A 52978-nucleotide genomic window follows, 5' to 3' on the forward strand; every position below is an offset into this window, starting at 1 on the left:
TTTATTTTAAGCTGACAACTGACAGCTGACAACTGACGGCACCTCAAGTAGCGTGCCCGTAGCGCATATGCTTACTTTTTGATTACTCTGCTTTTTTCCAGGTACATGGATTTAAAATTTAATAGTCAAAGCCCCCCAGGAAAAGCCAGCAGCGCTACTTGCTAGCACTACCAAATTCCCTGGTTTAATCTTACCCTCTTCTCTACTTTTGCAGAGGCCAAGTAACGTATCACTAGCCCCTAAGTTTCCATGTTCAGGAAGAGAGATAAATGTTTGTTCTAGGGTCAAGCCCAACCAGAAAAAAATATTTATTAATAGGCTTTTTTTTCCTTGATTAGTAAAGATTACATCTACATCATTGATAGTGTATGAGCTTTTTTGTAGGGATTTCAAAATTACTTTTTTATAATTCTCCAGGTAAACTTCTGAAATAATTTTGTCTAGCTTTTCACGGTCAGCAACTTGCATATAATTTAAGCTTTGGTCTACATTGTCAGAATGAAAAGGTAGCCTAGTTCCCCCTAGTGGAATTTTAAGACAGTCCACAGCTTCTGAATCAGTAACCGCGTGATAAGCCAAAATTTGGTTACTAGTTTCTCCTTTCTTCAGAATGGCAGCAGTAGCACCATCGGCAAACATAAATGTGGATAAACTATCTTGATTAGAGTAGTCCACAAGACTTGATAATCTGTCACTACAAACAACTAACCCATAGGTAAACTCAGTGTTTGCTATTAACATATTACGGCATATATCTATCCCTAGATTGCCGCTATTACAGAAGTTTCTGACCTCAAAAGCAAAAGCTTGATCAGCTCCTATTTCAGATTGGATCTTAGCAGCCGGTGACCATAGTCGATAATCATAATCCCCTACACCACAGTAAACAATAAGATCGATATCACTAGCTCTAATCCCGGCATTATCTATAGCAGACAATGCCGCTTTGGTACCCATTTCTGAGGGTTGCTCATCATCAGTGACTACGCACTTTTGAAAGATGCCGATTTTTTCAATAAAGACATTTTCCGGAGTATTAGAAAGCTGGGACATTTCCAAACTAGTCATTCTTCCAGTTGGTAAATAGTAACCAAGAGAAGTAATACCGATTGACTGATGACTCATCTCTATATTCTCTATTCCCATAAGTGTTGAATCCAGTAATACAAGTTTACCAAAATGGCTGATGTTTTTCTATCGTTGTTGTCAAGCAAAGCAGCACTTTTCCCTGCTCCGAAGTCATAATAGGAAATAGGGAGTCGGGAGTCGGGAGTCGGGAGTCGGGAGTCGGGAGTCGGGAGTCGGTAAGTTTACTTTAAATCATTTACTATGATAAACACTTCTTGTCAATAAACTGGAAATAATTATTAATAAACCCTGCTTTATTGTGTTTATTAACATACAGACTGTTATCGACAGACATCCAGGGATAGGTTGTCGTAGCTGAAGCCAACTTTGACCGTTGCGTTGGAATTACTCCAGCAAAAACCAACATCCCAATTCAAATGCGATCGCATAAGCGCGGAAGCTGAGGCCATAGGCCAATCGCATTTGGCTGCCCGTAGCGCATCGCTAAGCAAAACTTTTCCCCAGATTTATTTTAAGCTGACAACTGACAGCTGTCAGCATTCAGCTGTTCGCGTAGCGTGCGCGTAGCGCATATGCTTACGTTTTACTCAAACAGCCCTGCTCCCTACTCCTTACTCCCTACTCCCTACTCCCTACTCCCTGCTCCCTGCTCCCTAAAAAATGTACCTCACCCAATTTAAAACTGCTATAACTAATAACTAATAACTTGATTACAAACCCATTAGGAAACAGTAGAAAAGTTATGAGTGCTCCCACTAGTAACAGACAGAAAACTATTCCAGTCCTAGAAAATGGATATCTGCTATCTCGTGGAGAATTTGAGCGGCGTTATCAAGCCATGCCCCATCTCAAAAAAGCAGAACTAATTGAAGGAATTGTTTATATGGGATCACCCTTACGGTTTGAATCCCAGGCTGAGCCCCATGCTAATTTACTCGTTTGGTTGGGCAACTATAAAATAGCGACTCCTGGTGTAAGATTAGGTGATAACCCTACAGTGCGGCTGGATCTTGATAATGAACCCCAACCTGATGTGGTTTTACTAATTGATAGCAATTGTGGTGGCCAAAGTCGCCTGGACGATGATGGTTATATTGAGGGCGCACCAGAACTAGTGGCAGAAATTGCAGCAAGTACTGCTTCTATTGACCTCCGAGATAAAAAACGAGTTTATCGTCGCAATGGAGTAAAAGAATATCTGGTTTGGCAGGTAATTGACCAGCGTTTTGATTGGTTTTCTTGGCAAGAGGGAGACTATGTTTCGCTTGTAGCTGATCAAGAAGGAATTATCCGCAGCCAAGTTTTTCCGGGATTATGGTTAGCAGTTTCGGCACTTTTGGCGGAAGATATGGTGAAGGTGATGGCAACCTTGCAAGCTGGCTTGGCCAGTAAGGAACATCAAGAGTTTTTGCAGCAGTTGGCCAGTTTTTATTAATTAATTGTCAGGTTTGGAGTATTCGGTAGTGGTAAAGATTACATCTTTACCACTACCCAGAAAGTTTTTGAGCTATCATTAAAAATACGATTTATCAAACAATTCTGTGATGAGTATCGTTATTTCAGACGCAATCCTACAAGCATCTCAGCTTACCCCAAGTGAGTTTCGCCAGGAAATTGCATTACACTTGTTCCAAACAGGTCGCCTAACACTAAACTATGCCAGCCGACTGGCCCACATGGAACCCAACGAGTTTCGCCAATTTCTTAAGCAGCGCAAAATTCCGCTTTACTCCTACGATGTTGAAGACTTTGAACTTGACTTGAAAAATTTGCGGGAGTTAGGAAGGTTGTGATTGTTATTAGCGATACATCGGCAATCACAAATTTGGCAGCGATTCAACACTTACAGCTTCTGCCTCAACTTTATAATCAAATCACGGCATCCCGATCAGCGTAAAACACATTTTTGAAACCTTGTAAAACTTCGGAATAACGTTTTTGATCGGAAGATCGGATTATTTTTGTTAAACCTTTTGTGCATTTAGTTGTGCATTTAAATTAAAAATTATTCAGTTATAACAAAAACATCAAATCCTCTCCCCCTACTCCCTACTCCCTACTCCCTACTCCCTACTCCCTACTCCCTTGCTCTCAAAACCATTAAATTTAAATAAAGACCAGCTAATAAAACCCAATCATTGATAGTGTAATCAGAGTCAATTTAACTATCTTTTGGAAAAAGACAATCAAAAATGCGAAAAAATAAAGTTTTGATGGTACTGGTCTCGCTAATCTTACCCTTTCTGCTTGGTGTCCAACTAGCAATGGCGGATACCAGCGACTCAGCTCAAACCTGCTTACGAGGGTTACTGTACATGGACAATGGTTGCACTACAGTAGATTATATGTCCATTGATTACACTCCTGTGATGAATGACAAAGCTGAAAGCTTTTTGAAAGAAATTAAAGCACGGCAGCTCAATGTTGTCACAGCGGAGTCTCTGACCAGTGGCATGATTATTTCCACAATCGTCAACATTCCCCTCTATGGCTCCTACACCTACGGTGGATTTTCCACCTATGATAGTGATGCTAAGCGCAAGATGCTTGGGGTCAAAAAAGGCGATGTTTATACAGAAACCACAGCTCGACAAATGGCTGCTGGTGCTTTGAAAAATAGTCGGGCGATGGTCTCCATTGCAGTTACCGGACAAGCGGGACCAGTTGACAAAAATAAATTGGAAGACCTCGGTGTTGTCAACGCAGCAGTTTCTATTCGCACCATCTCTGAGAGCCAAGACAGTGACATCCAAGAGCAGCCCATTGTCTTCAATACCAGCCACCGGCGCATGGCACTGTGCGATGGTGATGGATTGCCTATGACTGAAGTTGTATGCCAACAATATCGTTCCGAAGCTGAGGCCGACCCTAAGGGCTATGTATCAGCTCCAATCTTATCCATGACCCGGAAATTGATTCGGCAAAATGTGGTGATTGACGCTCTGGAACTGGCGACACAACACCTCCAAAATTTTGTCTGTACCAGCGACGGCGATAATGTGACTTGTAAAACTCTCGACTCCATGTGTCAAGAACCCTATGATGGCCGTTACATCAGGTACGGTGAACCAACTTGGGTGATCAAGGAGCACAGCGAGCGTTGTCGATTGGGTATAGGAAAGGGAAGAAAGAAAAGGGAACAGGAAAGACGGAGCAGGCAGTAGAGAGTAGGGAACAGGGAACAAAAATTATCACAATTGATTCATGTACCCTTATTCCCAGATCCGCTGTTCCCTGTTCCCTACTTCAGCAAAGAAGTCTACTGACCTATGCATATATTTATCCAAACACTAGGTTCACGGGGCGATGTCCAGCCCTATGTAGCATTGGGCAAAGGTTTAAAAGCAGCAGGACATACCGTCACAGTCTGTACTAGTGCCAGTTTTGAATTATTCATCAGGGAGCATGGCTTAAGTTATGGCTATATGACCGATGAGATGATGAAGCTGATGAATTCAGATCAAGGTCGCGATGCCATGGAAAATACGACCAACCTCTGGGAAATCATCAAACTCACTCGCAAGTTATCTAAACAAGTTGCTCCCATGCAACGGATGATGCTTAAGGATACTTGGAATTCCGCACAACAAGCCAACCCTGATCTGATCATCTTCCACCCCAAAGCCTATGGGGGCCCTCATTTCGCCGAAAAATTGGGCATTCCCGTGATCATGGCGGTTCCCTTGCCGATGCTGGTGCCTACCGCTGAATTTCCTAACATGGGCTTCCCGAAATGGCCTTTAGGGGGCTGGTATAACAAACTGACCTATCGCTTCGTCAATCGATTAATGGAGTTTTCAGCAGGCAAACCCGTTAAAACGTGGCGAGCTGACCATGATTTGCCACCCCAACCGGGGAGTTTTAATATTCTGCGTACCACTACCGGTGAACAGATTCCGGTTTTATATTGTTACAGTAAGTTTGTTATGCCAGAAGCTACGGACTGGCCTGAGAGTGTGGTGCCAACAGGCTACTGGTTTCTAGAGGAACAAGATACATGGCAACCACCGGCTGAGTTACAGGATTTCCTTGATGCTGGCAATCCTCCGGTTTATGTCGGTTTTGGCAGTATGGCTGGACGAGATCCCCAGCGGCTGACGGAAATTGTGATTGAAGGGTTACAGCAAGCCAATGTGCGGGGGATTATTGCTACGGGTTGGGGTGGCTTGGCTGTGGATGACTTGCCCGACAGCATTTTCAAAATTGATAGCGCTCCCCACGATTGGCTTTTCCCCCGTATGGCGGCAGTGGTGCATCATGGTGGGGCTGGCACTACCGCTGCTGGCTTACGGGCAGGTCGTCCGACTATCATTTGTCCCTTTTTTGTAGACCAACCGTTTTGGGGCGAGCGTGTTCATGCCCTTGGTGTGGGCAGTAAACCGATTCCCCAAAAGACATTGACTGCCGAGAAGCTGGCTACTGCTATCCGCGAAGTGACGACAAACCAGACTATTCGGCAAAATGCTGAAGCCTTGGGCAAACAAATCCGGGATGAAGATGGCATTGCTAATGCGATCGCTATTATTGAATCTCGATTGGGTTAGGATTTTAGGGAGTCGGGAGTCGGGAGTCGGAACCCACCCCTAACCCCTCCCAGGAGGGGAACGGGAGTCGGGAACAGGGAGTAGGGAGTAGGGAGTAGGGAGTAGGGAAGAAAGAAGAGGGAATTGTTAATGGGATGGGTGCGTTATGAACATACCTTACTACTCACTTCTTACTTGAATAACTATGGGATGCGATCGCATCAAGTTGCGGACTGACTGGTTAGCGCTGATGCGATCGCACTTTTTTGAGAATTGTCTTATTCCTCGGTTTATAGCGTTTCTCGCAGTTATGAGGTACAGTCTTCTTTGACTTTGATTCCCTGTCTTGATCCAGCGCATCGCTATTCCCTGTTCCCTGTTCCCTGTTCCCTGTTCCCTGTTCCCTGTTCCCTGTTCCCTAAAATCCAGAAATTGTGTACCTCATAGCTATGATAATTGCTATATTTGTGATTGGGGTTATGCGATCGCATATCCAGTATGTTGACGTAAATGGGGAGGATGAAAGGCGAGGACAATATGATCCTTTGGCACACCCGCCGCAACTAGTTCATCGGTAATGCCGTCTTCGATGCCATCATAATGAATCCAGAGTTTGCTCTGACGAATTTCAACATGGGTGACAACGCCATGGACTCTTTTTTTGCCGTTCCATCCTTCATTAAACAGTAGGAAATGAGTACGATCGGCATCAATAATGACATACTGCTTAATATCACCATAACTGTATGGGATTGCCGCATAGTCTTTGAGAATTTTTTCGACGGTATCTTGGTATAATTTTACGGTATCCATTGTAAAATATCCTGGGTATTTGGTTCAAAAACAATAATTACCATAGTCAAATACCAGGTGTTGCTGAATTAGGGTATGATTTTGGCAAGTAGCCTACGCATTATCACCACGTATTATATATAATAGCGGGTTATAGCCTAATCAGGTACACAATATTTTTTCCTTGTTGCCTACTCCCTACTCCCTACTCCCTACTCCCTACTCCCTACTCCCTCAATTAAAAACTGTTCTAATGCAATTAGAAGATTACTTTGATTTTTTAGCCCCCGATGATATTCGCATTAAAGGAACACGCATTGGGATAGAACATATTCTCTATCAATATATCCATCGCGCCCAGACACCAGAAGCGATTGCCGAACGCTATAGGACGGTAACACTAGAACAGGTTTATGCCACAATTTTATACTATTTACACAACCAAGTTTCCGTGAGCGCTTATATTGCTGACTGGTTGGCGTGGAGTCATCAAATGCGCGAGCAACAGCGTAAAAATCCCCCTCCTTTTATTGAAAAACTCCGACAGTTTAAAGCTGAAAAAGAGGCTGCCTATCAAAACCATACTAAAACAATAGAGGCTAGTTAGATTAATATCAAGACCAAATTAGTTTTATGCCTCTACTTTAAATCTTGATCACACTAATGTTATCAAAATCACCTCTTCTAAATTAACTACTCCCTGCTCCCTACTCCCTGCTCCCTGCTCCCTGCTCCCTGCTCCCGACTCCCTAACAATTCCCTTACCTATGACACAAGAACTTATAGACCTCAAAACTAGCATTGTAGAAGGACGATACGCAGATGCTTTAGCAATTGTCGATGAATTAGAAGGGATGAGTAAACAGGCAATTTTGCGTAATATTGATTCGTTCCTAGTTAGGCTATTTATCCACTTAATTAAAAACCAAGTTGAGCAGCGTTTAACCAATTCTTGGGCAGCTTCAATTGCCAGTTCAATTCTGGAAATTAAAAAGCTTAATCTCAAAGATAATAAGACCTCCTATTATATTAAGCCTGATCAATGGCAGCCCAGGTTAGAGGAAGCACTAGAAGCAGCGATCGCTCCTGCTAGTCTGGAAGTTTTCAATGGAGAGTTAAGGCGGTCTCAACTTTCCCAGAGACTGGATAAACCACAGCTGATTTTGACTGCCAATAGTTTACTTAGTCTCACTTACCGGTATTCAGCTAAAGAACTGCCAGCAGTTTTAGATGATTATTTAACTGAATTACCAGGTGGCGAAGAGTGGGGTAGGGAGGCGTAGGATGCTTTAGGGAAGAAACTCTCATTGTCCGCCTCATAGCCAGCGTTGGTACAGCCCGTCCGAAAATTGGAACAGGCAAGATGCCCATTCCACCAAGATGCCTGTTCCACCAAGATGCCCATTCCACCCACCGGGTCAAACTGAAGCACTACCGAAGGAACATGAAGGAAATTAAGATTACTATAGTATTTCGATTTGATATGTGAACAAATAATCCAAAAGGTTAGGAAACATAAAACTCCCAATAGCTAAGAGCAGTAAGGAATACAGAATTTTTTAGTTTATAAAAAATCACAATCTAGTTTTACAACTCATTTATACAAAAAAAAAAGTACAAATACTCATTGCCAAATCAAAATAAATTTGATAAAACTATCAATACGAATAGGGAGAGGTGAGAAGTTAGCTGTAGTGATATCATAATCACTACTCAAACCAAATCCCAAAACCAAATAAGGAAGCAGTGAAGTAAGAAAACGCGATGTTCCTTTGGAACCGCTTCGCGATCGCTATTATCGAATCTTAGTACTCAGGGTTCAGCGAATAGACTTATTATTGCAGCTTCGTAGGTTGGGTTGAACATAGTAAAACCTCACCCTGGCAATGGTTTTGTTGGATTTTGCTAGCATTCCACTGCTCCCTAGGTAACATCAAAGGTTTTAGGAATAAAGTCAGTCAATCATGGTTCTCTGCAACAAACTTAGTATCAAGAGATTAAAAATCTTATCCCCGACATCTGAAAGTGCCTAGGGCGTGTTTTCTTGCCTCGGAGATCCCCCTAAATCCCCTTTAAAAAAGGGGGACTTTGAGTATGGCTCCCCCCTTTTTTAAGGGGGGCTGGGGGGGATCTAAATCTTGCGGAAAACTTTGAAAACACGCCCTAGGGCTAACCTAGTAACAATTGGCAAATCAGTTAGGTGTAAACACCTGCATTGAAATAGGAAATTAGACTTATAGTATGGTATCTTCAGGCTTCAATCGGAAATCAGACAATAATTCATTTAAATTAATACATCGTGTATTATCCTATGCATTATCCTCTAAATTTTTAATTGCTTATATAGTATCGATGGTGCTGATCATATCTTTTGGATATGTTGTAAAAAATAATCGAGAAATTGAGAAATATAAACAGCTCACTGTCTGGTATGAGAATCTAGACCTAGAGGTAGAATCTACAAAAATATTTGCTGATTTTGTTGGAAAAACACAAGATAAATTAAAAGAGGACTATAAATCATATTTTCAAAGATCTGGAATCCTAAACGTTCCTGGAAATATAACAAAAAAAATAATTGTTGACAATCTATCACCAAATGAAGGTTCTGTTCCCTGGAAGATAATAAAGACAAGTGAATCTATTAACGTTTACTATGATTATTCTGGTGTAATCGATTTTAATTCAAAACAATGGAGTAATATAAACGAGACTGTCCAGGAGCAGGCAATAAACAGAAATCAACAACAAAAACAAAGTCGTAATGATAAAATTTTTCAAAACTTTACTCATATAATGCTAAAAAGTATAGGGACAGAAATAATAAAAAATGATGACGATAGTATGGCTACACAAAATTTTCATGATTTTAGTAAAGAGGTAATTACTTATTTAACAGATGATAAGCATTACTGGAAACATATTCCTGATCTCAGAATAAATAATGTTTATATTTTTAACATTGATACAGGTTTTTTGATATCTTATCCATTTACTGATCAGGGTTATACATCAGAGATAGATTTTAAAACCAGACCTTGGTTTAGAGCTAGTAACAATGATTATAGTAATAATTTTTTTATCACTGATGGTTTCGACAATAAGTCAGCAATTACTGGTATCTATATAGATATAAACGATCAAAATACTAACGCAATTAGAACGTTATGGTATAAATTTAAAGATAAAGATACTGATCAATACTATATTTTATGTTTAGATATTTTCCTGGACAAAAGCCATCAAATTGTACAAGAAGAAAACTTACTATATTTACTAGAAGAACCGATAAAGTCAGGGATTTGGGTATATCTATTACCCCTAAGTGCGGTTATGGCTTTATGCTTATCTTTACTATATGAATTTATACTAAAACCTATTCTTATCAGACTTAAACTTTATGATCCTGCGAAGGATTTCGTCGTGACAATAAAGCTGCAACGAGAAAGCAAAAATTACGCTAGCAAAGACGAAGGAGAAATAACATTTAATATTAAGGGGGAAACTAAAGCCATAAATAGCAGCGAACAGTCAAGGGAAGCGGGATGGAATTTGAATAATATAATCCCTATAGAAATTAGTATCAAAAGTTATGAAAGTAATGCCACAGAGCAAGAAGCAACTTTTAGTTATGAATTCACTAAGCGATATGATCTTAGTATGATTGAAAATAGACCTACATATAGGTGTATTGAAACTTGGAGAGTCCTATCGGAATCTCAATCGGGCAAAACTCAGACAATAGGTTTCTTTGTAGCACATTGGAATACCAATAACAGTGCAAACCTTGAAAAAGGACTAGATATAAAATCTATCTATTGGGAGCAAGACTATGAAGATAACTTAGATAGTTTAAAAGAACAACTACGAGACCATTTACTGCTCAGCGAAAAGCCAGAATTAGTAGCTTTTTTAGAACGTCAATATAGTAGACGGCAAACTATACCGCTATTTATTAAAAAAATAGACAGCCTCAAAACACTAATCAATAGTAGTTTATATCTACAACAAGGAAAAATTGTTTTTTCGGAGATTCTCACTCTGGCTGAGTTATACAAAGAAGGTACGGTCAAGGCAATTTGTTCATTACATTTCCTCAAGATCCTGAAAAATAAACAGCAATTGAAAGATTTTTTGGACGTTCGAGTGGCTGAACGATATCTGATTGAATATGAACAGGATGAATTTCGGTATTTTTACGATTCCCTTGATGATGAAACGAAATCAAAACTGATCAATCAATCTACCTTTAAAATTATGGTCTATCAAGACGATCTTGAGAACATAATTAGCCCTCAGGACGATTTTTGTATAATTTCCATCAGAAATGCTCCCAAGTTAGTTGCTTATAGTTTTACAGATAATAAACATTCCCATACTAGTTTGCTCGGTTGGATAAGTTGGCGAGAAGTAGATATTAACTTCTATGATGAGTTATATAAATGTCAACTAAATAAAAACCATCTAATTAAAACTATTCAAGCATATATAGAGGGTAATTCTTAGTAAAACATGGCACTTATATGGCAATTATTTTCAGGGTCTCTACTATGGAAGCTCTCGCAAAATGACGTAAGCTATCAGTTATAAGCCTTTGACCTTAGCCAAGGACTTTTCTGAAGACTTTCAATTCTCATTAATCTATCAATCTTAAATTCTCCCGTTCGCCCATTGCGCCAATGCGCAATGGGCGAACAAGGTTTATTTGAAGCTGACCGCTGACCGCTGACCGCTGACCGCTGAATACTTAAGCTCTACAACAAACCAATGATGCTAATCGTGAATGTGCTCTTATCAAAAAAGTCGCTATTGCCAGGTGCCAGGGCAAAGTCAACTACCGAGCCTTTTTGCACTTTGCTCGATACAGTGAAATAAACCCCAACACCATCATTGCCATGGATTGCGTCAGACCAGATTTTAGTACCATCAACAAAGATATAGGCAATCACACCATCGCTGGCAGTACGACTGTCTTTCTTGGCGAGGTGACCCTTGAAGGTAACTTCCCCTTCAATGTCACTAACCCAGCGACGAACTCCCCACTGCTCAACCCTTTTCCGTCTACCGGTGGTTTTCGGACCGTTGGGATGAGCAATAGTGTTAGATAGCTCAGTCCAGTATTTTCCTTGCTTCACTTTCCAGGATCCCTTAGTGTATTCCTGCATTTCATGGAAATCAGCACTGGTCAGGGAACCATCGTAGTAGCCATAGAACCAGTTATGCTCTCCTTGAGTATCAGAAAAATCCTCCACTGAATTGGCAATTTCAGTACGCACGGGAACATGGTTAACCTGAAGTTCAAAGGCATCGCTGACGGTTTTGCATAGCTCGTCAGAGGCTGTTACAGTAATTGTGGTTGTGCCAATGTCATCGCTACTGGGAGTACCACTGAACGTAGTGCCATCGAAATCCAACCAGCTCGGTATGGTTGCACTCAAGCTCAGACTATCTCCATCGGTATCGCTAAATGTTGCTTCCCCAATTGTCAGGGTAAAAGACTCATTCTCGTTAATGGTTTGAGCGCCAATGGGATTAGTCACCACAGGGGCAGAATTATTCGGGGGTTCATAGACGTAGAGAGATCCACACTTTTCCCAGCGAACTTCATCGAGACTGGAACGGTCTTTGTTGGTATTTGTAAACCAATCGCCATTAATCTTTAAATAATCCAAATCTGTCAGCACTTGCATTATCTCTAAATTCGTCGCTGCTTCATTGCTGTCAGTTTTTATCCATCCACCCTCTGCATTAAGGGGGATTGTGTAGGGAGTCCATTGGTCTATAGTGGGCGTCGATACATGGTTCTGTAGTTCCAAACCACCACCACTTATTGTTAAACCATTTATTAAACCATTTATTAAACTATTATTTAAACTATTGATATCCTCGGTAATCTGATCGCTATTTTCCAAATTAACCTCAACAGCAAACCTGAGGTTTCCATTGAAAAAACTGGATTTGTCACCAACAAACTTCTCGGGAGCAACGTAATCGTAGGCTCCATCACCGACTTGATCATCATTACGAATGTAGCCACCAGTGATGAATCCACAGATTCTAGACTGTTCGGGGTCAACTTCTTGATCATTAACGTCAACAACGCTCCAACCCTCTGTGCCAGTATCAAAGTGACTGACCGGCTCGATTATGCTTTCAATCGCCTGAGCTGGCTGTGGAATCATGAGCATAGCACCAGACAATAGTGCCGCCCACAGAACAATACGGATTTTTTTCATCGAAAATTTCGCAGCAGAATACACCACTTAAACCCTGAGGGTTAGAGTTAGCAAGGAGCTTTCAAAGTGTGGACGCAATACCGCACTCAGCCCCTTTCCGCTGCACCTCCAACTAATGGTTTACAGATTAATCGGGTACTACGTGTAAGTAGCCCTGTTGTTTTTTGCTGTATGTAACTGCAAACAGCTCAATGGTCTCCTTTGGGGAAACCGTAGCTAAAGTATGGTGCAAGGCTATGCAGATATTGAATTTTGCCCAAATTATAATTTTATAGGAGTTTAGGCTTTTTAGATATTATTTTTGATTTACAAGCTCGTATATCTTGATAGATAAGGGTTTCAGGAATTATCAATTACCTTTACTGCTCCCCTTATTAAGAATCTATATTGTTTATTACCATAAGATGCGCATCTGATCAAATCCTGTTATTTTTGACTTTTGAGTTCTCTATAATCTCCCTGGTGAACAACGGTATTCCTAAGATGAACCAATCAACCGAGCGGCTTTATAATCTATTACCTGCTATCTACCGGCAGCGAGATTTTGCCCAAGGGGAACCCCTACGGGCGCTGTTGGCAGTAATGGAAAAGGAACTCCAGATTATAGAAGCTGATATTGAAGGCTTGTATGACAACTGGTTTATTGAAACCTGTGATTCCTGGGTGATGCCCTATATTGCTGAGTTACTGGGCATCGAGGATTTAAATGATGAAAAGCAGATTATCTTCAGCCAACGTACCCGGATTGCTAATACAATTCGTTACCGTCGCCGTAAAGGGACTACTGCCACTTTGGAAATGGTGGTTCAGGATGTAACTGGCTGGAAAGCCAGGGTAGTAGAATATTTTGACTATATCGCCACAACCCAGCATCTGTCTCACATCCGCCCAGGGAAAGGGGGTACCTTTGACCTGCGTCGAACCGATGCCCTAGAGCGCCTAGACAGTCCTTTCAACACTGCTGCCCACACTATCGATATCCGTCCCTTTGAATCCAATCGCGGTAGATATAACATCCCCAGTGTAGGAGTGTTTTTGTGGCGTCTGGAAAGCTACCCGGTCAGGAATAGTAATGCTTATGCCATTACCGAACAACGGAATGTTGCCTATTCCTTTGCCCTCGGTCAGGATCCAGAACGCTTCCAAAATACCATTGTTGCGGTGCAATCGGCCTCAACCCAGCGCAAGTATACCTTTCAAGTCACTCCCTTACCGAACAAAGGTCGCTATACCTTCCATCCTTTGGGTTATGACATGCCCTTGTTTAACCGTCCTCAAACTAGAACCGAGTTTAGCGAGGTGGCGGCAGCAATTAATGTACCCCAAGCGATCGCATCCCAAGCTTTTCAGGAAGAGTTACAAGACTACTACGGTGATCTCAGCAGTGTCACGATTATTAAAAATGGTCAACTGATCCCAATCGATAAGGTAGAAGGGAGGGATTTGCGCAACTGGAGTCGCCCTTCAGAGGGGAAAACCGTAGCTGTGGATGTGGATTTGGGACGCTTGACTTTTGCGGAAGGGGAAGACCCGGAGCCAGATCAACTACAAGTCAGCTACAATTACGGATTTAGTGCTGACCTTGGTGGTGGACCCTACAGCCGACGCCAAAGCTTAACCCAGACCTCTAACACGGTATGGTTTGTTTCAAAAACCCATACTCCCAAATCTGAGCAATGGTTTACTAGCTTGCAGGGAGCCCTCAAGGAATGGGTAAACCGTGGCAAGCTCGGAGTTATCCGAATTATGGATAACAGTACCTATTACACTCCCCTGCAACTGAGCAATCTTAAAGGATTAGTGATTGAAGCCGCTGATGGCGCTTGCCCTAGTATCCATCCCGTGGATGGAAAGTTAACTGTAGTGGGGGCAGCAGCGGGGTCAACCTTAGATCTCAATGGCTTGCTGATCAAAGGTGCGATCGCAATTCAAGGGAATCTGAGACTGAACCTAACCCACTGCACCGTGATGGCAGAAGAAGGTCAAGCCAGCATAGTTGTCGAAGAAGGACAGACAGCTGATTTACAGCTAATGATTAGACACAGCATTGTCGGACCATTACGCCTACCAGCACAGAGTGCTAACTTAACTGTCGAAGATAGTATTATTGATGGCGCTGGGAAATTTGCGATCGCATCTGTTGCTAACAACAGTTACGGACCCCCAACCACTATGGCAAGAACCACTGTTTTCGGTCAAGTCGCTGTCCAGGAAATAATCTTGGCTTCAGAAACTATCTTCACAGATACTGTCACCGTTGAACAACGACAGGTTGGTGGGATACGCTTCTCTTATGTTCCGTCCGGTTCCCAAACACCGAATCGCTATCAGTGTCAACCTGACCTATTCCTGGAACAAGAGGCACAGCGGCTAGGACGCAACAGTATCGACGAGTTGACAGCAGCAGAAAATACCACATTACTAACTAACCAGCAACCTGTTTTCACAACTCTTAACTATGGTCAACCGGGCTATGGCCAATTGACCTTTGACACTCCTGAGGGAATCCGCACCGGTGCTGAAAATGGCTCTGAGATGGGAGCATTCAATCCCTTAGTGCAGCCCCAGCGCCAAGCTAATTTAAAAGCAGCCCTCAATGAATACTTGCGCTTTGGTCTTCAGGTAGGGGTATTTTATGTGACTTGAGAAGATTGTTTGTCAGAATGCAGAATGTAGAATGCAGAATGTAGAATGTAGAATTCTTAATTCTTAATTCTTAATTCTTAATTCTTAATTCTTAATTCTAAAAATTGTAGGTAATTGTCTGTAGATATCTGATATCTATCTGATAATAAGGAGGGTTTGATGAAAGGGGATTTTACTCGCTTCACATTTAATCGCAACAAACACTACAGTAGCGTCCGGATGCAGCAAGGTAGGGTATTGCTGGATGCGGATTGGAATGAACAGCTAGATATCAGTGCCTATCGCGATTGGACAATTGCTCAAGATACCATTGGGCTAAATGGTTTTCCCACTGATACTCAAAATGGTGTTCTGAGTAATACCAGTAGCAGCTTTCAACTTAAGGTGAGTGACAATGGTAGCACGTTGACCATTAACAAGGGACACTGCTATGTGGATGGCATCTTTTGTGAAAATGATCAGCAGGTGGAATATACCAAACAACCGGATTTGCCTGAGGTAGAACTGGACAAAACCTCAGGTTACTACTTGGCTTATCTGGATGTCTGGCAACGGCACATCACAATCATTGAAGACCCCAGTATTCGAGAAGAAGCTCTCGGTGGACCAGATACCAGCACCAGGACTAAGACCGTTTGGCAGGCTAAGCTGCTTAAGGTGGAAGCGGATATTAATAAGGAATTAGATAATAACACATTATCTGAACTATGGAATAACTGGGTTAACGTTGCTAATAACAAAGGGCAGCTCTTAGCCCGTACTCCCCAAGGGGCAGGGGGAAGTCAGGCAAATCAGTTGTACCGTTTAGAAATTCATCAATCCGGAGAATTAGGGCAAGCCACCTTTAAGTGGTCACGGCATAATGGTGCGATCGCAGCTCGGATCGAAAGCATTGATAGTAACCGGATTAATATTGGCGGTGATTCCCAAGCTGAGTTTGCTACTGGTCAGTGGGTGGAAATCACTGATGAGCGGAATACCCTACAGGGCATCCCGGGGATATTTGTCAAGCTCAACAATGTCCAAGGGGATAACCTGTATGTGACCGAGTGGCCCAACAATCAACCGGTGACACGAGAGTCTTTGGGGACAATTCCCACAGTGCGGCTTTGGGATTCGGAACAAGCGATCACAGTGACACAGCCTGAGGGGAATGAGGGATATATCCAGTTAAACAATGACCTAGAAGTTAAGTTTGAATCGGGACACTACAGCACTGGGGATTATTGGTTGATTCCTACCCGAACCTCACAGACCGTTGAATGGAGTATAGACAAAGCCAATCCCCATGGCATTAGTCATCACTACTCTCCCTTAGCCCTACTGCTCTGTGATGGCAGCAAGTGGGAATTAGTAGAAGACCGTCGCGCTATTTTCTCTCCCTTGACTGGAGTAGTGAGTCAATCTGGGGGTACCATGACCGGACCCTTGACCATTGAGAGTGCTCTAACGGTCAGTGATAACGTCACCCTAGGGAACAGCGATCAAGATACAGTGACTATTTATGGCACAGTGCGATCGCAACATTCATCTGGGTCACTGCGGATAGCGGATGCCTTAAACGTCTCGGAAAACCTGACCGTTGATGGTAAGGTTGGGATTGGCACAACACAACCAGGGAATTACAAGCTTAAGGTTGATGGGGGAGATACCCATTTAAATGGAGCAGTGACTGTCTCCGGGAATCTAGAAGTAGAGGGCAATGTAACATTTCGAGGGGATGTCATTGCTCGGGACGTTGATCATCAACCCGGGGATGTGTTACTGGGAGACCAGGATGAAGATAAGATTACCTTTCATGGCACATTGCGATCGCAACATTCATCCGGGAAACTGGAAATCGCTGATGCTCTCAAGGTAGCAGAAGACCTGAGTGTTGGTGGGAATGTTGGTATCGGTATAGACACTCCAGAGAAGAAACTTCATGTTGAACAGGGTGAACTCAGAGTTAGAGCTAACCACAATGAGATAACTGCTGATATTGGAGCCTTCTATGCCCAAAATCTGAGCCAAGGCATTGGGATTGGCTATGACCGTATTGAAGCGATTGGCAGTAATGGTAGCCAAAATATTTTGATTCGTCCCAAAGGCACTGGGCAAGTCATTGTAGATAACAGCAAGCTTCAAGTTAACGGTAGCCAACAAATTGTATTTACCGACACCAACACCAGCAACAACCTGAAGTTGCAATTATGGAGCGGATATGGTCTAGGTATCAACGGTAGCACGTTGTTCTACGCTGCTAATGGCAGGCACTCCTGGCGAGACGTAAGCGGTACCAATGAGAGAATGGCATTAACCACAGCAGCCGATGGTGGGCTGAGTGTGCTCGGTACAGGTAACTCTTCCTTTGGCGGTAACCTACGCATTGCTGGGATTACCGAGACTCCTGGCCTTGATGTCGGTGGATTTAGTCGCAGTCAGCATATCAATAAAGATGGTGTCTTCTATCGTTACAATGGACAGGTTTATATAACCGTTGACGATAATCTCTACATCCGTGATTTTAATAGTGCTGAGGATAATTCTGACAATATCAGGATGCACTTCAATACCAATAATGGCAGCCTTGGTATTAACAAGACCAATCCAGGGGCAAATCTAGATGTCAATGGTAATCTGAAGCTGCAACTGGGTGTAGCAGTTAATGAGTTTTCCAATGATGGCAGTCTTGGTGGTAACAATGATTTAGCCGTACCCACCGAAAGGGCAGTAAAGAGCTATATTGACAACCAAATAAACCAAGTTGACCAGAGAAAAGCTAATCTAGCTGGTTCATCGGAGCAAGACTTTCAAGCCAAGACTCTCAACGTAAACCAAGACCTGACAGTTAATGGCAATGTTGGGATTGGGACCAATGCTAATGCTGATGCCAGACTAAGTGTGCAAGGGGATAGCATCCTATCAGGGTTTGTCTTTCTTGGGAATCAGGATACTGACAATATCGCGATTCATGGCACAGTGCGATCGCAACATTCATCCGGTGCCCTACAGGTAGCTGATGCCTTACACGTCGCCGAAAACCTGAGTGTTGATGGTAATGTTACCTTAGGGGACACCAGCAAGCTTCAAGTTAACGGTAACCAACAAATTGTATTTACCGACATCAACACCAGCAACAACCTGAAGTTGCAATTATGGAACGGATATGGTCTAGGTATCAACGGTAGCACCTTGTTCTACGCTGCTAATGGCAGGCACTCCTGGCGAGACGTAAGTGGTAGCAATGAGAGAATGGTATTAACCACAGCAGCCGATGGTGGGCTGAGTGTGCTGGGCACAGGTCAGTCTTCCTTTGCCGGTAACCTAACCATTGCTGGGATTACCCAGAGCCAAGGTGGTCTGAATGTTGATGGTAATGTTACCTTAGGGGACACCAGCAAGCTTCAAATTCACGGTAGCCAACAAATTGTCTTTACAAATACAGATCTCAACAACAACCTGAAGTTGCAATTATGGGGCGGATATGGTCTAGGTATCAACTATCAAACCTTGTTCTATGCTGCTGATCTCAAGCACTCCTGGCGAGACCTAAATGGCATCAATGAGAGAATGGCATTAACCACAACAGCCAATGGTGGGCTGAGTGTGCTGGGGACAGGTCAGTCTTCGTTTGCCGGTAACCTAACCATTGCTGGGATTACCCAGACCCAAGGCCTTGATGTGAGTGTTCAACGCACTGAGCATATAAATAAAGATGGTGCCTTCTATCGTTACGGTGGACAGGTTTATATAAGTGTTGACGATAATCTCTACATCCGTGATACAGGGGATTCTAACAATATCAAGATGCACTTCAATACCAATAATGGCAGACTTGGTATTAACAAGACCAATCCAGGGGCAAATCTAGATGTCAATGGTAATCTGAAGCTTAAAAATGGTGTAGCAGTCAATGAGTTTTCCAATGATCAAGAGCTTAAGGGTAACAGTGATTCAGCCGTACCGACCGAAAAGGCGGTAAAAACCTATGTTGATACCAAAATTAGTCAGGGTGTTGTTGCAGAGGGGGGCACAGCAACACGATATCAATTTTCTGCAGACAGAAAATTTGATGGTCAAAATATTAAAAGCTCAGGAACCCATGTCATAGAATTTGTTGAAAGGAATGACCCTTACAAGGTTTTTGATGATAAAAGCAATGCGTTTATAGCCCCCACATCAGGCTATTACTTTTTTGCTGCCACATTACAATTTTCAGGAGGGAATGGTAACAGCGATGGTGTGATTATGGGCATTTATAAGAATGGTAAGACTGATGACAATAACACAACGATTATTGTAATCGAACCTGGGCTGATTAAAAATTCCACAGCACAATCGATAACAGCAATGATGAAATTAGATCCTAAAGACAGTGTTGATGTCAGATTAGAAGGTGTAGACAAAAGTACCTTTAGTGTGTCTTATAGTTCTTTTATGGGATTCCTGATTGGTCAATAGTTGGTAATAAGGGAGTAGGGAGTAGGGAGTAGGGAGTAGGGAGCAGGGAAGGTTGGGTAGATAATGCGTTCGCGTAGCGTGGCCTACGGCCAATCGCGTTCGCGCAGCGGAGGCCGAAGGCCACAAGCGGTTCCTTACTGGCAGTGCCAGACGCTGCGCGAACGGAACATCGCACTTAATTCAGCTTAATCAACATCTGTCCCATCTGGCCAGATGGCGTTACTAATTCTAATAGTGTAGTTGTGAACTAGACCGGGAATGAAAACTCTACCGGTTGTTTCAATGATAATGCGATCGCGCTTAATTCAGCTTAATCAAAACTCCCTACTCCCTACTCCCTACTCCCTACTCCCTTATGTTGCTAAACTTCCCATTTTCAACCAGCCAAAAATTTGCTCTGCTGTCAACTGAAGCTCGATACCATCTAACACCACTAGAGAGTCACTTCTCTGACACAATTCCGGTTGTTGGTTAGGTAGAAAAACCAAGACCGAGCGGTCGTAAGGATCAATTAGCCATCCTAGTTGAGAACCATGTCTTAGACAATGTAAAATGTTACCTGTTACTCGGTTTGAACTCTGGCCTGGAGATATAATTTCAATAGTCCAGTCTGGAGCAATAAACACATCATCGACAGGCTCCCATTCATCATCAAATTCAATCTGGTTCCAGCGAAGAACTGCTAGATCTGAAACAATTGACCGTCCGCCAAAAGTACATCGTATATCTGGGAAAGCGTAGGCTATTTGCCGTTCCTCAACAACAGAATTAATTGTACTCGTCAACTTGCTCTGAAGTCTGGAGTGGCGAGTTTTAGGCATTGGTTTCTGGGTAATGTCACCGTTGATATATTCCCTAGGGGGTTTAGTTTCTGGTAGTTCCAGAAACTCTTCGAGAGTCAAAGGTAAGGAAGCTATCTTTACCATTGGCAGCTAGTTCGAGAAACAGATTTGACCATACTATAGCAATTCTCAATCGGGTTGGTTTTATAGCAATTATCTTTCCTCATGAGGTACAAATTTCTGGGTTTTAGGGAACAGGGAACAGCGGATCACCGGAACAGGGATAAGGAAGCAATAAGCAGTAAGCAGTAAGCAGGGAATAGGTAATAAGGAAACCAATTTTTTGTACCTCATAGCTATGATAAAATACATATCATGTCGGGATAATTGCCCTTAATAAGAATTTACCCCATCTCCCCATCTCCCCATCTCCCCACACTTGCCACACTTAATATCTTTAACACCTTTGACACCCTGCCTCTGCTCCCGATTCCCGATTCCCGATTCCCGATTCCCGTTCCCCTCCTGGGAGGGGTTAGGGGTGGGTTCCGATTCCCGATTCCCGATTCCCTATTCCCTGCTCCCTGCTCCCTGTTCCCTGTTCCCCACAACTACCACGAAGCCTTATAATTGCCTAGGCGAAAGGCAAATGCAATACGTCATCCACCGATTAAAATCGGGGTTTTCCAAACTACCGGAATTATTTCATGACCAATAAAAAGTATCGAATACTAGCTATTACTGATCATCATACCCACGGGGGAATAAGTTCAATCTATCCCCTACTGAGAACTATGGCTAAACATCCTGTTTGTGACTCTATTCAAGTGGCAAGCAGGGGAAACCCCAAAAATAAGGAATTTTTCTATGACTATACTTCCACTGAGTTAATGAGTTTGCTGGTTGACGATAACTTTGTTCCTCAAGAAAGCGGTGAACAATTCTTAAATGCTAGCATCAAAACAGACTTTAAAGATCATGATTTGATTTTTCTGAGGATAGACCGACCAATACCCGATGAGTTTTTTGAATTCATTACCAGTCATGTACCGGAAGATAAAATCATTAATCGTCCATCAGGAATCAAAAAAACAGATACAAAAGCATCGCTTCTGAACTTTCCAGAACTGTGTCCACCGATGAAACTTTGCAGTACTCTGGAGGAAATTTTAGAATTTTACCAAGAGTTTCCCATTGTTTTAAAACCTCTGCGCAGCTATGGAGGTAAAGGAATTATCAGGATAGTTGATGACCAGGCTTGGGAAGGGAATAATCAATATTCCCTTGATGAATACAAGTCAGTCATTGAAGAAAGCTTAAGGGATAGTGGTGACTATTTAGCCATGAAGTACTTAAAAAATTACAGCAAAGGTGATAAAAGAGTGCTAGTGGTGAATGGGAAAGTTACAGGAGGTTTCCTCAGGATTCCTAAAGAAGACTCTTGGATCTGCAATATGTCAGCAGGGGGTTCTACAACTGTTGGCGAACCGGATCAAGACGAAATCAGAATTGCCGAAACGATTATTCCTAGTTTCTTGGAGCAAGGCATAGTCATTTTTGGCTTCGATACATTAGTGGATGACGATGGCAAGCGAGTGTTATCTGAGATTAACACATTAAATGTTACTGGTTTAGAGGAAGCCCAAACCCACTCAGGAAAACCAGTAGTTCAAGAGTCATCTGATTTAATGTGGTCTTATATTTGTGAACATATTGGATAACTATAGCAATTTTAATTTTGGTGAAGTACTTTGCTTATCCTTTTAAGGCAGAGGGCAGAAGGCAGAGGGCAGAAGTAAGAAGGTGTTAAAGGCAATCAGCGCCAATAACAACTGTCCCTCATCTATTTTATAAACTCTATATTGGGTGCATCTCCAAGTTTTCAATTTATCACTCAGGGATGCACCCATTTTATTTGATATATAATTAAAGAATGAGTCTGTAAACAAAAATCAATCATTATGGCTACTATTATTTCTCCATCAAAACTCAGCCTTAGTGACGTAGAAGATAAATTTAAGCTCCAAGAAGTAATGGAGCCGGAGTTTTTTCCAGAGTGCGTCGAAAACCTCCCCCAACTAAGTGAACTAGAAAGGCAAATGCTCGATAGAGCAAAAGCTAATTACAAGTACTTGTCTAAAGATTTGGTACTAGAAGACCTAGTTAAAATGGTTGTTGTTTCTCCCTTATTGGATTGGGCAGGATTTTACCAACCGCCTTTTAAAGTTAAAGCAGAGTATGAAGTGTCTTTACCCATTGAAGATAAAGATGAAGACACAATTGTAAAAGGACGTATTGATATTTTGGCAGCGAGCAAACCAATTTGGATAGCCGTTATTGAGTCGAAGCGTTCTGCTGTTTCCTTACAACCAGCAATTCCTCAAGCACTAGTTTACATGGTCAAGAGTCCCCAAACAGAGCAACCAACATTTGGTCTTGTTACTAATGGTGCTAGCTTTATCTTTATCAAGTTAGTTAAAGGCGAAACTCTACGCTATGCTTTATCAAAAGCCTTTGATATCTGGAATCCTGGCAATTATTTATATGATGTTTTGAGTATTTTGAAGCGTATTGCTGCTGTTACGGCTAAGTCTTAGAGGAGACAACAAGTAAGCTATCAGCTATCAGCTCTCAGCTATCAGCTTATGCGTTAGTTCACAGGCTAGAAGCCTGTGCCACCCTAGAAGCCTGTGCCACGCTACTTGAGGTGCTTTTGAATAAAAGAGGTAATCATTCGTTTAGTTTTGATGGAATATAAAGCCTAAACCATGACAAATACCCTAGACAAAACTCAACCTAAAAGTGGACGTCTTCATCATGGGCAACTTTCGCCCTTGCTATTGGGAACCCAGCCCAAGGAAATAACTAATTTCGGCTTGCTAGCTCTAATTGAAAAATTTGCCATATGGGTCGATAGTTTGGTAAGGGATCCTAACATCATGGGAGGGGAGTTGGTTTTCCCTCAATCTCGCTTGTCAGTTCGTCGTATTGCTGGTCGGCTTAACCGGGGAGAATCTCCAGAGTTTATTTTTGAAGACTATCCTTATCTATCGAAGATAGATTTAGCTTTTGCCCAACTCTACATGGAAATCTATCAGTAGATTAGCTAAGCGTTAGTAATAATAATGGTGTACTGGTGAACTATACCTAGAGTAAAAACTCTACCGGTTGTTTGGTAGATGATGCCTACGACGTGATTAATTAGCCAGCGGTGTTCTGCATACTAGGTTCGGTAGAGCAAACTTACTTACAACTTACTTAAATTAGATGGGATTAACCTGTGGTGTATATCCTTTGCCCTACTTAGCTTTGATGCTTTTTTTTCATGATTTTTTGTCTAAGTCTCGATAACAAAATCCCATTGCTTCCAATTAACCTTACCGACCAAAACGGTGCAACTTTCACTGCTCAGCTGGCGGTGATGGTGTGGTAGGTGGACCTGGCTCTACTACTGAATTTACAAGAATAGTACAGCAGAAACCGTTTTCAAGGGCAGTCACTACCAGACCTCCAGGACTAATTGCTTCGATCGAATTCCATAATAAAGCAAACGCAAGAGGCGAACCAAAAAGACCTAACCAAAGGTCTGTTGATTGAGCCAAGTATTTAAGAAACTTGCGGGGAGAGATTGTTGCTTCCCCTTTTCTGATGCGGCGCTGTAGCTCTCTATAACCTGAACCCAGCACGACACCCACTGTTGTCGTAATGTAGCCTCCTATAAGCATCAGTAAAGAATTCGGTTCAGGATCTTGGTGTGCACCCAGAACTAAAAACTTTGGACTAAGTAGCCACAAGAAACCTATAAGACCAAAGCCAAATAATAAGAAACGAATAAATAAATAAATTAGCTTTTTCATAAATCATTTCTACTCCCATCCATAACAATTACCTTGTGGCCATTATTAGTCCAATAAGCTACTAAACCACCCCCTGATTGGTTATTCACACCTGAAGGGTGAAAAACTGGATAAAGTTTTTCAGTGACAGAGTTAAAACCATAGATCGAATCATTCCAGGCTGTGCATATCACTGAACTTGATGAAATATTTTGACAGGTCAAGAGAGAGGGATGTCGCACATTCAACCAGTCTCTAGGTTGATTTCCTCTAGGAATAGCTTCTAGTGTAAGTTGATGTTGGTCAATTATTTTTGCTTGATCATCGACTTCAGATAATTTCCAAAGAGTTATTTGATACTTTTCTTTATGTAATAAGTAAGGATCGAAATTATGAGTTACTGCATAGTAAGACCATTTATTATAATCATGAGTAATAACGAACCTCATATTGGTACTAAAAGCGGAAAAACCTGGTGGTGCTTTTAAGGATTTATATGTCGTAAATTCTAAGTTTTTGGCATTTTCAAAAACTACACCAAGCCTATTTTTATTGCTTAGATCCTTGACTAAGAAATAAATTTCATCTCCAGCAAACTCGGGTTCCATTGAACATTTATATGCTCCTCCCTCTAATGAAATTTCTCGACATAGATCTGTCTGGCTCTTTGAAACAGTTGGCTCACCTAGTTGAACATAGTGAAAAATACGATCACTATCTTTTTTTGAGACGATTAGGAAAACATCGCTTGGTTGTGAAGGGGTAATAATATATTCCCAATTAAAGGGAAAACTTATACTGTCAGAGACTTCTATCCACTTATTCTGGTGAATAGAAAAAAAGCCTTTTCCAGGAATAGAGATCAAAGTTCCAAAAGCTTTTGTCGCAACAACCTGTGTAAATGGATTTAGTAAATCTGTTAGTAAATCTGATGAAAGAGAGTTAATTTTTTTTGCTGTTTTTGCTGCGCATGGCTTATAACGACAAGCATTGCGAATATCTGAATAGGGAATCGAAAAAATTCCTCCTTCATTACCGAAAATAATAAGCTGGTCTTTTTCAAAGCTAACTCTCTGAGTGATCTCTTTCTTTTTATCTTTCTCTTCAAGATGGATTTCAGCTTTTAACAGAGGTGTTACATCTCGAATACGTTCAATTTGCTGAATAGCAAAGTTAACATAGCCTGAAACATCATCACTAGTTATTATCGAATTGGTTCTCTCTAGAACTTCTAAAGAACGAGTTACAAAGCTATCGTGAGTTTTATTATCAGAAATCGATGAGTATGGTGCATCTGAAAAAAGTAATGCATCTGTAATTTCGTTAGCCATATCTGCCAGAGCTACCTGTACTTTGTCTGATGGAGATATTGGCGTAGATGGTGGTAAATGAATCCACCTTGCCCTCCCAGCCGGAGAAGGCAATTTTCCTTTTTCTCCAAGTCGCTGAATCGCCTCTTGAGCAAAATAATCTGCTTCTCTTTCTATTTTTTTTGCAGCATCAGAAGAAGCGAAAAAAATACTTAAAAAATTTAAATTTCGATGAAGACATTTATGACCAAATTCATGCAAAATTATGTAGCGTAGATAGATTTCGGCTGTCGGATCGCTCAAATTAAAGTAATCTATTTTGCAACTTCCAAATGTACAACTAATCCTTGAACTGCGGAGAAGAGACTTATCTAAAAAAACGGCATCAAGTCCTGCATCATAAATCGCATCAGCATATTTGCATTTGGTTAGTTTTTTTAAATCTGGAGTCGTAGTGAAAACATTCAGACCATCTTCACTGAAAGGCTTGTTCAAAATGACTTGTATGTTACATTTTGAGTCAGTTGTGGAGACACTTGCTAGTTCGTCAAGCAACTCTTGAAGATGCTTTTCCTCTCTGGAACTAAGCTGACCTATAGTACCCTGACTAAGTGCTTTCTCTATTGCAGACTTACGACCGCTCCAGTGATTATTATCGAACACTAGCCAAGCAACAAGAGCTCCTGAGACAAGCAACACCAAGAATCTAAAGACAAACCTCTGACGATTATTCATATAATTTTTAAGGACTTAAAGCCTATATTGATTTTAGCTCAAGTTCCCAGAAATGTTTAATTCTGCAACAAAAATTTACACAAAAGGTATACTACTCCTTCATTACCTAGTTTCACAAACTGTAACTCAATCTTTTAAACCAGAAATTTTGAATGATAGTAAAAAAAATAAAAAACTATCCTAAAATAGGGTGCCAGCTTGATATTTATAAATTTATTTATTTAAAATATAAAACCTACGATAGGCTTGAGCAAAAGCTTTTGATTTCTGGAATCATGGCAATTATTTATATGATGTTTTGCGGATTTTGAACCGTATTGCTGTGTTTGGGTTTAACTTTTGCTCAATTTCCAATAATACCACTAATAAGTGTCATCTAAAATCCGGTCAAAAAACAATACGTCTAGGTGAGGATATCAGGGGGAGTAGGGGAGCAAGGGAGCAGGGGTAGCCAGATTTTATATGGATATTAGAAGTATGGGGAATTATCCGGATTTGCTCTAAGATAATTAAGACTTATACTATATCTAAATTTATAAATCAAAACTATGTCAACAAAAATTGGTGCTGAAGACTATTATGATAAATTTGCGGCCAAATATGACGAGGTGTTAAAGGCACCCAGTTCTAATGTCCAGTATGTCAATGAAGCCGTTAAAATCTTCCATCGACATAATCACCATCAAGGCAGTATTTTAGATATTGCTTGTGGGACAGGTATCCTAAGTGAATTGTTGCAAGGAGAGTTTGACTATACAGGGATTGATATTTCCAGTAAGATGCTAGATTATGCGGCAAAAAGGGGGTATAAAACCATCCACAAGCCCATTGAAACAGCCCTCACTCAAATTGATAGCCAGTCCTACGATTTTGTTTTTTGTTTAAGTTCATTACTGTTTGTGGAAGACGCGGCAACAGCTATTAAACAGATGAATCGGATTGCTCGCGAAACAATTATTTTTAGCCTTGATGAAACAACAGAGGAATATATTCAAAAGGTGCCTATTCCAGTTTATGAACACTCGAAACTTGCCCTCGACAATGCCATGGAAGATTATTTTATTGTAGGTTGGACTTCTCCCAGCCAAGGAATTACAATCCGAACTCGTATGATTTATATTGAAGCAAATAAATAGGATTTTTAATAGCAAAGGGAATCGGGAATCGGGAATCGGGAATCGGGAATCGGGGAACGGGAATCGGGAATCGGGAATCGGGAAACAAGATTGTTTTGCTCATTCCAGATAGCGTTACTAATAATACTAGTGTAGTTGTAAACTAGAGCCGAAAAAAAACTCTACCGGTTGTGTTGGAGATGATGCGTTCGCGTAGCGGTTCCTTACTGGCAGTCCCAGACGCTGCGCGAAGGGAACATCGCACCCAATTTCCCTTGATCAACATCTCTCCCACGCTACCCAAACTTCCCAAACTTACCACACGCCCAACAAACACCTGTAATAGCAATCCCTGTCGGAATTGTGAGAATTTTTGTTACCTTTTCCCGACTCCCGACTCCCGACTCCCGACTCCCGACTCCCGACTCCCGACTCCCGACTCCCGACTCCCGACTCCCTACTCCCTACTCCCTACTCCCTTTGCTAAGCCTGAGCCCAAACCCCTAATCACTGAATTTTTTGTCAGAATACTAGAGTTGAAATGGTTAAGTCAGTAAAGGTAGTAAGCATGGACACGGTCCGCGAGTTGCATCAACAGCTAATCAACAAAGAACGCTCAGCTGTAGAAATTACCCAAGAAGCCCTAGATAAGATTCAAGCCCTAGAGCCTCAAGTCCAAAGCTTCCTCCACATCACCTCAGACTATGCCCTAGAACAGGCCAGTCAAGTAGATGCTAAAATCGCAGCTGGTGAAGAGCTCCCGACTTTAGCCGGTATACCCATTGGCATCAAAGACAATATGTGTACCCAAGGGATTCCCACCACCTGCGGCTCCCGGATTCTGGCCAAGTTTGTCCCACCCTACGAGTCAACAGTGACCCAAAAACTGAAAGATGCTGGGGCAGTAATGGTAGGTAAAACCAACTTGGATGAATTTGCCATGGGGAGTTCTACGGAAAACTCTGCTTTTCAACTTACTAAAAACCCTTGGAATTTATCCCATGTTCCCGGGGGCTCCTCCGGGGGCTCAGCGGCAGCTGTAGCTTCTGGGGAATGTCCCATTGCTCTGGGTTCTGATACCGGTGGTTCTATTCGTCAACCGGCTTCTTACTGTGGAGTAGTTGGCATGAAACCGACCTATGGTTTAGTATCGCGCTATGGTTTAGTGGCATTCGCGTCGTCCTTAGATCAAATTGGACCATTTGCTCGCACTGTAGAAGATGCCGCTATTTTACTGAATGCGATCGCAGGATATGACCCCAATGACGCTACCAGCCTCAAAGTAGACATTCCCGACTATACTCAATTCCTCAAACCAGACCTAAAATCTAATGGTAAAGTTAAGATTGGCATTATCACAGAAACCTTTGGTGAAGGCTTAGACCCAGTAGTAGAGAAAGCAGTCACTAAAGCCATTGATCAGCTCAAAGACTTAGGTGCTGAAATCCAGGAAATTTCCTGTGCCCGATTCCGGTATGGTTTGCCTTGCTACTACATTATTGCTCCGTCAGAAGCATCAGCCAATCTAGCTCGCTACGATGGGGTTAAATATGGCTTACGGGCATCAGATGCTGACAATCTCCTTTCTATGTACACCAAAACCCGTGCTGAAGGGTTCGGTGCAGAAGTCAAGCGCCGGATTATGCTAGGAACCTATGCCCTATCCGCTGGTTACTATGATGCCTATTATCTCAAAGCCCAAAAAGTTCGTACTCTGATTAAACAGGATTTTGAGGCAGCCTTTGAGAATGTCGATGTGCTAGTCTGTCCCACAGCTCCCTCCACAGCGTTTAAAGCTGGGGAAAAGACAGAAGACCCTTTAAGTATGTATCTGACTGACCTGATGACTATTCCAGTTAATCTGGCTGGGTTACCAGGGATGAGTATACCCTGTGGCTTTGATGAACAGGGATTACCCATTGGGATGCAGTTGATTAGTAATGTATTGCGGGAAGACCAGCTATTCCAAGTAGGTTATGCTTATGAAAAAGCAACCGAATGGCATCTAAGTCAACCGGTTTTGAAGGATGAAGGATGAAGTATCAAGATAATTGATTATGTTGATTGTTGCAGGATTTATAGCGATCGCTTACGCCTTAGTTTGTACCTCCGTGTTGCTGTTGCAACATAGGCTAATGTTTTGTCCTGCCTCAGTGATTGAAAATACACCAGCTGACTTTGGTTTGCCTTACGAAGAGGTTTGGTTACCAATATCCAATCAGGGTAAAGTTGAGAAAATTCACAGCTGGTGGATTCCCTCTGACTCACCAAAAAGTAAGGTGATGCTATATCTGCACGGTAATGCCTCTAATATTGGGGGATATCTTGAAATAGCCCAACGGTTACATCAGGTCGGTTTATCCCTGCTGCTGATTGACTACCGAGGCTATGGTCGCAGCGAGGGGAAATTTCCTAGGGAATCCCAAGTTTATCAAGATGCTCAAGTAGCTTGGGATTATCTAGTCCAACAACGAGGCATCAATCCCCAAGATATTTTTGTCTATGGTCATTCCATGGGGGGAGCAATCGCGATTGATCTAGCGGTGCGTAACCCAGAAATGGCAGGCTTGATTTCGGAAGGCTCATTTACTTCCATGCGGGATATGGCAGATTATGAGAGAAAATATGGTTTCTTGCCGATCGATCTTCTGCTTACCCAGCGGTTTGACTCAATTAGTAAAATCAAGTCACTCCAAACACCTATATTCTTAATCCATGGCACTAGTGATGCCACAGTTCCTGCTAGTATGAGTCAAGTCTTGTTCGATGCTGCTACAGTTCCTAAACAGCTTTGGCTAGTTCCTGATGCAGGTCACAATGATTTGACAACTGTTGCTACTTCCGAATATCAGCAGAAAATTGGGGAATTTGTAACACAGGTTTATGCAGGAAAAGCTATAGCTTAGCGTTATAGTATTTAGCGCGATAGGCGATAGTATTTAAGGGTTTTTTCTAATCCCGCCACAAAGCAATACCCCCCAATAACCCAGCAACATTGGGCACTACTTTTACATTGGGGGGTAGCTCAAAGTTAATTTTTTTGGCTTCACCACCACCAATGTAAAGGGAATTATAATTAAACAAACGCTCCAGGGATGCGATCGCTTTTTTGAGACGGTTATTCCATTTCTTCTTACCATCTTTCTCTAAGGCCGCTCGCCCCAACTGTTCTTCGTAGGTTTCCCCTTTACGAAAAGGATGGTGTCCCATTTCCAGATTTGGCACCAGCTTGCCATCTACAAATAAAGCAGAACCAAACCCTGTGCCTAGGGTAATCGTCAATTCCACTCCCTGGCCAGTAATTGCTCCTAATCCTTGCACATCGGCATCATTAGCTACCCGCACCGGTTTGCCTAAGCGTTGAGATAGGGTAGTAGCGAGATCAAATCCCTGCCAATCAGGATCGAGGTTTACCGCCGTATAGGTTATCCCATTGCGCACCACTCCAGGAAATCCCACCGATACCCGTTCAAAATTCCCTTGTCCGAGAGCATGGGATGCGATCGCATCAATAATAGCATCCGGCTTAGGAGGTTGGGGTGTTTCTAAGCGACTACGTTCGGTGATGGGATTACCCACTTCATCTAATACCATCACCTTAACGCCACTGCCACCAATATCTACGGTAAGGGTATGGATTGGGCTATTGTTTTGATTCATCAGGTATTTTAGTTCACGGTTCACAGTTTACTGTCAACGGTCAACAGTCAACAGTAAACGGTCAACGGTCAACAGCCAACAACAAACATTATCGATTAAAAAGACCTAACTTATCCTTGTAATAGTTTTTGCCTAGCACGTTCAGCACGAGCTGGAGCACTAGCCATTACCTCTGCCATCTTTTCGAGCATTTCTCCTGGGTAATTTTCTAAAACCCTGGTAGACATAGAAATACGACCTTTGCCTTCATCCAAGTTAATAATCATTACCTGGATCACTTGACCGATTTCAAACACCTTGGAGAGGTCTTCAACGAAATTTTGGCTTACTTGCTTAATGTGTAGCAAGCCATTGGTTTGATTAAAGTCCACAAACACACCAAAGGGCTTGATCGCAGCTACTTTACCTTCCACTAATTGTCCCACTTCTAGCTCAGAGAAAGTAGCAGCACGCACAGCTTCCCGCTGAGAAAGCACTAGCTTATTGCGATCGCGGTCAGCTTCTAGGAAAGTGACTGTTAGTTTCTGACCAATCAAGGAATCTAGATGGTCGTGCTGACTCAAGTGCGATCGCGGAATAAATCCCCGCAATCCGCGCACATCCACGGTGACACCACCTTTATTCACTCCAGAAACCCGGACATCTAATGATTTTCCATTGTCTTGGAGTTCAACTAACCCATCCCAAACCTGCTTAATCTCCAGCTGACGCCGGGAAAGGGTAACTTGACCATCGGCATTCTGCTCCCGAATAATCAGGAAATCCATTTCCTCATTCAAGGGCAGTACTTCCGACCAATCGAGATCCAATTCTAAGGAAACTTCACTAATTGGTAGATAAGCCAGGGACTTACCACCGATGTCTACATAAGCACCATCGGTTTCGTAGTTATGTACTCTGCCACGAACCACCTGTCCCTGTTTAAACTCATAGTCGTATTCTTCTAGGGCTTGAGCAAAATCATCCATAGAAAAGGATGAATTGCTGGTGGTCGAAGAGGTTGATTTTGAATTCATGATGATTAACGGTTTAAAATCAGTGATGATTTCTGATATGGGATCAGCTGCTTAAAAAGTTGGGAGCCGGTGACAGTTTAGTCAAGTTTTTCCCTAAAGAGCTGCAAAACGTTAGCCCACGCATCAGTAGCTGCTTTTTCATTGTAGCTAGCCCGTTGGTCACAGAAAAATCCGTGGTCTGCTCCATCGTAACGAAAGACACGATAATTAATTTTATTTTTCTCAAGAGCAGCCTCAATCTGATCAACCTCTTCTGCTGGAATGCTAGCATCTTCCATGCCAAAGAAACCATAGAGTGTACCGTTAATCTCTGGTGTGCGAGTAATAGTTGGTTCACCACCGCCAGGAGTCATAGTAGTAATCCCAGCGCCATAGAACGAAGCAGTAGCTTTAATATCGGGTAAGGTAGCAGCCAGATAGGCAACATGACCGCCGAAACAAAAGCCAATAGAGCCGATGGAGTTATCTTGCACAGGGGTTTGACTCCTCAGGTAATCGATGGCCCCGAGTATGTCTCCCAGCAGTTCAGCTGCTCTGGTTTGTGCCTTGTATTCCTTGCCAATCTTAATGTCTTCAGTGGTGTAACCTGTCTCAAAGCCTGGGGCTTGGCGTTGATAGAGTGCCGGAGCGATCGCAACATAGCCTTCTTTGGCAAACCGTTCTGTGATATCCCGGATATGGCCATTCACCCCAAAAATTTCTTGCAGCACCACAATTCCAGGAAGAGGTCTTTCTGCCACCGGCATTGCCAGGTAAGCTGCTATGTCTAGATCACCATTGACCACCTTGACGGTAATGGTACGAATTTCGCTATGTGTCATAATCGATTTGGAAGGATGTGAAGCTCTTGCTTGGCAGTTATAGATGCTAAGCTAAAGGTTTTCTTGGCTTTCTGAATTCAGCGCCAATTCTACAGCAGTAGCTTAACTCTAAATTATACCTGTATTTAATAAATAAATAATAAGTTAATTAACTAGTTTACTTAATTGGATAGTTCAGTATAGTCCAGAGTATAAATTAAAAATCTATTAATTTTTATTGATTTTTATTGATTTTTATTGACTTAGTTATTTGGGAGCTAACTTAGTTATAATTAGCTAATTTTTAAACGATAAGCTATTAGGGATCAGCGATAAGCTATTAGGGATCAGCTATCAGCCTAGGCTCTACAGATGGTGCTACTTGAGATGGGATCAGCGTGTCGCGTATCAGCTAATGCGCTACGCGCAAGCTACTTGAGGTGCTATCAGGTGACGGCTGAATCATTACTACCGAGACTTTGAATTCGATAAAATCTCGAACTATTAAATTATCCCAAATCTTATTTTAAGCTGACCGCTGAACGCGCACGCGTGAGCTTTTAGCTCACGGCTGATAGCTGAATGCTTACATTATAGCTGAAGTGGATAGCAAAATTTGAACGAAAAGTTTAAAATATAAAATTTACCATATAATAGTGATAAACAGGGGATTTTGGAGACTCTGTAATGGTTCAGTATCATATTCAACAAGATAGTGAAATACCTGCCTCGAAGCAGCTATTTGACCAAATTCAGTTTGCGATCGCATCCCGACAATATTCCCCAGGTCATAAACTGCCCAGTACCCGTCAGCTAGCGATGGAGACGGGTTTGCACCGCAATACCATCAGCAAGGTATATCGGCAGTTAGAAGAAACAGGACTAGTAGAGTCCCATGCTGGGTCAGGCATTTATGTTAAGGCACAGGGTCATGAAGGGGGTAATCGACGTCAGGTTGGCATTCTTAACCAGTTTTCCCCCGAAGCTTACAAGGTTGTTCAAGATAGCCTCAATCAACTTCTCGGACAAGGTTGCTCCCTTAACCAAGCTAGGGAACTATTTTTGTCGGAGATTGACTGGCGGTTACGGTGTAGCGCTAGGGTACTGGTGACAGTAGAGTCACGAGACATTGGTGCTGGAGAATTGATGGTGCAGGAGTTAGAACAATCCTTGGGAATCCCGGTGCAGTTGGTGCCAATGGAAGAACTCTCGGAAGCTTTGGATCAAACTCACTCGGCGACAGTAGTTACTAGTCGCTATTTTATCGGTAAAGCAGAAGGGATTGTTGCCCCTAAATCTGTCCGTGTCATCCCTGTTGATATTTATGACTATGAGCCAGAAATTAAGCTAATTAAGAATCTCTCCAAAGGTAGCCGTTTAGGAGTGGTTAGCATCAGTTCTGGGATTTTAAAAATAGTAGAAATTATTATCCATAGTCTACGGGGAGATGAGTTGTTAGTGATGACGGCTCAGATTAAGGACAACTACAAACTAAAAGCTCTGGTTCGTAGTTCCCAGATAATTATTAGCGATCAAGCAAGTTATCAAACTGTTAAAGAGGCCATCTTAGCTGCTCGTGAAGATATTATTCGACCACCCAAGCTGATCCGTTGTGAAAACTATATTGGTAGCAAGTCGATTAATCTGCTCAAACGGGAACTGGGTTTGGGTTAACTTAACGGTTTGATGGGATTAAAGCTATGGGATATTATGGATTATACCGCTAAAAATATCAAAAAAAGTTGTGCAGCAGTGTGACAACATTACCCCATAAGCTAAATTAATTAGTTTAAATTTACTAGTTGAACGAAAGTATTTAAATTACTAAAAATTATCCGAAAATAATGCTCATAAAAATTTTCCTATTTTCGGTGCCAATACTACTACTGGTAGCCTGTAACTCTAAAGCTGAGCCATCAGTTGAGCTACCAGACTTTCAATGTTACGGAGAACTGCCAAAACAACTCCAAAAAAACATTGGGGAATATCGACTTGCTCAAGGTTCTGACTTTGTGAAGTCAATTCGCTCCTTTGATCAAGAAGATATAAATGTGCAGCTTACCTGTACTATCTTCACCGCTGATTTTAATAGGGATAGTCTCAAAGACTACGCCGTGTTACTAGTAAGCCAAGAAAATGCTGAGCCTAAATTTCAGCTTCTACTTAATCAGGGCAAGGGCAAGGAGAGCTCCAGCAGTGACTAGGGAATATCAACGCCTTAGTGAACCATCTGAAGGTGTGATTTACACCTCAATGAGATTCAAGCCTCCAGGAAAACTTGGTTCTGCCCAGCGTGATTATTTTCCCTTGCAGCCAGGAACACCGGAACGGGAGACGTTTGAGTCCCAACCAGCGATTAGGCTGTGGAAAGCGACAACTGATCAGGCCACTGGCAAACCTCAAGATTTGGAACTGAGCACCATCGCTTTCGGTTCTGAAATTTTTTATTTCGTGGAAGGGGAACTCAAAACTATTGAGCTTGGTGACTAGTACTCTGGTATTGTAATTTTGAGGGTTAGGGCTTAGCTTAAGTTCCGGTACCTAAGGCTATCATCCTAATCCATAAACTTTAAATATATCATATCTAGGTGAGGTCTGACAGCAATATCAAAAACCTAGCTGGATTAGTGTGAAAACTTTTTATATAAAGTAAAATTTCTCTAGGGTTGACAGTTCTTTGGTTGGATCACAAGCAACCGAAATTCACTGCCAACAAGAAGATCAGCAAACATCAACGCCCCGACCTGATCAGTCCAGCAAGGGTATCCCTAGGTACATCATATGAAGAACACGAATTCTGGTGTAGGAGTGCAAATTGATCAAGAGCCTCAAACTTTACCATCACCACTTAAACCAGTAGTAGAACTTAACTCGAACCTTAGCCATCCCCCTTCTATCGAGCAAATCGTCGCAGAGGCTCATGGTCACAAAGCTTCTGACATTCATATTCGAGTGGGACAGGTCCCCAGATTTAGGATTCGGGGCAAGATGTATGTGGCTAAACGTCATACCAAGGTCACAGTGGAAGTCTTTGAGGCATACCTCAATGAGATTCTCACTCCGGCTCAGAGGAAGCAGTTTGCTGAAGCCAAAGAACTGGATACTGCTATTTTTTACCCTGGCTTAGTGCGCTGTCGGGTGAATTGTTTTGACTCCCTAAACGGCGGAGCCATTGTGCTGCGATTAATCAGCCTTGATGTTCCTTCAATCGATGATTTAACTCTACCGCAAGTTTTAAAAAAAATAGTTAGCAAGGGTCAGGGAATTATTTTAGTTACCGGTCCGACAGGATCAGGTAAATCAACGACTCTTGCGGCGATGATTCGCCATCTCAATGAAACAGAGTACAAACATATTGTTACCATTGAAGACCCGGTTGAATATGTCCACCGCTCCCGAAAGTGCCTGATTAGTCAGCGAGAAGTGGGATTACACACCCATGAGTTTCACCACGCTCTGCGGTCTGTGTTACGGGAGGATCCCGATATAATTCTAATTGGGGAAATGCGCGATCGCATCACAGTTGATACTGCCCTGCAAGCTGCCCAAACCGGTCATCTGGTCTTGGGTACTCTACACACTCGCAATGCCATCAGCAGTATTAACCGTCTGTTGAATCTCTACAATCCTGATGAACAGTCAGCGATCCGCATCCAGATTGCTGAGTCCCTGTTGGCAGTTATTGCCCAACTCTTAGTACCAACCATCGATAAGGGTCGGATTGCGGTTCATGACATTTTAATCAATACCCCAACTGTACAGGATTACCTGCTTAAGGGAGAAGATGGGGATGTGTTCCGACTGATGGAAACTGAAACCATTGAAGGAATGCAAGTTATGAATCAGGCTCTCTACAACTACCTAATTGATGAAAAAATCACACCCACCGAAGCCCTTAAAGTGTCTCCTGATCCCCAGGCTTTGATACGCCAGATGCGCACTGGTGGTATAGATGCTTCCGCCTCGGCTCGTGATTGGATGAATGAAGGTTAGGAGGTTGTCTGTCAGAATTTAGAATTAAGAATGCATTCTAAATTCTACATTCTACATTCTAAATTCTAAATTCTACATTCTCAATTCTTACCTTTTACCTTGCTTCGCCAACTTCTTCTTAGACAGCTTCCGCAAACGAACTGACTGAGGTGTAATCTCCACCAGTTCATCGGGTCCAATATACTCCAAAGCCCGTTCCAAACTCATCTCCATTGGGGCTTGTAACTGCACTAATTCATCCCCAGTGGCGGAACGATGGTTAGTTAACTGCTTCGTTTTACAGACATTTAGATCTAAGTCCTGAGGACGATTGTGTTCCCCAATAATCATGTTTTTGTAAACCTTAGTGCCTGGTTTAATAAAGAATACACCACGGTCTTCTCCATTTTTCAGGGCATAGAAGGTAGCCATCCCTTCTTCAAAGGCTACAATTACTCCATTGCGGCGAGTTTCTAATTCCCCAGTCATGGGACGATATTCTAGGAAGCTATGATTCATGATCCCTTCACCTTTGGTCAAGCGAAGGAAGTCCCCCCGGAAACCAACTAAGCCACGGGCAGGAATCACAAAATCGATTTGGGTGCGACCATTGGCACCCACTTGCATATCTTGCATTTCCCCTTTGCGCTGTCCTAAACGCTCGATACAGCTACCCACGGCTTCTTCTGGCACATCTAGCACTAGATATTCAAAGGGTTCGCAAGGTTGACCATTGACTTCCCGGTAGATGACTTGGGGTTGGGAAACTTGGAACTCATATCCTTGGCGACGCATGGTTTCGATCAGAATACCCAGGTGTAGCTCTCCACGACCAGATACTAGGAATTTATCGGGGGAGTCAGTGGGTTCTACCCGTAGTGCTACGTTTGTTTCTAATTCTCGGAATAAGCGATCGCGTAATTGTCGCGAAGTTACAAAGTCCCCTTCCTTACCCGCAAAGGGGGAATCATTCACGCAGAAGGTCATTTGCAAGGTAGGCTCATCTACCTTAATTAGGGGTAAGGCTTGGGGTTCATTGGGACAAGTAATGGTTTCACCAATATTGGCATCAGCAAACCCAGCTACCGCCACGATATAACCAGCTGATGCTTCTTTTAGGTCAACTCGCTTGAGTCCTTCAAATCCCATCAACTTGGTAACTTTTGCCTGAACTATGTCCCCAGTATCCTTAACTAAAGCAGCTTGTTGACTGGCCTTAATGGTTCCGTTGTGAATTCTGCCAATCACAATGCGACCTAGGTACTCGGAATAGTCCAAGGTGGTGACTTGTAGTTGTAGCGGCTTGGCAGGGTCTCCTACTGGTGGCGGGACATGATGCAAAATCGCTTCAAACAGTGGTTGCATATCTACCGCTTCTGCGTCCAAATCTTCTTTGGCGTAGCCTTGTAGACCGGAGGCAAATAGGTAGGGAAACTCACACTGGTCATCGTCTGCTCCTAATTCTAGGAACAGATCCAGCACTTTGTCGATGGCACCATAAGGGTCCGCTTGGGGTCGGTCAATTTTATTGACCACTACAATCGGGCGGAGTCCTTTTTCCAGAGCTTTTTTCAGGACAAATCGGGTTTGAGGCATTGGTCCTTCATTAGCATCCACAATTAGGATGCAGCCATCCACCATACCCAATACCCGCTCTACTTCTCCACCAAAGTCAGCGTGACCGGGAGTATCAACAATATTAATTAGGATGTCTTTGTACCGAACGGCGGTATTCTTAGAAAGAATAGTAATACCCCGCTCCCGCTCTAAATCGTTGGAGTCCATGACGCAGTCTGGAACGTCTTCCCCTTCGCGGAAGATACCGGATTGTTTGAGTAGAGCGTCAACTAAGGTAGTTTTGCCGTGATCGACGTGAGCAATAATAGCAACGTTGCGAATTGGGAGAGTCATACCAGCGCCTGGAAATAGGTAGCAGCAGTTACAATTTTTTCTAAAGATTTCTTAATAATTCTAGCTTACCTTGGGAAGAGCCAAAGAAAAATGGCTGATGCCGGACTGGTAGCATCCGGCTAAGTTAAACCTATGTATAGCAAAGGGAGTCGGGAGTAGGGAGTCGGGAGTAGAGAATATGGCATCAAAAATTATCACAATTTCTACACAGACCCCTATCAAACTATGCCGTCTTGATAGGTTTGCGTTCGCGAAGCGGTTCCAAAGGAAAATCCCGTAGCGTGACCATTCGCGTAGCGTGGCCTTTTGGCCAAGGTCAATCTTTGCTCCTAGTGCCATCAGTTGTGGGTTACCTGTTACTGGGTAAATCATGAATTGATCAACTGCTGACACTGGTAAGCGATCGCGTTTCAGTGGATACCTTCTTCTGATTGTTAACCGGGGGCTGAGGAGGTGCTGACTCGTTCTCAGCCTTCAAACGCAGAGTAAAGGATTTATCAACATAGATACCTTTGGAATCCGTGCGACGGACAATCACGGTATGGCTGGTGTCTGTTTTGAAATTAATCAAGCTTTGCTCGGTAAGAGCCAGTTTATTCTCCTTCAACATAAACCGCCCGCCAGCATCATCAATTAATGAGTAGGTATACCGTTCTCCTGTTTTTGGATTAGTCGGGGATAGGATACCAACTACAGTTCCTGGTTTGATCTGATCAGGGATACGTTGATCAGCTTGGTCAGAGTTTTGGGATCTTTGGGGAACGTTTTCCTGAGTTGTGCTGGTATCTTGGTGATGGTTTTGGTCAGGTAAGCTAGCGTTTTGAGCAAGGCGATACAGGTCAGTAAAGAAGTTATTGAGAGGTTTAATCCCACCCTTAGCTGCCTCGACTTCCACTAACTCACTGTTGGTCAATTCTTGAATAACGGAGGATATAGAAGGGTGGGTAAAACTGTAGAGACCTTCCTCAGAAGATTCCAAAACAGCTGATAAAGATAGATTATCTTCACCGCTCGATGGTGGGGATTGTTTAAATTTAATCTGATCTAAGGGCAAGAACAAAGTAGAGGATTTAGCTAAGTTTAGCTTAGCTTTATTTTCATTACTATCTTCAAATTGTATCGGTAAAACATTAGGGCTTGTTGCCACTGGGCTGGTGAACAGAAGTAGACCATACTTCTCTAAGCTTAAGTCTTGATTGTTTTGGTCTACAGTTTCCTCAATAGCAACCGTTTCAGAGACCGTTTCAGGGATTGAAGATTGGTCTATCTCGCTCTCACTGATGGTAGTTAGCAAATCATCCATGGAATAGATGCTTGATTCGCTATCTTCTATATCTTCTCTGGGCACAATATTCTCAGGTTGCCCTGTTTTTGTAGAGGATTTTCCTATCCTCAGCCGAATCGGGAGCCGTTGATAGTTTATCTGTAGCGCAATTACTCCCCATCCTCCAAGAGATACCACTGCCCAGCCAAACAACCATCGGTATAGTGGTTTATTGGAGAGGGCGTTCAAGGGGGTTGAAGTAACCGATTGATTTGCTAAGGCAGACTCTGGTGTTGAAATAAAATTATTAATGATAGTATCCTGACCTTCCCCTCTAGTTTGTGGCTGATTTGGGGAAATCTCGATCAACTCCCTCTCTTGGGTAGCAGATAAGAATTCTGAGTGCAATTGTTGTAGAGTTATCCAGGTTATTGGTCCAACAATACCATCCGCATTCAATCCTAGTGCTTGCTGGAATGTAGAGACAGCAGCAAAGGTATTGGAACCGTATACACCATCCACTGGCTGTTGGTAGTTGCCTAACTGTTGCAGTATAGTTTGTAGTCTAGTGACAACTTCCCCTTTGCTCCCCAAACGCAGTGTTGGGGGGACATTTATTCCTGGTAAAGACCGTCCCTGGACTGTTTTGAGATTACTGAATCGAGAGTTTTGAGCAATTGCGATCGCTTCTGGAGCAGTGATGCTCTTGGAGGGTTTCCCCAGCCGAGGGGATTGGTTGGGCTCTTGAGTGGGCGTGCAGATAATGCTGTCACTGTAGTCAAGACTAGCAGTGGCATTTTTGCAGTGGCTGTAGGCTAGTAGTAGGAGAGTAGAGGGGTCAGGCATATAGCGTTTTTATCTAGGTTGTAAACACACCTCTTGCTTTAAAAGGCAAGAGGTAAGAGGCATGCATGCTAGAGGGGAAAGAGATCCGGAGTTTTATTCGACAATAAAAAAAGACCTCCTCGGTTTACATCTGATGGAGAAACGCTATAGACAGCACTTGAGTCTAGTAAGCTTTGCACAATTTATTTTGTCAACCCGGATATTTTAGTGAGGAAATTTGTAAAGTTTTGTAAACTATGGTAAAGGGAGCAGGGAGTCGGGAGTCGGGAGTCGGGAGTCGGGAGTCGGGAATATGGGGAATTCGGCTAGATGCGATCGCGTAGCGTGACCATTCGCGTAGCGTGGCCTTTTGGCCAAGGTCAATCGCTTTTAGCGTGGCCTACGGCCAATCCCGTAGCGTGACCATTCGCGTAGCGTGGCCTTTTGGCCAAGGTCAATCGCGTTTATCAATTTCCAGAAACTCCCCCCACCCTGACTAGAAAATGCTATTATTAAAGGTTATTAGTAGTGGTGCGTTACGGGGCGGACTATCCCAAGGCTGGCTAAGAGGCGAAAAATAATGGCAAGTCCGCCCCTAACTACGCACTAATTATTTTTGAATTTTAAATTATTTCCTTCAAAAAGCTTTTTATATCAGACTAGCGAGTCACCAATTTTAGCAGGATTTTTTAATATATGAGTAGTATAAAAAACCTAAGTCAATGGTGATTTTTTTTGTTGGTTACCTGTCCTATATATTCTCGCTATAGCAATCATAAATTAGCTTAAATAAAGCTTCATACTTATTTAAATAAATATCGTAAATAAACTATTATAAATAATTCAAATAATTTATTTTTGATGGTTAAAGAGGAATCCGTGTAGGAATTGTGATAATTTTTGTTTCCTATTCCCTATTCCCTATTCCCTGTTCCCTATTCCCTGTTCCCTATTCCCTTTCCTATACCTCACCCAATTAAAACCCGAAATATTATAGCAGCTAATTTCTATAATAGCATTTAACTGTGCCACTTGTCAAAGTGACCTAATTTCAAAACAGCTCAAAAATCTGTCATGGTATAAAATAATCTAGTGTGCAATCTCTACCATCCACGTAAAAGAGACACTTGTGCAATCGACACAAGACAAAACCAGGCTGCATTTAAACCAAAAACTGCATTCTACCAATAGTTTTGCTCAATAGTTTGGGAATTATTAGAGCAATTCCTAACAGTTATGCCAAAGGGATTTTCAGCAAACTACTAGTTAATTAGCTGTTAATGTAAGCTATCAGCTATCAGCTAATGCGCTACAGATGGTGCTACTTGAGGTGCTATCAGCTATCAGCCTATGGGCTACGTGAAATGGGGGTTTTCCCCAGACTTTCTATTTTATTTGAAGCTGACCGCTGACGGCTGACCGCTGACGGCTGACCGCTGACAGTTTACTGTCAACAGTTACCAATTAACAAAACGCGCTTCATCTAAAACAGGAAAACAACCATGAAAATCGAAGCAGAAAACTCAATTCGCGTTACCCTGGAAAATTACGAGGTTTTTGATAATGATATTGCTTCAGGCTCTAAAGCAGTCAGAATCGAAGACATTGAAAGCAACGGCATAATCAGAATTGACTGGACAGAAAGTGATGGTGTTGCTGGCAAATACCATATCGGTATCGCTCACTTTGATGAAGTGGATGGAAAAGCCAAACTAAAACTACAGGTTAACGGTATTGAAATTGACACCTATACTTTGGAGAAAAACCTTGGTGGAGACGGACCCAACCCCCTTAACTATGTCGGTTTCACTGACTCTCTCAGCAATGGTGATCCTAATCCAAATCCTATCTTTAAGGATGTACAACTTGCCCCAGGCGATCGCATCGAAATTGTTGTAGAGGCAGATAGTCTTGATAATGAGACCTTCGAGTTAGGGCGAATTGACGCCATCGAATTTACCTCTGCTGAAGTGGATCTGTTCTGGCATAATTCTCAGACTGGTGCCATGGGAGCTTGGCGGATGCATGGGGTCATGGGTACTGACCTAGATGAGGCAGTGACGATTCAAATGGAATCAGTTAACAGTGACTGGGAGATTCGTGCTGCTGGAGACTTTAACGATGATAGCCACAAAGATATGGTTTGGCGCAATACCGTTACTGGAGACATTGGTATCTGGTTAATGAAGGGTTCCCAGTTCCAAGAAGCAGTATCCATCGTCCCAGTCTCAGACCTTAACTGGCAAATCCATGGCACAGCAGATTTCAACGGTGATCAGCAAACCGATCTGCTGTGGCGTAATCACTCCACTGGCGAAAATGCAGTTTGGCTGATGAATGGCACTGAGCTAACTCAGGGAGTACTAATCAAATCAGAATCAGCCGACAGTAAATGGAAGATGGTTGGTGCCGGAGACTTTGATGGAGATGATGACGGGGATATTCTCTGGCTTAATACTGAAAACCAAAATGTTTCCTACTGGCGGATGGCAGGTACAGATTACATCGAGTCAGTGTTGGTGAATAATGCACCCTTCGACAACACCTGGAAATTTCAAGGAGTTATGGATTTTGACGACAATAATTACGATGACATTTTCTGGAGCAATACTGTTGATGGCAAGACAGGGATGTGGATGATCAATGAAAACGGTTACGAGCGACCAGTAATCTCTGAGTCGATAGATTTGAGCTGGGAAAGCCATGCCTAAAGTGACCTTTGTTGAGGGTTGACTGTTGACGGTTGACTGTCAACAAACAGCGCTCAATCAAATTATGCGTTCGCACTTCTGACTTGCTGTCGCATACAATCAATTACTCACACACCTTAGGGGCGCACGGGATGCGCCCCTAAGGCTAATTTTTGTTATATTCATTATCAAGAGAACGATAGTTATAGGAACGCGCCCCCGCCCCTCTCCCCACACTGTTCTGATTCCCGATTCCCGATTCCCGATTCCCGATTCCCGATTCCCTGCGCCATAGCATACTAATTTACCCTAAATGAAGCACTCCGAACACTTGCCAATCATTGGCTGGCGAGAATGGTTGACGTTGCCTGAACTTGGTATTATACAGGTCAAGGCGAAAATTGACACTGGCGCACGTTCATCCGCCTTACATGCCTTTGATATCAAAACCTTCGACCATGATGGGATCAAGTGGGTTCGGTTTAAAGTGCATCCCTATCAGCGGGACAGCCATCAAACTGTAATCGCAGAAGCGAAACTGTTAGACCAGCGAAAGGTACGCAGTTCCAATGGACAAACTCAGTTGCGACCGGTTATCCAGACTACTGTAAAACTAGGTAGCAAGCAGTGGCCGATTGAACTTACCTTAACCAATCGAGATGCCATGGGTTTCCGGATGTTGCTGGGGCGTCAAGCTGTTCAGAGGCGCTTTTTGGTAGACTCGGGTCATTCCTTTGTACAAAGTTCAACTACGAGTCACCAGAGCAATGATAGGAGTAATCAAGGATGAAAATTGCTATCTTATCCCTAGATGCTGGCTTATATTCTACCCGACGCTTGAAGGATGCTGGGGACAAGCGGGGTCATGAAATGCGGGTGATTGACTATATGCGCTGTTATATGAATATTACAGCTCACAAGCCAATGGTAATGTATCAGGGCAAACCCTTAGATGACTTTGATGCCATTATTCCCCGGATCGGGGCATCAAAGACCTTCTATGGCACCGCCGTTGTACGGCAGTTTGAAGTGATGGGTGTTTTTAGTGCTAATCCAACTCAGGCAATTTCCCGCTCTCGTGATAAGCTACGCTCTCTTCAGATCCTTTCTCGTGAAGGTATTGGTTTGCCCGTAACTGGCTTTGCCCATTCCACCCAAGATATTGACGGCTTAATCGAGATGGTAGGTGGTGCTCCTTTGGTGATTAAACTATTGGAGGGTACCCAAGGCATTGGGGTGGTACTGGCAGAAACTCATCAAGCTGCTACCTCCGTCATTGAAGCCTTTCGCGGTTTAGAAGCCAATATTTTAGTCCAAGAATTTATCAAAGAAGCAGGGGGTATGGATATTCGTTGCCTTGTGATTGATAGTAAAATAGTAGCATCAATGAAGCGACAGGGAGCAGAAGGGGAATTTCGCTCGAACCTACACCGAGGGGGAACAGCAGAAAAAATCAAGTTAACCCCTGAAGAGCGTAGCACAGCAATTCGTGCTGCTAAAGCCATGGGATTACGCATAGCTGGGGTAGACATGGTACGCTCCAATCATGGTCCGGTAGTGTTGGAAGTAAATTCTTCACCAGGACTAGAAGGAATTGAAAAGGCGACTGAAGTAGATGTGGCGGGGAAGATTATTGAATTTTTGGAAAAAAGTGCTGCGAATGATAAAAAAGGTACACCTCGCAGTGGAGCTGTTCGCGATCGCATAAAGTATTAAATTGTCATTCAATTTTGACGGAATACTAGGTTATTGTTACTAGAACATAGGTAAATTATTGATTAGGGTGTCAGGAATGAATCCAAGCCTGGAACAGTCAAGTATAGATACTACGACTATGATGACATCTTCCGAACCATTGGTCGAGGTGCCGAAAATCTTGGAAGAAGAGCGCATGCAAAAGGAGCGTATGCATGATGTCCTGCTGCTGCTGGAACATTTAGTAGAAAGGGAAGAGGCTACCGTGAAGCTCATCCTCGATTGCCTCTACGATGTGGGCTCAGTAAACCTGATCAACAAAAAGTTTCAGTCTCGCTCCCTCAACTGGATGATGAAATCAATTGCCCGTATGTCCAAACCAGCCTTCAGAGTTGTTGCTCTGCGCTGGTTTAAGAAGAATTGTCCAGAACTAATTACTAAGTGGCTGGGGGAGCAAGTGCAAGGGAGCAGCGAGTCGGGAGTCGGGAGTCGGGAGTCGGGAGTCGGGAGTCGGGAGTCGGGAGTCGGGAGTAGGGAGTAGGGGGAATAAAATTGAGTGTACCTGATAAGTACGAGAAACGCCTTTATGCGTAAGTCCTGAAAAGTTTACCGCTGGCTCAGCCTATCCTGACACCGAACAGCTTTTGAATAAAATAAGCTGACGGCTGAATGCTGACACCTTGAGTTAGGAATTTTCACAAAACCAATAGTTTACAAATCTGGTCAAGCAGTTGACAATTTTCTGCTGATATCAGTCATTCAAAAGCTTTTTTAGCGCGAGTGCGCCCCTAGCATACTCACAGTTTGTTCACAAAGTTTGATTAATCTTTCATCAGAGCTTAATCAAAGGAGCCGAATGTCTAAGTAAATACTCTGTTTCGGCGTAAACAACCAGCTGATGCCTAATGTCATGACTAAAAAGGGGAGGAGATGGAGAGAGTCAAGGTCGGCAAATGCCAGTTGTTAACAACTCCGATGCTACCAGATTTGCTCTAAAAACTCTGATTTAAAACTAAGGAGAACGTTGATGAACACACAATCAGAAACTGCCATTAAGCACAGTGATGTAATCAACCGGATAGTACTGAATCGCCAAAACACTGAAGAAATTGGTCGGGTAGCTGAGCTGTGGCTCGACCCAATGGCTCATAAAGTTTTGGGTTTGGTTTGCAAGTCAGGACTGCTGGGTCGCAAAAAACGGTCATTTACTTGGGCAGAAATTGAGGCGATTGGCTCCGACAGCATTCTAGTTTACCTTGACTCGGAAACCGCAGCGAAAAAACCCCCATCAGTGGAATCGATTGTGGGACATCAGTTGTGGACGGACGGAGGGAATCAGGCAGGTACTTTGGTGGACTATCGATTTGACCCCAACACCGGGACGGTAGTTGAGTATATCTTTGGCTCCAAGGGCTGGCGTGGTGTCACTGATGGCACCTACCGACTTCCCCCTGTCGCCATCGCCAGTGTGGGCGGTAAACGAGTGATGGCCATAGAGGCGATGGTGCAAAACGCTGAGCAGTATACCGATGGCATCAACCAAAAAGTTGCTCAGGCGGCTGAATCCTTGAAAGATGACTACGCCAAAACTAAGGAAGATATGGCGGCGCTGATGGAAGGGGCTCAGGGGTTAGCGACTCAAGTGCAAGAAAATGCTAAAACAGTAGCGGAGAATACCCAAAATAAGTTCTCTGAGGTTGCTGGTCAAGTGCAACAGACCACTAAACAGGTGACTGGTAATGTTCAAGAGAAGTTTTCTGATGTCACCACTCAAGTGCAAGAAAATGCTAAAAAAGTAGGGGAGAATACCCAAAATAAGTTTTCTGAGGTTGCTGGTCAAGTGCAACAGACCACTAAACAGGTGACTGATAATGCTCAACAGAAGCTCTCTGATGTTGCTGGTCAAGTGCAAGAAACTACTAAAAAAGTAGCGGAGAATAGCCAAAATAAGTTTTCTGAGGTTGCTGGTCAAGCACAACAGACCACTAAACAGTTAACTGGTAATGCTCAACAGAAGCTCTCTGAGGTCGCTGGTCAAGCACAACAGACCACTAAACAGTTAACTGGTAATGCTCAACAGAAACTCTCTGATGTTGCTGGTCAAGTACAACCGACCAATAAAAAAGTAGCGGGGAATGCCCAAGAGAAGTTTTCTGAGATTACTACTCAAGTGCAACAGACTGCTAAACAGCTGACTGGTAATGCTCAACAGAAGCTTTCTGATCTCACCGCTCAAGTGCAAGAAACTACTAAAAAAGTAGCGGAGAATACCCAAGAAAAGCTCTCTGAGGTCGCTGGTCAAGCACAACAGACCACTAAACAGCTGACTGACCAGGCTAAGGAAAAACTAGTTCAAGTAAAGACAAAGTTGCCGAGTGCTGACTCCGCTACTACTACAGAAGCTGCTCAGAAAGACAAGACACTCAAAGCTAGTTCTGAGCCAGAATCTGCCAAAACAGCTCTTAAGCACTAACTGATCTATACAACTCAAGGAGAAAAATACCATGAGACAAGTTGCAATACTGGTAACTAGACAATTTGCAATGGTGCTAAGTATTTTAGCGATCGCATCTTGGTTGTCTCTAGCTACTGATGGTAATGAGAACTCTCAGTCTAAACCGACTCCGAGTTCAGCAGAAGCAACTGCACCCCAAACACCAGCAGAAACCGTTGCATCCGAGAGAAAAGAAAAACAGAGCTCTCTGCAGAACATAATCTCTGTGTTAATGGTCGCTGATCAGTAATATCAGTATTCAGCGATCAGCCCTCAGCGATCAGCCCTCAGCGATCAGCCCTTGGCCTACGGCCAACGGCTGAATGCTTACTTAGTAATATCTCAGAAGGTGGCAAGAAACGTTTATTTAAGAAGTACTCAAATAATGATCACCACTGACAACAATAGCGATTGTGAATTTCTTCAAGAAGACAGTATATGGTCTGACCTCAGAGCAATAAGAGTTATTAATGGGTTGCAACAGGAGGTGGAGTTCCTAGAAGCCTCAGTGAAACGGCTCCAAATCTGGCTGGTTTTAAGTATTGTGATCCTAGGAGGTAGTATTGCTGCTATCAGTCCCCTTGGTGCTATGACTTACAAGCAGTTGCAGCAGCAATTCGCACCAGTAAATTCCTGGAAAACCACTCAACAAAACCGGTGATTTTTTGATTAATTATTCACCAGACTTCTTGCAGAAGTCGGGAACAGGGAACAGGGAACAGGGAACAGTGGAGAATAATTGACGCAAACACTATCAGAAAAATACTTTTGCAAGAGGTCTACCATTAAAACTAAATATAGCGTTTATAGGATTTATGAGGTACGCTTCTCAACCTCAAAGTCCCCCTTGATAAGGGGGATTTAGGGGTATCTCTTGGTACCTCATGGCATATATAATTGCTCTAATAAATACTAGAGTATTACTAAATTAATTGTGCCCATTTTTGATCATAATTTTCCTACTCCCTACTCCCTACTCCCTACTCCCTACTCCCTACTCCCTACTCCCTACTCCCTACTCCCTACTCACTGTTCTCTTTGCTATAAAAAACCAACAATAAATAGTCTCAAAAAAAGGCCATGACTAACAACAATCATCTAAGTAAAACAAGCACGATCAATAATTTTGCTATAGACAACAAACCTCTTACCAACACAGCCCTTCCTGTTGTGACCCCAGTCAATCCTCTTGCTAATCTCCAAGAGCAACATATCGAAGAAGTCGCCGAAGCATTGGTGGAATTTAAAATGACTGCCATGTCCGATAAGAAGAAACAGGAGCAAGAAACAAAAGAGCTACAGAAAAAAATGGGTCGTTTCACCGCTATTTGGATGATCTTAATCTTGATGGTAGCAGGAGCAGGAGCTTGCACAGGATATTTCTTTTATACCCAGCTCAAGGAGCTAACTACAGAAATTACGTCATTGAAAGAGGCTCCGGCAGAATCAGAACAGGCAAAACAAGTTCAACAGCTAGAACGAGCAATATTTTGACTTATGACTTATGACTTATGACTTATGACTTCTGACTTCTGAATTCTGAATTCTGAATTCTGACTTCTGACTTCTTACCTCACAACCCTGCTTTTTACCGTACCAAAGGCTCAAGAATTGTCACCAAACTCAAGGGCATCAGCTCTTTACTAAGGGATTGAGCATAGGCAGCACTCAGATAAGCTTGGTACTCTGATTTACCAGCAATATAGGTTTGAAAAAATGCTAAACTCAATGCTTTCATATACTCCTGAGCAATAGTTGGGTCAGGACCAAGCACTGCCTCAGGTAAGGGGACATCATCGGGTGATGGGGCGAGGGTGGAAAAGTGGGTTCCTCTCCTAAGCAATACTAGATACTTCTGTAGAGTTGTCAGCCAAGTAAAGGGTTGAATCTGTTCTGGTAACGCTGGCGCTATGGTATCATCACTACCAGCGACTACCATCAGGGGCACTTGAATTGGGCTAAGTTGGGATTTTCCTAAGACTGTGCTAGTAATTGGATTAATTGCGATCGCACCTTTAATCCGTTGATCCGATAACTGATAGTCCTGTGGTGGTAAGTCAAAGGCACGACACTGAAGTAGTAGGGATATATTCAAGGTATCCTGATTTAAGGGAGCGCAATCCTGTTGCAATTGCTCAAAATTGATCTCGGCTCCAGCAAGAGCTAAGGATGTGTAACCCCCAAAGGACTGACCCAATACTCCCACCTGTTGCAAATTTAACTGCCCTTGAAAGGAACTTTCTAGTTCATCCAGTAAAAACTTAATATCCAGAGGGCGGTTAATAAATTCTGATGGTGGAGCTGCCTCTTTGGCAAGACCAGTTAACAAAGCCTGTATTTGATCCGCATTACTGCCTGGATGTTCCGGTACAGCCACAGCAAATCCATGGGATGCCAGGTGACGGGCTAAGTACTCAAATGTCTTCCGTTCTGAACCCAGTCCGTGGGAAATAACAATCACTGGTGCTAACCCTTCCCTTGGGGAATCTGGCATATACAAGTCAACGGGAAACTCTCGCCGAGGGCCCAGGTCATCGAAGGTAATGCTTTGCTTAGTATAACTTACTGAACCTGGTTGCCGTAAGTCTAGGGAGAAATCGGATAAACCTCGCTCTGTCTGGGCTGCCGCTTCCTGATCCGATGCCTGTTCCACTGCTGCAATGGCGATCTGGGTTTGCTGAATCAGCTTCGATAAGTCATCAATAATTTCAAAACCCCGTTGTGAGTTAATCCGAATCCCGTAAGTCGGAAATTCCCGCAACACATTCAAAATCGTCAACCCTTCTGGCTGAAAAGCGGCTTTGATTAAAGCAGCTCGAATGGCATAGAAACCGGGTTGACGAGCTTTGGTTTGTATGACTTCACCTACCCGTTGTAGAATTATTTCTCCTTGAGGTGAGTAGAGGAATTGAGCGATCGCTACTGGTGTGACATCAATGGGAGTAATTAAGACCTGCCGCAGTTGTTTGAATTCTTCTGGCTTTACATACCCCGCATAGAAGGCTAAGGATGGCTCAACTTTGCCCACTGTCGCATAAACTTCTAGAGCTGCGATCGGTAGAGAAAACTCAATTGGACCATAGGAAATATAGATTTTCTCTGCTGCCTCAACTGGTGGAGAAATCATCACTGGGGTGAGCAACAATCCTAGATTCAGCAGCAGCCATTTTAGTCTAGTTTGTGGTTTACCTTTTGCGAATCTGAACATATAGCGTTTCCAAATGATTTGTAAAACTAGATTGTAATTTGTTCTAATACAAAAAACGCTGTATTCCTTACTAATGTTAGTGATTGGAAGTTTTATTTTCCCTAAAGCATTTCATTATTTGTTCACATCTCAAATGTATATACTATAGCGCTACTCCCGACTCCCTACTCCCAGGGCTTGCGCTTGACCCGTAATTAAATTCGCCACGGGTCGCACCGCTCCCGACTCCCGACTCCCGACTCCCTAGTGCTGCTGTATTATTTAATAACGATTTGTCAATTTTTGATGACATTTAGGGGTAGATTAAATAGACTAGGATTATGTTCTTGCGAAATTTTGTGGTAGAGTGAATAACTCTAGCCAAGATTCAAGGTTGTTTTCCTAGAAAAGACTAACTAGTTTTTTAGTATTTTTTTGGAAGACTAGCTATGATAATTTAAGATAAATAGGATAGCGTCTTAAGAGGGTGCATCTTAACAAAAACTGGGGAGCTATAAGGTGCTCATTCCAGGAAAATAGTACACTTTGTTTGATGGGCAATTGTGTGTAGCACTGTGGCTAGGGTAAACTATTTTACTCATTGAATATAGAACATGAATACGTTAAAAGGACGCGATTTTTTAGGTTTAACAGACCTCAGTGCTAGTGACATTCAGGAACTATTGGATAAAGCCACTAAGTTAAAAAACGCTCAGTGGAATCCTAGGTGCAATAAGGTTTTGGGATTATTGTTTTATAAGGCTTCCACACGAACACGGGTCAGTTTTTCCGTAGCTATGTACCAAATAGGCGGTCAGGTGATTGACTTAAATCCCAATGTCACCCAAGTTGGTCGTGGAGAACCGGTAGTAGATACAGCGCGAGTGTTAGACCGCTACTTGGATATTCTAGCAATTCGTACCTTTGAACAAAAACAGTTGGAAACCTTTGCGGAATATGCCCAGATTCCAATTATTAATGCTTTGACCGATTGGGAGCATCCCTGTCAGACTTTAGCCGATTTGTTAACGATTCAGGAATGCTTTGGAACACTAGCTGGTTTGACATTGACTTATGTTGGCGACGGTAATAATGTCGCTCATTCACTAATGTTGGGCTGCGCTCTAATGGGAATGAATGTCAGAGTCGCCACACCACCAGCTTATCAACCTGATAGTGCTATTTGTGAGCTTGCCCTGAAAACCGCAGCTAGCCGCACAGAAGTAATGGTTACCGATGACCCAGTAGCTGCTGCCAAGGAAGCTCACATAATTTATACTGATGTTTGGGCAAGTATGGGTCAAGAAGCCTCAGCTGAGGAGCGAATTCCAATTTTTCAGCCTTATCAAGTTAATCAGCAGTTGTTAGACCATGCTGACCCATCAGTAATTGTACTCCACTGTTTACCCGCTCACCGGGGCGAAGAAATTACAGACGAGGTAATCGAAGGCTCGCGATCGCGTGTTTGGGACCAGGCCGAAAACCGTTTACATGCCCAAAAAGCTTTACTGGTCAGTCTTTTAGGGGTTGATTGAATCGTAAGGGAGTCGGGAGTAGGGAGTAGGGAATAGGGAGTAGGGAGTAGGGAATAGGGAATCGGGAATCGGGAATCGGGAATCGGGAATAGGGAATAGGGAATCGGGAATCGGGAATCGGGAATCGGGAATCGGGAATCGGGAATCGGGAATAGGAACCCACCCCTAACCCCTCCCAGGAGGGGAAAAGAGGGAACAGGAAAAAAATCCTGTGTACCTCATAGCTATGAAAACGCTATAACTCCCTCCACTCCCCATCTCCCCATCTCCCCATCTCCCCATCTCCCCACACTTCCCACACTCTCCCCATCTCCCCATCTCCCCATCTCCCCATCTCCCCACACTCCCCACCCTCCCCATCTCCCCATCTCCCCACCCTCCCCATCTCCCCATCTCCCCACCCTCCCCATCTCCCCATCTCC

At 43.0% G+C, this 52978-nt stretch carries 54 protein-coding genes and 1 pseudogene; 34 read left to right on the forward strand and 21 right to left on the reverse strand.

The window, feature by feature from the left end; all coding sequences use genetic code 11:
• Positions 1 to 111 precede the first annotated feature (111 nt).
• Positions 112 to 1125, reverse strand: coding sequence for a 3-oxoacyl-[acyl-carrier-protein] synthase III C-terminal domain-containing protein (locus F6K53_RS24930; protein ID WP_293068468.1), 1014 nt, complete (start codon positions 1123 to 1125; stop codon positions 112 to 114).
• A 284-nt stretch (positions 1126 to 1409) separates the two neighbouring features.
• Positions 1410 to 1538, reverse strand: coding sequence for a hypothetical protein (locus F6K53_RS24935; RefSeq protein WP_293068465.1), 129 nt, complete (start codon positions 1536 to 1538; stop codon positions 1410 to 1412).
• 293 nt (positions 1539 to 1831) lie between these two features.
• Between F6K53_RS24935 and F6K53_RS24940 the strand changes: the two genes are divergently transcribed.
• From F6K53_RS24940 to F6K53_RS24960, 5 genes are all read left to right on the forward strand, one after another.
• On the forward strand, positions 1832 to 2524 hold the full coding sequence (locus F6K53_RS24940) for a Uma2 family endonuclease (RefSeq protein WP_293082553.1): 693 nt from the start codon (positions 1832 to 1834) through the stop codon (positions 2522 to 2524).
• A gap of 109 nt (positions 2525 to 2633) precedes the next feature.
• A complete protein-coding gene (locus tag F6K53_RS24945) occupies positions 2634 to 2882 on the forward strand; it encodes a UPF0175 family protein (protein WP_293068459.1) in 249 nt (82 codons plus the stop codon).
• A 399-nt stretch (positions 2883 to 3281) separates the two neighbouring features.
• Positions 3282 to 4253, forward strand: a complete 972-nt coding sequence (locus F6K53_RS24950; RefSeq protein WP_293082556.1) for a CinA family protein — start codon at positions 3282 to 3284, stop codon at positions 4251 to 4253.
• Between the two features lie 105 nt (positions 4254 to 4358).
• Complete coding sequence (locus F6K53_RS24955; RefSeq protein WP_293068453.1) at positions 4359 to 5633, forward strand: glycosyltransferase; 1275 nt, start codon at positions 4359 to 4361, stop codon at positions 5631 to 5633.
• A gap of 252 nt (positions 5634 to 5885) precedes the next feature.
• Positions 5886 to 6059, forward strand: a complete 174-nt coding sequence (locus F6K53_RS24960; protein WP_293068450.1) for a hypothetical protein — start codon at positions 5886 to 5888, stop codon at positions 6057 to 6059.
• 30 nt (positions 6060 to 6089) lie between these two features.
• Here the strand turns inward: F6K53_RS24960 and F6K53_RS24965 are convergent, their stop codons facing one another.
• On the reverse strand, positions 6090 to 6425 hold the full coding sequence (locus F6K53_RS24965; RefSeq protein ID WP_293047812.1) for a XisI protein: 336 nt from the start codon (positions 6423 to 6425) through the stop codon (positions 6090 to 6092).
• A 232-nt stretch (positions 6426 to 6657) separates the two neighbouring features.
• Here F6K53_RS24965 and F6K53_RS24970 point away from each other — a divergent pair, with 232 nt between their 5' ends.
• From F6K53_RS24970 to F6K53_RS24985, 4 genes are all read left to right on the forward strand, one after another.
• Positions 6658 to 7011, forward strand: a complete 354-nt coding sequence (locus F6K53_RS24970) for a DUF433 domain-containing protein (RefSeq protein WP_293068495.1) — start codon at positions 6658 to 6660, stop codon at positions 7009 to 7011.
• A gap of 160 nt (positions 7012 to 7171) precedes the next feature.
• Positions 7172 to 7687, forward strand: a complete 516-nt coding sequence (locus F6K53_RS24975; RefSeq protein ID WP_293068447.1) for a DUF29 family protein — start codon at positions 7172 to 7174, stop codon at positions 7685 to 7687.
• A gap of 80 nt (positions 7688 to 7767) precedes the next feature.
• Positions 7768 to 7893 (forward strand): hypothetical protein, encoded by a 126-nt coding sequence (locus F6K53_RS24980; RefSeq protein WP_293068444.1) that lies wholly within the window; start codon positions 7768 to 7770, stop codon positions 7891 to 7893.
• Positions 7894 to 8645: 752 nt separating this feature from the next.
• Complete coding sequence (locus F6K53_RS24985) at positions 8646 to 10910, forward strand: hypothetical protein (protein WP_293068441.1); 2265 nt, start codon at positions 8646 to 8648, stop codon at positions 10908 to 10910.
• Between the two features lie 248 nt (positions 10911 to 11158).
• On the opposite strand, the gene F6K53_RS24990 is transcribed toward F6K53_RS24985, so the two are convergent.
• Positions 11159 to 12640: a putative Ig domain-containing protein gene (locus tag F6K53_RS24990; RefSeq protein ID WP_293068438.1), complete on the reverse strand. Its 1482-nt coding sequence runs from the start codon at positions 12638 to 12640 to the stop codon at positions 11159 to 11161.
• Positions 12641 to 13123: 483 nt separating this feature from the next.
• Here F6K53_RS24990 and F6K53_RS24995 point away from each other — a divergent pair, with 483 nt between their 5' ends.
• Positions 13124 to 15286, forward strand: a complete 2163-nt coding sequence (locus F6K53_RS24995) for a phage tail protein (protein WP_293082559.1) — start codon at positions 13124 to 13126, stop codon at positions 15284 to 15286.
• A 159-nt stretch (positions 15287 to 15445) separates the two neighbouring features.
• Entirely contained in the window at positions 15446 to 19729 is a 4284-nt protein-coding gene (locus F6K53_RS25000) for a DUF6519 domain-containing protein (protein WP_293068432.1), read from the forward strand.
• On the opposite strand, the gene F6K53_RS25005 is transcribed toward F6K53_RS25000, so the two are convergent.
• Positions 19704 to 19853 (reverse strand): hypothetical protein, encoded by a 150-nt coding sequence (locus F6K53_RS25005; protein ID WP_293020778.1) that lies wholly within the window; start codon positions 19851 to 19853, stop codon positions 19704 to 19706. The two genes, F6K53_RS25000 and F6K53_RS25005, sit on opposite strands and share 26 nt — an antisense overlap.
• A 134-nt stretch (positions 19854 to 19987) precedes the next feature.
• Here F6K53_RS25005 and F6K53_RS25010 point away from each other — a divergent pair, with 134 nt between their 5' ends.
• Positions 19988 to 20140: a hypothetical protein gene (locus F6K53_RS25010; protein ID WP_293020779.1), complete on the forward strand. Its 153-nt coding sequence runs from the start codon at positions 19988 to 19990 to the stop codon at positions 20138 to 20140.
• Here F6K53_RS25010 and F6K53_RS25015 read toward each other — a convergent pair.
• Both F6K53_RS25015 and F6K53_RS25020 read right to left on the reverse strand, forming a co-directional pair.
• Positions 20083 to 20655 (reverse strand): Uma2 family endonuclease, encoded by a 573-nt coding sequence (locus F6K53_RS25015; RefSeq protein ID WP_293020780.1) that lies wholly within the window; start codon positions 20653 to 20655, stop codon positions 20083 to 20085. The two genes, F6K53_RS25010 and F6K53_RS25015, sit on opposite strands and share 58 nt — an antisense overlap.
• Positions 20656 to 20724: 69 nt before the next feature.
• Positions 20725 to 20865: a hypothetical protein gene (locus tag F6K53_RS25020; protein WP_293038058.1), complete on the reverse strand. Its 141-nt coding sequence runs from the start codon at positions 20863 to 20865 to the stop codon at positions 20725 to 20727.
• Positions 20866 to 20977: 112 nt separating this feature from the next.
• On the opposite strand from F6K53_RS25020, the gene F6K53_RS25025 reads away from it, so the two are divergent.
• The 4 genes from F6K53_RS25025 (at position 20978) to F6K53_RS25040 (ending at position 23612) form a co-directional block, all read left to right on the forward strand.
• The gene (locus F6K53_RS25025; RefSeq protein ID WP_293038056.1) at positions 20978 to 21229 is read left to right on the forward strand and encodes a hypothetical protein; all 252 of its coding nucleotides are present in this window, start codon (positions 20978 to 20980) and stop codon (positions 21227 to 21229) included.
• A complete protein-coding gene (locus F6K53_RS25030; RefSeq protein WP_293068426.1) occupies positions 21219 to 22232 on the forward strand; it encodes a YheC/YheD family protein in 1014 nt (337 codons plus the stop codon). Before F6K53_RS25025 ends, F6K53_RS25030 begins: the two co-directional genes overlap by 11 nt.
• Positions 22233 to 22472: 240 nt before the next feature.
• Positions 22473 to 23108, forward strand: coding sequence for a type I restriction endonuclease (locus tag F6K53_RS25035; RefSeq protein WP_293068423.1), 636 nt, complete (start codon positions 22473 to 22475; stop codon positions 23106 to 23108).
• A 171-nt stretch (positions 23109 to 23279) separates the two neighbouring features.
• The gene (locus F6K53_RS25040; protein ID WP_293068420.1) at positions 23280 to 23612 is read left to right on the forward strand and encodes a DUF433 domain-containing protein; all 333 of its coding nucleotides are present in this window, start codon (positions 23280 to 23282) and stop codon (positions 23610 to 23612) included.
• Between the two features lie 300 nt (positions 23613 to 23912).
• On the opposite strand, the gene F6K53_RS25045 is transcribed toward F6K53_RS25040, so the two are convergent.
• Positions 23913 to 24368 (reverse strand): hypothetical protein, encoded by a 456-nt coding sequence (locus tag F6K53_RS25045; RefSeq protein ID WP_293020785.1) that lies wholly within the window; start codon positions 24366 to 24368, stop codon positions 23913 to 23915.
• A complete protein-coding gene (locus F6K53_RS25050) occupies positions 24365 to 26392 on the reverse strand; it encodes a hypothetical protein (RefSeq protein ID WP_293068417.1) in 2028 nt (675 codons plus the stop codon). Before F6K53_RS25050 ends, F6K53_RS25045 begins: the two co-directional genes overlap by 4 nt.
• Positions 26393 to 26940: 548 nt before the next feature.
• Between F6K53_RS25050 and F6K53_RS25055 the strand changes: the two genes are divergently transcribed.
• The gene (locus F6K53_RS25055) at positions 26941 to 27528 is read left to right on the forward strand and encodes a class I SAM-dependent methyltransferase (RefSeq protein ID WP_293068414.1); all 588 of its coding nucleotides are present in this window, start codon (positions 26941 to 26943) and stop codon (positions 27526 to 27528) included.
• Here the strand turns inward: F6K53_RS25055 and F6K53_RS25060 are convergent.
• Positions 27485 to 27631 (reverse strand): hypothetical protein, encoded by a 147-nt coding sequence (locus tag F6K53_RS25060; RefSeq protein ID WP_293038048.1) that lies wholly within the window; start codon positions 27629 to 27631, stop codon positions 27485 to 27487. The two genes, F6K53_RS25055 and F6K53_RS25060, sit on opposite strands and share 44 nt — an antisense overlap.
• A gap of 76 nt (positions 27632 to 27707) precedes the next feature.
• On the opposite strand from F6K53_RS25060, the gene F6K53_RS25065 reads away from it, so the two are divergent.
• From F6K53_RS25065 to F6K53_RS25075, 3 genes are read left to right on the forward strand one after another with little or no spacing between them, the layout of a single operon-like run.
• Positions 27708 to 28064, forward strand: a complete 357-nt coding sequence (locus F6K53_RS25065; protein ID WP_293068410.1) for a hypothetical protein — start codon at positions 27708 to 27710, stop codon at positions 28062 to 28064.
• Positions 28065 to 28075: 11 nt separating this feature from the next.
• A complete protein-coding gene (gene gatA, locus F6K53_RS25070) occupies positions 28076 to 29545 on the forward strand; it encodes an Asp-tRNA(Asn)/Glu-tRNA(Gln) amidotransferase subunit GatA (RefSeq protein ID WP_293068407.1) in 1470 nt (489 codons plus the stop codon).
• 19 nt (positions 29546 to 29564) lie between these two features.
• Positions 29565 to 30413: an alpha/beta fold hydrolase gene (locus F6K53_RS25075; protein ID WP_293068404.1), complete on the forward strand. Its 849-nt coding sequence runs from the start codon at positions 29565 to 29567 to the stop codon at positions 30411 to 30413.
• Between the two features lie 46 nt (positions 30414 to 30459).
• On the opposite strand, the gene F6K53_RS25080 is transcribed toward F6K53_RS25075, so the two are convergent.
• The 3 genes from F6K53_RS25080 to F6K53_RS25090 all read right to left on the reverse strand — a co-directional run bounded on the left by F6K53_RS25080 (position 30460) and on the right by F6K53_RS25090 (position 33004).
• The gene (locus F6K53_RS25080) at positions 30460 to 31167 is read right to left on the reverse strand and encodes an ROK family protein (protein ID WP_293068401.1); all 708 of its coding nucleotides are present in this window, start codon (positions 31165 to 31167) and stop codon (positions 30460 to 30462) included.
• 110 nt (positions 31168 to 31277) lie between these two features.
• Entirely contained in the window at positions 31278 to 32183 is a 906-nt protein-coding gene (locus F6K53_RS25085; RefSeq protein WP_293082562.1) for a S1 RNA-binding domain-containing protein, read from the reverse strand.
• A gap of 77 nt (positions 32184 to 32260) precedes the next feature.
• Positions 32261 to 33004 carry a dienelactone hydrolase family protein gene (locus tag F6K53_RS25090; RefSeq protein ID WP_293068396.1) on the reverse strand — a complete coding sequence of 248 codons (744 nt, stop codon included), beginning with the start codon at positions 33002 to 33004 and terminating at the stop codon, positions 32261 to 32263.
• A gap of 666 nt (positions 33005 to 33670) precedes the next feature.
• Between F6K53_RS25090 and F6K53_RS25095 the strand changes: the two genes are divergently transcribed.
• From F6K53_RS25095 to F6K53_RS25110, 4 genes are all read left to right on the forward strand, one after another.
• Positions 33671 to 34657: a GntR family transcriptional regulator gene (locus F6K53_RS25095; protein WP_075896794.1), complete on the forward strand. Its 987-nt coding sequence runs from the start codon at positions 33671 to 33673 to the stop codon at positions 34655 to 34657.
• 197 nt (positions 34658 to 34854) lie between these two features.
• Positions 34855 to 35187: a hypothetical protein gene (locus tag F6K53_RS25100; protein WP_293038036.1), complete on the forward strand. Its 333-nt coding sequence runs from the start codon at positions 34855 to 34857 to the stop codon at positions 35185 to 35187.
• On the forward strand, positions 35180 to 35473 hold the full coding sequence (locus F6K53_RS25105) for a hypothetical protein (RefSeq protein ID WP_293068393.1): 294 nt from the start codon (positions 35180 to 35182) through the stop codon (positions 35471 to 35473). The genes F6K53_RS25100 and F6K53_RS25105 overlap by 8 nt, the downstream gene beginning before the upstream one ends.
• 291 nt (positions 35474 to 35764) lie before the next feature.
• Entirely contained in the window at positions 35765 to 36976 is a 1212-nt protein-coding gene (locus F6K53_RS25110; RefSeq protein ID WP_075896792.1) for a PilT/PilU family type 4a pilus ATPase, read from the forward strand.
• An 87-nt stretch (positions 36977 to 37063) separates the two neighbouring features.
• On the opposite strand, the gene typA is transcribed toward F6K53_RS25110, so the two are convergent.
• The 4 genes from typA to F6K53_RS25130 form a co-directional block, all read right to left on the reverse strand.
• Positions 37064 to 38866, reverse strand: a complete 1803-nt coding sequence (gene typA / locus F6K53_RS25115) for a translational GTPase TypA (protein ID WP_075896790.1) — start codon at positions 38864 to 38866, stop codon at positions 37064 to 37066.
• 60 nt (positions 38867 to 38926) lie between these two features.
• Positions 38927 to 39238, reverse strand: coding sequence for a hypothetical protein (locus F6K53_RS25120; RefSeq protein WP_293068389.1), 312 nt, complete (start codon positions 39236 to 39238; stop codon positions 38927 to 38929).
• 7 nt (positions 39239 to 39245) lie between these two features.
• Positions 39246 to 40976 (reverse strand): peptidoglycan-binding domain-containing protein, encoded by a 1731-nt coding sequence (locus tag F6K53_RS25125; protein WP_293068386.1) that lies wholly within the window; start codon positions 40974 to 40976, stop codon positions 39246 to 39248.
• 234 nt (positions 40977 to 41210) lie between these two features.
• Positions 41211 to 41333 carry a hypothetical protein gene (locus tag F6K53_RS25130; protein WP_293082564.1) on the reverse strand — a complete coding sequence of 41 codons (123 nt, stop codon included), beginning with the start codon at positions 41331 to 41333 and terminating at the stop codon, positions 41211 to 41213.
• A 1124-nt stretch (positions 41334 to 42457) separates the two neighbouring features.
• On the opposite strand from F6K53_RS25130, the gene F6K53_RS25135 reads away from it, so the two are divergent.
• Positions 42458 to 43666, forward strand: a complete 1209-nt coding sequence (locus F6K53_RS25135; RefSeq protein ID WP_293068382.1) for a VCBS repeat-containing protein — start codon at positions 42458 to 42460, stop codon at positions 43664 to 43666.
• Between the two features lie 145 nt (positions 43667 to 43811).
• Here F6K53_RS25135 and F6K53_RS25140 read toward each other — a convergent pair whose 3' ends face one another.
• Complete coding sequence (locus tag F6K53_RS25140; protein WP_293020801.1) at positions 43812 to 43943, reverse strand: hypothetical protein; 132 nt, start codon at positions 43941 to 43943, stop codon at positions 43812 to 43814.
• Positions 43944 to 43958: 15 nt separating this feature from the next.
• Here F6K53_RS25140 and F6K53_RS25145 point away from each other — a divergent pair, with 15 nt between their 5' ends.
• The 8 genes from F6K53_RS25145 (at position 43959) to F6K53_RS25180 (ending at position 49328) form a co-directional block, all read left to right on the forward strand.
• Complete coding sequence (locus F6K53_RS25145) at positions 43959 to 44435, forward strand: ATP-dependent zinc protease (RefSeq protein WP_293020802.1); 477 nt, start codon at positions 43959 to 43961, stop codon at positions 44433 to 44435.
• Complete coding sequence (rimK, locus tag F6K53_RS25150) at positions 44432 to 45361, forward strand: 30S ribosomal protein S6--L-glutamate ligase (protein WP_293068378.1); 930 nt, start codon at positions 44432 to 44434, stop codon at positions 45359 to 45361. Before F6K53_RS25145 ends, rimK begins: the two co-directional genes overlap by 4 nt.
• A gap of 76 nt (positions 45362 to 45437) precedes the next feature.
• Positions 45438 to 45881: a hypothetical protein gene (locus F6K53_RS25155; protein WP_293068376.1), complete on the forward strand. Its 444-nt coding sequence runs from the start codon at positions 45438 to 45440 to the stop codon at positions 45879 to 45881.
• Positions 45882 to 46367: 486 nt separating this feature from the next.
• Positions 46368 to 47813: a PRC-barrel domain-containing protein gene (locus F6K53_RS25160; protein ID WP_293068373.1), complete on the forward strand. Its 1446-nt coding sequence runs from the start codon at positions 46368 to 46370 to the stop codon at positions 47811 to 47813.
• 31 nt (positions 47814 to 47844) lie between these two features.
• Positions 47845 to 48084, forward strand: coding sequence for a hypothetical protein (locus F6K53_RS25165; protein ID WP_293020808.1), 240 nt, complete (start codon positions 47845 to 47847; stop codon positions 48082 to 48084).
• 51 nt (positions 48085 to 48135) lie between these two features.
• A complete protein-coding gene (locus F6K53_RS25170) occupies positions 48136 to 48495 on the forward strand; it encodes a hypothetical protein (protein ID WP_293020810.1) in 360 nt (119 codons plus the stop codon).
• Positions 48496 to 48768: 273 nt separating this feature from the next.
• Positions 48769 to 48918, forward strand: coding sequence for a hypothetical protein (locus tag F6K53_RS25175; protein ID WP_293068369.1), 150 nt, complete (start codon positions 48769 to 48771; stop codon positions 48916 to 48918).
• A complete protein-coding gene (locus F6K53_RS25180; RefSeq protein ID WP_293038014.1) occupies positions 48915 to 49328 on the forward strand; it encodes a hypothetical protein in 414 nt (137 codons plus the stop codon). The genes F6K53_RS25175 and F6K53_RS25180 overlap by 4 nt, the downstream gene beginning before the upstream one ends.
• 94 nt (positions 49329 to 49422) lie before the next feature.
• Here the strand turns inward: F6K53_RS25180 and F6K53_RS25185 are convergent, their stop codons facing one another.
• Entirely contained in the window at positions 49423 to 51042 is a 1620-nt protein-coding gene (locus tag F6K53_RS25185; protein ID WP_293082567.1) for an alpha/beta hydrolase, read from the reverse strand.
• 593 nt (positions 51043 to 51635) lie between these two features.
• Here F6K53_RS25185 and argF point away from each other — a divergent pair.
• Positions 51636 to 52556, forward strand: coding sequence for an ornithine carbamoyltransferase (gene argF, locus F6K53_RS25190; RefSeq protein WP_293038010.1), 921 nt, complete (start codon positions 51636 to 51638; stop codon positions 52554 to 52556).
• On the opposite strand, the gene F6K53_RS25195 is transcribed toward argF, so the two are convergent.
• Both F6K53_RS25195 and F6K53_RS25200 read right to left on the reverse strand, forming a co-directional pair.
• Positions 52534 to 52719 carry a hypothetical protein gene (locus F6K53_RS25195; RefSeq protein WP_293082571.1) on the reverse strand — a complete coding sequence of 62 codons (186 nt, stop codon included), beginning with the start codon at positions 52717 to 52719 and terminating at the stop codon, positions 52534 to 52536. The genes argF and F6K53_RS25195 overlap by 23 nt on opposite strands.
• 61 nt (positions 52720 to 52780) lie before the next feature.
• A pseudogene (locus tag F6K53_RS25200) lies at positions 52781 to 52978 on the reverse strand (hypothetical protein); the annotation flags it as partial.

Source organism: Moorena sp. SIO4A1 (genome assembly GCF_010672065.1).
Lineage (GTDB): Bacteria > Cyanobacteriota > Cyanobacteriia > Cyanobacteriales > Coleofasciculaceae > Moorena.

Bases quoted from the DNA above. Each gene is read 5' to 3' on its own strand.
- rimK (WP_293068378.1), top strand. From the start codon at position 44,432: ATGAAAATTGCTATCTTATCCCTAGATGCTGGCTTATATTCTACCCGA.
- F6K53_RS25140 (WP_293020801.1), bottom strand. From the start codon at position 43,943: ATGCTATGGCGCAGGGAATCGGGAATCGGGAATCGGGAATCGGGAATC.
- F6K53_RS25120 (WP_293068389.1), bottom strand. From the start codon at position 39,238: ATGATTTACCCAGTAACAGGTAACCCACAACTGATGGCACTAGGAGCA.
- F6K53_RS24985 (WP_293068441.1), top strand. From the start codon at position 8,646: ATGGTATCTTCAGGCTTCAATCGGAAATCAGACAATAATTCATTTAAA.
- F6K53_RS24965 (WP_293047812.1), bottom strand. From the start codon at position 6,425: ATGGATACCGTAAAATTATACCAAGATACCGTCGAAAAAATTCTCAAA.
- F6K53_RS25110 (WP_075896792.1), top strand. From the start codon at position 35,765: ATGAAGAACACGAATTCTGGTGTAGGAGTGCAAATTGATCAAGAGCCT.
- F6K53_RS25080 (WP_293068401.1), bottom strand. From the start codon at position 31,167: ATGAATCAAAACAATAGCCCAATCCATACCCTTACCGTAGATATTGGT.
- F6K53_RS24990 (WP_293068438.1), bottom strand. From the start codon at position 12,640: ATGAAAAAAATCCGTATTGTTCTGTGGGCGGCACTATTGTCTGGTGCT.
- F6K53_RS25075 (WP_293068404.1), top strand. From the start codon at position 29,565: ATGTTGATTGTTGCAGGATTTATAGCGATCGCTTACGCCTTAGTTTGT.
- F6K53_RS24980 (WP_293068444.1), top strand. From the start codon at position 7,768: ATGCCCATTCCACCAAGATGCCTGTTCCACCAAGATGCCCATTCCACC.
- F6K53_RS25010 (WP_293020779.1), top strand. From the start codon at position 19,988: ATGAAAACTCTACCGGTTGTTTCAATGATAATGCGATCGCGCTTAATT.
- F6K53_RS25085 (WP_293082562.1), bottom strand. From the start codon at position 32,183: ATGAATTCAAAATCAACCTCTTCGACCACCAGCAATTCATCCTTTTCT.
- F6K53_RS25090 (WP_293068396.1), bottom strand. From the start codon at position 33,004: ATGACACATAGCGAAATTCGTACCATTACCGTCAAGGTGGTCAATGGT.
- F6K53_RS25035 (WP_293068423.1), top strand. From the start codon at position 22,473: ATGGCTACTATTATTTCTCCATCAAAACTCAGCCTTAGTGACGTAGAA.
- F6K53_RS25145 (WP_293020802.1), top strand. From the start codon at position 43,959: ATGAAGCACTCCGAACACTTGCCAATCATTGGCTGGCGAGAATGGTTG.
- F6K53_RS25060 (WP_293038048.1), bottom strand. From the start codon at position 27,631: ATGAGCAAAACAATCTTGTTTCCCGATTCCCGATTCCCGATTCCCGTT.
- F6K53_RS25160 (WP_293068373.1), top strand. From the start codon at position 46,368: ATGAACACACAATCAGAAACTGCCATTAAGCACAGTGATGTAATCAAC.
- F6K53_RS25165 (WP_293020808.1), top strand. From the start codon at position 47,845: ATGAGACAAGTTGCAATACTGGTAACTAGACAATTTGCAATGGTGCTA.
- F6K53_RS24930 (WP_293068468.1), bottom strand. From the start codon at position 1,125: ATGAGTCATCAGTCAATCGGTATTACTTCTCTTGGTTACTATTTACCA.
- F6K53_RS25065 (WP_293068410.1), top strand. From the start codon at position 27,708: ATGATGCGTTCGCGTAGCGGTTCCTTACTGGCAGTCCCAGACGCTGCG.
- F6K53_RS25125 (WP_293068386.1), bottom strand. From the start codon at position 40,976: ATGCCTGACCCCTCTACTCTCCTACTACTAGCCTACAGCCACTGCAAA.
- F6K53_RS25000 (WP_293068432.1), top strand. From the start codon at position 15,446: ATGAAAGGGGATTTTACTCGCTTCACATTTAATCGCAACAAACACTAC.
- F6K53_RS24995 (WP_293082559.1), top strand. From the start codon at position 13,124: ATGAACCAATCAACCGAGCGGCTTTATAATCTATTACCTGCTATCTAC.
- gatA (WP_293068407.1), top strand. From the start codon at position 28,076: ATGGACACGGTCCGCGAGTTGCATCAACAGCTAATCAACAAAGAACGC.
- argF (WP_293038010.1), top strand. From the start codon at position 51,636: ATGAATACGTTAAAAGGACGCGATTTTTTAGGTTTAACAGACCTCAGT.
- F6K53_RS25040 (WP_293068420.1), top strand. From the start codon at position 23,280: ATGACAAATACCCTAGACAAAACTCAACCTAAAAGTGGACGTCTTCAT.
- F6K53_RS24970 (WP_293068495.1), top strand. From the start codon at position 6,658: ATGCAATTAGAAGATTACTTTGATTTTTTAGCCCCCGATGATATTCGC.
- F6K53_RS24945 (WP_293068459.1), top strand. From the start codon at position 2,634: ATGAGTATCGTTATTTCAGACGCAATCCTACAAGCATCTCAGCTTACC.
- F6K53_RS25030 (WP_293068426.1), top strand. From the start codon at position 21,219: ATGACCAATAAAAAGTATCGAATACTAGCTATTACTGATCATCATACC.
- F6K53_RS25020 (WP_293038058.1), bottom strand. From the start codon at position 20,865: ATGAGGTACAAAAAATTGGTTTCCTTATTACCTATTCCCTGCTTACTG.
- F6K53_RS25055 (WP_293068414.1), top strand. From the start codon at position 26,941: ATGTCAACAAAAATTGGTGCTGAAGACTATTATGATAAATTTGCGGCC.
- F6K53_RS25015 (WP_293020780.1), bottom strand. From the start codon at position 20,655: ATGGTAAAGATAGCTTCCTTACCTTTGACTCTCGAAGAGTTTCTGGAA.
- F6K53_RS25045 (WP_293020785.1), bottom strand. From the start codon at position 24,368: ATGAAAAAGCTAATTTATTTATTTATTCGTTTCTTATTATTTGGCTTT.
- F6K53_RS25185 (WP_293082567.1), bottom strand. From the start codon at position 51,042: ATGTTCAGATTCGCAAAAGGTAAACCACAAACTAGACTAAAATGGCTG.
- F6K53_RS24955 (WP_293068453.1), top strand. From the start codon at position 4,359: ATGCATATATTTATCCAAACACTAGGTTCACGGGGCGATGTCCAGCCC.
- F6K53_RS24940 (WP_293082553.1), top strand. From the start codon at position 1,832: ATGAGTGCTCCCACTAGTAACAGACAGAAAACTATTCCAGTCCTAGAA.
- typA (WP_075896790.1), bottom strand. From the start codon at position 38,866: ATGACTCTCCCAATTCGCAACGTTGCTATTATTGCTCACGTCGATCAC.
- F6K53_RS25155 (WP_293068376.1), top strand. From the start codon at position 45,438: ATGAATCCAAGCCTGGAACAGTCAAGTATAGATACTACGACTATGATG.
- F6K53_RS24935 (WP_293068465.1), bottom strand. From the start codon at position 1,538: ATGGCCTCAGCTTCCGCGCTTATGCGATCGCATTTGAATTGGGATGTT.
- F6K53_RS25135 (WP_293068382.1), top strand. From the start codon at position 42,458: ATGAAAATCGAAGCAGAAAACTCAATTCGCGTTACCCTGGAAAATTAC.
- F6K53_RS25050 (WP_293068417.1), bottom strand. From the start codon at position 26,392: ATGAATAATCGTCAGAGGTTTGTCTTTAGATTCTTGGTGTTGCTTGTC.
- F6K53_RS24950 (WP_293082556.1), top strand. From the start codon at position 3,282: ATGCGAAAAAATAAAGTTTTGATGGTACTGGTCTCGCTAATCTTACCC.
- F6K53_RS25180 (WP_293038014.1), top strand. From the start codon at position 48,915: ATGACTAACAACAATCATCTAAGTAAAACAAGCACGATCAATAATTTT.
- F6K53_RS25095 (WP_075896794.1), top strand. From the start codon at position 33,671: ATGGTTCAGTATCATATTCAACAAGATAGTGAAATACCTGCCTCGAAG.
- F6K53_RS24975 (WP_293068447.1), top strand. From the start codon at position 7,172: ATGACACAAGAACTTATAGACCTCAAAACTAGCATTGTAGAAGGACGA.